Here is a 57,671-nt window from a genome sequence, read left to right on the forward strand (position 1 = left end):
CAGATCGCACACACGTGAAAGAGTTCAAAAAAAATCCCCAAACTACAAGCTTGGGGATTTGTGTATAAGAGACAGGCCAAATTGGCAGCCTTTTTGTTCACTGTCGGATAGACTACGCAAAATTAAACACGTGTTTATCCATCATATTCACCATACGACCTATCTCAGGCTTGGTGATGGTGTCATTCGCACCAAGAGATAATGCCTTCGCGCGGTTGTCTTCACTCATCAAAGAAGAGAACATCACAATTGGAGTTTGGTTGTACGCTTCTGTATCACGTAGTCGTTTCACTAAGTGCATGCCATCCATACGAGGCATCTCAACGTCAGTGACGACAGCATCAAGCAACTCACGCACTGGTAAGTTTTCTTCTTTCGCCACTTCAATCAAGCTCATTAGCTTTTCATACGCTTCACCACCATCTTTACAAGTGATCACGTTATAACCCGCAGAAGCCAAGGTATCTTGAATCAGAGAACGAATAAATGCAGAGTCATCCACAACCATAATAGTTTTAGCATTACGTTTGCCAACCATTCGCTGGTTCAAATCAACCGATTTATCGCCCGTCACATCGTATTTTTCCATGCTCAGTTCTGGGTTGATGTCAGCAATGATTTTTTCGAAATCGAGAATCATGATTAAGTTGCCATCTTTACGCACAACGGCAACGACACAATCTTGCTCCCCAGCTTCTAGAAACTGGCTTGGAGATTCAACATCATTCCAAGAAATACGATGAATACGAGAAATACTGTCGATCAAGAAGCCATTAGTCATCTTGTTAAAGTCAGTAACGATAACAAACTTACGTTCTAAATCACGGCGTGTCGGGACACCTAACCAACCAGCAAGATCAACAAGAGGCGTAAGCACTTCACGAGAAGAAAAGACACCAATCATGTGCGGTTGGGCGTTCGGATAATCAGTCGTCTCTGGGACGCGAATCACTTCACGAACCTTAGCGACGTTAATGCCGTAAAAACATGTTTTTGTGCTGCCATCTGGCATTTGTTTTTCTAGATGGAACTCAATGATTTCAAGTTCATTGGTGCCACTTTCAGTCAAAATGGTGCTGGTTACGTTACTCATAAACCCAATTATCCAAAATACGCATCAAGAAAAAGAGGCTTGATGCAATGCCACAGAGAATCACTTCACAGGCGAAAAATCCAAGAGTCCTTTTGTAGTCGTTGAGACAGAATTTGTAAATAATCAAAAGGATGCGAACTGCACACTTCTCTATCAAATGCTGAAATTTTGTCTCATTTTTGAACAAAACACATTCAACGACTCAATATCGCAGTTTACTCACTACTGTTAACGGCATAGCGACAGAAAAGTTTAGTGTTAATTAATGTGATTTAATCACGCTGTCGTTGGCAACGCGATGACGTTCTCCATACACGCCTTCTTCACTTCTTACACCGCAGCTGATGATCATGGTGATCTGGTCACTACCACGTAACCCAAGCAGCTGCTTTACTCGTTTTGAATCAAAGCCTTCCATTGGGCACGTGTCGTACCCCTTTTCACGCATCGCATACATAAACGTCATCGCGGCTAAAGAAACACTCTTGTGCAAACAAACACGAATATCCGACTTACTGACTTCGCGAACCATTGGCTTATTGCGCCCCAACCACCAACTGTATAACTTGCGCACAACGCCACGAAGGCCAAATGCATCATTGTTGTAAACCATTGGAATCAGTTTTTCGTAATACTTAAGAGCGCGCTTAGCCGCAGCGTCGTCACGGTTTTCAAAAGCTTGACGCACAGTCTCTGCGTTGCGCTTGGCGCGCTCTTGCCAGTTATGAGTCGTAGCAACAAACACAACCAGTTCATTTGCCGTTTTCGCTGCATTTTGCCCCATACAAAATTCTGCAAGTTGTTCGCGTTTTTCAGATGAAATAACACGATGAAATTCCCACATCTGCATGTTGCTGCTGTTTGGGCTTAATGTTGTCAGATCAAGGGCATCCGCGACATCACTGTGGTTAAATTCAGCACTGGCATCGTACTTACGTACAGAACGACGGGAGTGAACAATGGATTCAAAAGAAGGTTGGCTCATAACAGACTCAAAATAGAACAAAAAAGGGATCTTTACGTAATCATCTTCCTCCTGCAAGCGCAAATACAAAGGCAGACAAAAAATCGCGTCTGCCCTTCTTATTTTATTGCAGTTTAAAAAAGCGCATCTGATCAGAGAGGTTTATCGACATCTTCGCCAATTCATCGGCGGCTTGGTTGCTGTCTTGAATCATATTTACCGTCTGGTCAACTTGATCGCGAACAGAGACAACACTTTGGTTGATCATTTCTGCGGTCGCAGATTGCTCTTCTGTCGCGGCTGCAATCTGTGTGTTCAATGCATTCGTTTGATCAATATTTGATGAAATACTTAAAAACGCATCATTGGCAGAAGCCGATTGCTGCACAGTTTGTTCCAACATGTGTTGGCCTGCATCGATAGATTCAACCACTTGAGAGGTATTTTGTTGCAGCGTAGTAATACGATTCCCAATCTTTTCGACCGCTTTTTGTGTTTCCTGCGCTAATTGACGAACCTCATCAGCAACAACGGCAAAGCCCCGACCTTGATCGCCCGCTCGTGCAGCTTCAATCGCAGCGTTTAACGCCAACAAGTTCGTTTGTTCAGCTATGGTTTGGATAACTTCGGTAATGTCTGCCACTTCCGCAGTACCATTAGAAAGCGTCCCAACTTCTTGACTCATGCTTCCCATCTGTTCAGCAAGTCCACCAACTTGTTGCATCGCACTGTTCATAACACTCTGCCCTCTGTCGGAGACCTCCGATGCAATTTCTGCTTCCCGTGACGCTCCGTTTGCGCTTTGTGCTACCTCTGCAATCGCCACCGTCATTTCATTCACCGCTGTCGCTACTTGGTCAGTTTCCAATTGCTGGGACTGCGCATTGCTCAAGATTTCGGAATTTACTGCAGAAAGTTGCTCTGATGCCGAAGCAAGAAGATCGCTACAAGAGATAACTTCAGAAACGGTTTTATACAGCTGCTCTTCCATGTTGTGTAACGCAACAAGCATTTCAGAAACCTCATCACTGCCTTTTGCATGCTGCTGCTCTACACTAATTTCACCTCGGCTCAATTTCTCCGCTACTTGCTTTGCAAAGATGACATTGTTCGTGATGTCTTTAGAGATAAATAGACACAAAAACGTCACTGCAGGTAAACCAATCAACAATGCCAAGGCTACATTCATCGTCGCTTGTTCTGTCGTTTGTTGAATTTCTTCCTTTAAAACATTCTGGTCATTAACTGCATCCAATTTTATTGCGTTGATTTGGTCCGCAATTTCAAAACCAATATCTTTAAGTGCATCCCAACGTTGATTCCTTGCTCTAATGGTTTCTGCAACACTGGATAACGCAGTTGAAAGGTGTCCAGTTAATTCGTTGAGTTTGTCTTGATCAACAAAATGAAGCTGTATCATGAATCTCTTCCAGTGATCCAGCTTCGCTTCAAATTGCTCATAGTCTTGCTCGCTGTTGGTTAACAAGTATTCCGTTGCTTCTTGCGTAAGCGCCTTAAACACCAAAGTCGCATCGGCTATCACACCTCGCTCAGTTGTGTGTTTGTTCAAACGGCGCATGAGTTTGTTTTCTATCTCTTTTTGATAAGAAACTAAAGCATTCACATCGGTATTTCTTTTCGCCATTAATTGAGAAACTTCTCCCAAGTGCACAATATACTGTTCAAGCTGAGACGAAACCTTTTCAAAGCGCAACTTACGTTCATCATCCTCCGAACTTAATGCTTGCTTTTGCGCCTCGTCTCTAGCTAGATTTAACGCCTCCATTGCTTGATTGAAAAATTGGCGTTCTCGGTTTGTTCGATAGGTTAATGCATTAATTCTTGCGGTTAGAAGATTCGCTTCGATTTCAGTTGCTTCAAATGCACTGCTATTAATCGATTGAAAGTGGATAAAGTTTGTATTGATTTGGTTGGTAGTAAGTACACCGACTGCGGTTATCGCAAAAAGCACCAAAATAACGGTACTTAAAATCATGTAAAATTAGTGTTTTATTTTTTTAATCCTATTTAGCATTCCGCCTACTCCATAAGAACAGCAAGGAAGAAATAGTAAAAAACACGTTCTTTTACCGTAAATTAACGCCTTTTATGAAAAAATGACATGTCATTGTATTTTATAAGGTTTTAAGTTTTTGTAAGCTTTTTCCGACCCCAAAGAAAGAGACGGACGTCAATGCAACATTGCGAATCTTTCATCTTGCATCTAATTGATTTCATTATTTTTACTGCGACACCATCTCACATTTGAGACGGCAAGTTTCAAATAATGAAATTGTCATTTTCACCTGCTCGTCACAGATTTTTCCTACAATTCCTCCACATTAAATGACGGCTGAAGGGATGCGGCCAGTAAATTGAAATACAAGGTGAGGCATAAATATGAATAGCGTTCTTATTATCGACGACCAACCGTTATATAGTGAGGCTCTGGCTTCTCTCGTTCAAAGCGCATTTAAATCCGTGAATGTCGTTGAATCAACAGACAGCGCAAAGATAATGGAGTTGATTCGTAACCAACCAATTGATTTGGTTATTCTGGATGTTGTGCTAGGTGATAGAGATGGTATGCGTTTAGCTAAGAATATTCTGGCAACTGGCTATCAAGGAAAGATCCTGTTTATTTCATCCCGAGATTATTCAAGTTTATCTAAAGCGGCCTTTGAGATGGGCACACACGGATTTCTGAATAAGAATGAGGCAAAAGCAACCATCATGGATGCGGTTCTCAGCGTAACACGCGGATATTCGATGTTTAAAGCGACGCACAACCAGTCATCAGGTAACGTCACTTTATCGAATCGAGAAGCGATGGTTTTCCATTATTTAGCCCAAGGTTACTCAAATAAAAAGATTTCGGAGCAATTGTCATTAAGTGCGAAAACCATCAGTACTTATAAAACACGTATTCTGAAAAAGTACCACGCAGAATCCGTTGTTGAGCTGCTCAACACCCTTCCTCAAGAAGAGTGCGGCAGCTTATGTTGTTAGACATTGACATACTTCGAGATGGCACCCGTCAGTAGCTGATGCATCGAATTGTAGCGATGAGTTTGTTTCATCTGTACCACCACTTTAGGGCGACCATCTGGGTAAAAGCTCTCTGGTACAGAGATAAAATTGAAACCGTTAATAGGTCTTTGGTATTCAAGCAAAATTGTCGCTGCACCTTGGTGTTTAATCGCCCGCAATAAGCTTGTGATATTTCCCATCGTTGCCACACGGTTAATGTTTATTCCGCTTTTCTCCAAAGCGCGCTTCGTCACTTGTTCTCGATCCTTCCAACCATTCATTTCTAATAAAATGAAAGGAAGGTCACACGCTTTTTCTAAATCGCTAATACCGAGCTCTTCCGGTACGACGATAACGGCTGGCGCATAACCAATAAATTGCTGATGGATTGACTTAGGATACTCTTCGTTGAAGTAGTGCAATTGCATGTCTACTTTATCTTCCAAGATATCTTCAATCGTGTGGTCGGTAGTGCTTGATACAGTGATGTAAGCATTAGGGAACAAAGACATCAAATCCCCAAGCAGAAGGTGTCCAAATGAGTACTGAGCGGATTGAGGCAAACAAATCGTAATGTTTTTCTCGTATGAAAGTGGATCAAATTCACGTCGAACTAAACACAATTCAAGTTGGTCAAGTGCACCCGTGATTTCAGGCAGTTTGCGCTTTAAATAATCTGTCGGTTCAAAATGATGAGCATGGCGAATGAACAGCTCATCCTCTAATTGTGTTCGTAAACGAGTGAGGTATTTACTGATCGAGGCTTCACTTTTACCCAATGCCTTAGCAACAGGTTTCAGTTGACGATGACGCTCTAACAACACCAGTATTTTGAGAAGATTTAGGTCGAGATCTTTATTCACAGTGTGGTTACCAAGTAGAATCAAAGATTAAAGTTGTGTTTTTTATAATTAGTTTCTGCCAAATACAAAGAAAGCAGCCTTTAAATTAGCTGCTTTACTATAGAAGACCAAAGTCACGTTTTAGTCAAGTTTATCAAACTCTTATCTTTTCAATTAATAACAATATAGTCATTTACATTAATTTTCTCGTTTAAGACACAGTTTCAGAGTAACTACGATGCCGTTTTGTTTCATAAAGGTCCTCATCCGCGCGCATGATCACATCATTTAACGTCTCATGTTCGTTGCCCATGGCAAGTCCAGTACTGACGCTTACATTGATATCTAAGCTTTTTAAACGGTTCTCTGTCACGGCATTTTGCAACTTTTTAGCCAACACCAGAGATTTACTCTCGCTGCATCCTGGCAGAATCGCAATAAACTCATCCCCTCCCGTTCGAATCAAGTAGTCAGACACTCTAAACACTTTCTTCATCGCATCCGCAATAATCACGATCACCTCGTCGCCAACATGATGACCATATTTATCATTGATGTGTTTCACTCTGTCGCCATCAATGGCAACCACGGTAAACGGAGTCATTTTTATCTTATTCTTGAACGCTTGTTCCTTGAACACCTTACGATTGAACAAACCAGTCAGTTCATCTTTGGTTGCATCACTGATTGCATTGGCCAATTGAATTTTACTTTCTTTGGACTCTTGCGCCTTTGAATAGTATCCATAAATAGATACAAACATGATTAGGAACAGGAATCCGAAATCAATCAGTATTTTACTGAAAGGAAATTGATAAACGATTAAGTTGTTGTTATCCGCAACGTAGCTTTGTGTATATGCAAAGTCTGACCACAGGTAATGTGGGTAGTAAACAACGATGTGTTTGTTGCCGTTGTTGATATCCACTTTTAGGGCTTTCCCTTCGGCCTTGAGTGAATCGAGAAAGATTTGTTCTCCGAATTCACCAACGATCTCACCTTGGTAGTAAACAGGGCTAATCACACTAAATGCCCTACTCTCCGAATACGTCGTTTTAAAAGGTTTAGAAATGAGAATGCGATCGGTTAGCTGATCCTTCCATGCCGCGAGTGCGCAAGAGTACGTTTGTTTACACCAATCAATATCAAAAGGGTCAGACAAGTTCTCAAGCTCTTTAATCGGATTCTCGAGAATCAATTTGCTCGCCGTATATGAACGAAAGTAAAGCACGACATCAATTCGTTCATAAACGTTTGCTAAATACCCTTCGGCCTCGTGCAGTACTTTCCGCGCAATCGCTTCAACATAGTCCAGTTCGCTGCCCGGCTCTAACGCGTAAATCGCATCTTGAAAACTAAATTCCGTCAGTTCATTAATCTCATGGGCTGTGGAACCTTCATAACGTGCCAATTCAGATTCCATCAATAGACCAAGTAAGGTGACCTTTTGCTTGGTCTTGGATATCCCCTGAGTGTAAATCTTAAACTGCTTCACTTCATGGGAAATCAACATCGCACCGATCATGGTCATTGAAGTGGTAAACAAAAGCGCACTAAAGAAAAAAGACAAATAAATATTTTTCAGGTTCATCCCTTACCCTTTAAGTATCAACGACTTTTGAAAGCTCCACGATGTTCTTCACGTTGAACTTATCCATGACTCTGCGCTTGTATGTACTGACGGTTTTGTCACTGATCGACAGAACATCGGCAATATCTCGGTTACTTTTTCCTTGTAGAAGTAACTTCATCACCGCGCTTTCTCGGCTTGATAACGTTGGGACATTTCGATGCTCTTCCACTGTTTGTTTGAACTTGAAGAACGAATACCCTTTCGCAACCGCCTCTATTGCGTCTTTTAAGATCTCGTGATTTTCGGATTTACAGACATAACCATCGGCCCCTGAGCGGAATGCCATTTGGCTATACATATGGCTAGTCTCAGCAGAAAAGAAAATCACTTTTCCGCTAAAGCCATGGGATTTAATACGTTTATAAAAGTCGTAACCATCACAATCAGCAAGGTTCACGTCTAAGATAAGTAGCCCGATATCGCCTTCTTTAAGCATTTTTAAAGCGTCTTTTGAGCTTGTTTCGGTCATCACTTCATTGGCGATACCTAGGCTTTCAACAAGCGATTTAATGGCAATACAGACAAGTGGGTGATCATCAAAGATCAGGCAGTTTATTTTATTCATCATTCTTTTAATTCAGTATTGTTATGGCTTCTAAAGGCATTGGTTTATCGATGTAATAGCCTTGGCAAACATCGATCGTGTATTGGCGCATGGCTTGCAGCGTAATCTCGTCTTCCACCCCCTCTGCGACGACGCTAATATTGAGACTTTTTGCTAGTGCACATATTGCGAGCACGATGTTTTTCTTTTTCGGGTCATTCACTAACCCCTGTATAAACGAGCGGTCTATTTTCAGTTCGTTAAAAGGCAATTGAGCGAGTTTTTCTAGCGATGACGAGCCAGTACCAAAATCATCGATACTCACCGTCACGCCATTCATTCTGAATTTGAGTAAGTTTTTGTAGAGTGCAGCGCTGGTTTGAAAAGTATCGCGCTCGGTAATTTCTATTGTAAATTGGTCTGGGCTGATGCCGTTTTCGTAACAACGCTGAATGAACTGGCTTGCGAACTCGCAATCTTCAAGATTATCGTGGTCAACGTTGATCGAGACTTTTTGAGTGAGTCCACGATGCTTAATGTCGTATAACGCGTTACTAAACACCGCATCAAACAACTCGGCAGACAAATGACAACGTTCAACAATCGGCAAAAAACAATGTGGTGGTAAAACACCATAGATGGGATGAAACCAACGAGCCAAAGCTTCAAATCCGATAATGTCACCACTGTTCGCGTCCGCCAGCGGTTGGTAGTAGTTTTTGATACGTCCTTCGCCAAGCGCAAACAAAAACTCTTGGTCTTGAACGTCTACACATTGGTGAAATTTGGTGCTTTTGACTGGTTCTAAGTTCACTCGAGTCAGCATATCGATGACTTGTTGCTCTTCGTAAGGTTTCAATAGTTTTCCAAGCACTTCAAAACTAAAGCTTTCACACATCGCACGCACGGCAGTCACTATCGTCAGCTCCATCGCACTGACTAGAACAACTTTGCCTTCGTAACCAATTTGATTGAGCATCTCCATCATGTCGATGCCATCTTTCTCTGGCATCTGTAAATCACAAAAGATGACATCTACGTTGTTATGCTTCGCATGCGCGATCGCATCGTCGACCTTATCATAAGTAGCAACATCAACACCGTTACGTAATAACATCTGCCTTAACAACGTAATCTGTAGAGGATGGTCATCGATCACCATCGTGTTCAGTGGTTTATTCATGAGCTTTAATCCAGTGTCCTGCGAGGTTAACTTCGTGTTCTATTCGGTCAATAAGTTCTGTGACGTGCGAATCGAAATCCGCGTCACTTGCCTGTTCGGCTTCAACACATATCTCAGCTAAGATAGTGACGCCTATCGCCCCTAACGCCCCCTTAATACCGTGAATAATTCGCTTCTTCTCTTGTTTACTTTCTGCCGCTTTTAAATTGGTTACATCTTGCGTCATCGAGCTTTTAAAGACGTTAGCGATCTCTTTTGCATCCTGTGCTCTAAACTTCTCTAACCATTCAGGCCATAGATTGTTTTTTTGTTCACTCAAGTAAGGCAGCAATTTCGCCTTAAGCTGCTCAAGGTCATATGGCTTAAAGAGAATGTCATCGATCCCTATGGTTTTCGCACGTTCGTTTGCCAGACGGGAATCCTCTGCGGTCACACCAATTACTGGGATTTTAGACAGCTCCTCATTTGCTTTGAGCTTATTCACTAATTCAAAACCATCCATCTCCGGCATATGGAAATCGGTTAATACCAAGGTAACGAATTCATCCTGATTTACGTATTGCCATGCTTCTAAACCATTGCTCACAATTACGGGTTCTATGCCGAGTTCTCGTAGCTGCATGGTTATGACGCTTTGGTTTATTGGGTTGTCCTCTGCGACCAAGACCGTTCCGTGCTTCCAAGATACCTTATCTACTGGCTTAATTGGCTCAACTGTCGGTGTACAACCTTGGCTCAACAGATTTAACAGCGTATCTGGATATTTTGCTTCTATTGCGGTTAGTGAACATATGGCGTCACAACCACAGTTCAAATTAAGCCCTTGGTACTTCCCTTCCTTAGAAAATGTTCCAGCGAGGCTCGGGGAACTATCGGTCGATTCCATTCCCCATACTTCACACCAATCGCGAATATTGGCAGGCAATGTCGGCGAGTAGCTATATACAATAGAAGGCTGCGCTTTAGGTTTACAGAGCGTAACAGGTAACTTGATCACGATGGTCGTCCCTAGTCCGAATTCAGAATTAATCTGAAGGTCTCCGCTCATGCATTCCACAAGGCCATCAACAATGCTTAGCCCCAAGCCTGTACCACCAAATTTACGAGTGATCGTATCGTCCGCTTGAACAAATGGTTGAAAAATCCCATCCAACTGCGCTTCCGTCATGCCGATGCCGGTGTCGGCGATTTTTAGAATTAGTTGTTCTTGATTGAGCGCAATGCTAATCCGTATCTCACCATCAGAAGTAAACTTGACCGCATTTGATAAGATGTTCGTCATAATTTGTACGAGTCGAACCGCGTCTACTTTTAACCAAGGGTTGGTAAAGGGTTTCACAGTCACTCGGTAATCCAACCCTTTACTCTGCGCTTTGGGTTCAAAACTACGCACAACATCGCATAAGGTTGTAATGACGTTGGTGTTTACCGGCGTCACCTTTAATTGTCCTGCTTCAAGCTTTGAATAATCTAGGACCTCGTCCACCAGCACATTGAGGTGATTAAGAGAGCGCATGGCTTGCGTGATGAGTTCTTTATTGGTGTCGCTTCGAGTTTGACGCTCTAATAAGTCGAGTAATCCATGCGCCGCAGACAGTGGCGTTCTCAATTCGTGGCTCATGGTTGCTAAGAAATTTTCACGTGCACGCACTGCCGTTTGAGCTTTCTCCTGAGCATCGATTAAAGCAAACTCACGTTCTTTTTGTTCGGTAATATCTTGAAGAACCGTTAGGACAAATTTTTTCTTGCTGCTTGGTGAAAGGATGGTTTTTCGCTCGCGGTACACGTGTTGAATACCACCTTTGCAACCGGTGGATGCGCTAGTATCGGTAACGCGTTTACCTTCGATGACTTCACGCAGTTCAAGGGCATTATCGACCAACGGTTTTGCTGTTTTTCGGTCGAGAATGGTGCAGCCATTGCATCGACCACTGAGGAACAAAGAGCAGTTACTCATTTGAATCTGGTTGTCTTCACCATGGATGAATACAATGCTGTTTATCTCTTGAATGATCCCCATCAACCACTGTTTTTCTTTCTCTTCATTGGTGGCATTGAGCTCAGCAAGGTTCACTTTCAGCTTGAGGTGCGCCAATACGAAGTAGACGACGGCGAGAAGCACCGCAAAAATAACCACAACAAACAGTACAATGGTGGTAATCTCTTCTTCATCATAGCCATAGACAAGGTTGAAGTTACGGTAAGTCCGATTCAACTTGTCGATCTCTTTGGCATCAATCGTATCGATGATGCTATCCAAGATTTTCTTCAACTTGGTATTGTGGTTGGCAACGGCAAAGGCAATCGACAACGTCAGGACATCCTTCTCGCTGATCAACAGTCCATCGATGTTATCTTGCGCAATCATACTATGAACGATATCGTCAGGCACGTAAGCCACATCAATTTCGCCGTTCTTTAGGTCACTAAGAAGTAGCTTCAAGTCGTCATAACGAGTAAAACGCTCTTCCTTCCATGAGTCTAAGTTAACCAGTCCCTGTTTTTTTAAACTCATCAAAATGCCTGACATCGCATCGTGAGGAGGATGATTCTCCACATCTAGCGCTTCAATCGCGACAAAGTTGTTGTGCATAAAAGGCTTAGTAATTAGCCAATCAGACGACCGAACATGATCAACATAAGCGACAGGAACAAGGTCAGAGGAAAACGCAGTCAATCCACTATCTAAGCGGTTTGTGGGCTCTATGTATTCAAATTTTAGGCCCGTTCTTGAACGAATCAGGTCGATAAAATCAGGCAAGAAACCGTCTAGGCGAGCCGTGTGTGGATTACGATAAAGAAACGGGAACGCCTCTTCGCTGCTGCTGTAGGTGATGGCTTTATTACTATCGAGTTCACGTCGGTACTCGACCAATAGTTTGTCGTTAACATGATATGGGTTCTTCGACGCTACCGAGCGAATATTCTTTCCACGGCGTTCCCAGTTCAAGATTTTGTTAATTCGGTCGACCAAATCTTGGTTTGATTTTGAAGTGATAAAACTGACTTCTTCCTCATTGAGCCAGCTCGGAATGTCTACTGCCCCTTTTATAATATCATTTTGATCTAAATATTGATTAATGGCGACATACGTCGAGATCAGAGCATTTGCATGACCACTGCGCACTTCCTCAAATGCTTTTAGACGCGTTTTAACTTCGCGTATTTTGGTTGCGCCCGCCTCTCTTATGTAATCACAATAGACGGTTCCCTCAACACAAACCCATTGAAGCTCTCGAGGATCACGTTGAATATAGTTGCTATCTCGGTACCACACCGCGATCGTGCTGGAGAAGAAAGGTTCTGAAAATAAGAAATGGCTGCTTCTTTCTGGTGTTTTACTAAAACCCACCGCGCCATCAACCGTACCATTTTCGATATCAGTTAACAGGGCGGGAATCGTACTATAGGAACGAAGCTCCAATTTCAGATCGAGTACCTTGGCAATGTTAGTCAGATACTCAAGGTTGATCCCATAGAAAGCACCGATTTCATCCCCTATTTGGGGATTTTCTGAATGCTGAGCAATAACCCCAACAACAACCGTTTCTTTTGGCTCATCCGCAGCAAAAGAAACGCTTGAAGACGCAATAACAATGAATGCGAAAATGAATACGATGTTTTTTCTAAAAATGCTAAGCATAACTGGCTTCCACGACTTGGGAGCTCAGACTAATTTGCACAGCTTAAATGTCAAACTTCGAAACTTAGCGAATTAATTTTATCTTATTGATAAGATGATAATTTTTCATGATTAGTAAGGACATTCTTACAACACTATCCGCCTTGGACTACAACGAAATTGCGTTCACCATCTCATCATCAACAGAACGCCTATCGCTCAAAAATCAAACAGCACAACATACACCCTATTCTGACAAGATAAAATGGACAATGACGTACAATTAAAAGCCACACCTCTATTTGCTCGCGTTTGAAGCTTGGTCGCATAGTGTATGGCTATTAAGTTAATCCAAAATACAAGCAGGCTCTAAACAGGCTTGGTACTGATTCTTACCGCCCTTTTTCGCAAGATACATAGCCATATCCGCAGCGTTAATTTGGTCATCCAACGTCGAGTTATCTTCTCGCGCCCAATAACTCATACCAATACTTGCAGAGATATAGCAAGTGATATCGCCAAAGTAAAAGGGCTTCGCTAGGCTTTCTATGATGCGATTCGCGATCGGCTCACAACTGGAAGCCTCACGAACCGCAATCAAAAATTCATCGCCAGCAAGACGAGACACAAGATCTCTTCTCGCCACACAGTTGACCAAACGTTGAGCAACAGCTTTCAATAATTGATCGCCAACCGCATGACCGTATTGGTCATTAACCGCTTTAAATCCATCTAGGTCTAAGAATAAAATATGTTGTGAGGCACCCACATCATGCTTTTCCTGGAGTCGACGTAACGCTTTTGAGCGATTGGCTAAGCCGGTTAACGGGTCATGGTTTGCTTGATAATTTAAACGTTTTAACTCGATGTCAATCGTCAAGTCCGTAAATGAGACCACAAACGCCTCTGCACGGCCATTTTCACTCTTCAAAGCGCGAACCTTCAGCTCACACGGCATCACACGCCCTTGTTGGTTTTTTACATCAACGTGCGTTTTGTAGTGACCCGTTTTCAATAACCTTAATTTAATCGCTTTCGTCACTTCAAAAGGTGAAAACAATTCTAGACCTTTTAGTGCATTAACCTCACCAAACCACTGTGTCGCAGATTGGTTTTGAGTTTGAACGCTTAAAGCTCGATTCAATACCAATATGGCGTCTTGGTTTTGATCAAACATTAAATCGAGTAGCTTACGTCTTTGCTCCGATAGCGTTTGCTCCGTAATGTCTCGAAGCTGAATCAAGCTGCTCTTTTCTGTGTCCATCGGGTTACAAGAGATCAAATAGCGCTTAGTCTTGTCAACACTACGAACTTCTAACCCTTTCACTGTAGTATGCGTATCGATTGCAAACAGGATACGCTCTACTTTCAACATCGGCTCGAAGTGACTCATCAAGAGGCTTCTCGCATCCGAATTTGATTCCATCCCTTTTAACTCTTTTGCCGCTATAGGGTTGAAGTACGTCACCTGGTGATTTGACGAAACTACGAGTACGCAACGTTGCATTGCGTCGAGTGCACTATGGATATAACGGTTTTTATCTTCAACACGCTTTAACACTTGCGCCACTTGTGATTCACGTTCAGCCAGACTCATGGTCATTTCATTAAAGCATTCTGTTAGCTTACCAACTTCATCTTGATGATAAACTGGCAATGTTTTACGGAGGACCCCGACACGACTCATATGCTCAACAGAACGATGCAACGACAGCAATGGCAATGAAATTAATGAGTGTAGTAACTTTGCCAACGCCCACGCACACAACGAAAGTAAGAAAACGATCACGCCAAGCGATAACCACATTTTCCGTTCGTTTATTAATAGGTTCTCTAAAGAAACCCATATTTCGAGTGCGCCCAACTTCTCATCGCCTAATAAGACATCGTTATGACGCATCACAACGTTGAGATGTGAACAAATCACCTGACGCTCTTGCCAATGGCAACCTGCTGGCAGATCTTCTATCGACGCAATTGTTTTGTCATGCTGATTGATCACGACCGCGGAAATAATGTCAGGGTCGAAACTCAGGTTGGTCAGTTGCTCTTTTGCCGTGTATGCATCATCAAACATCAATGCCGCTTGTAGCGTGTTCGCCACCCCTTGGCCAAGAATATCAATACGACGCTCCAACGCCTTTTCTTGTGCAAGTACCACGTATTGAATCGCGAGCGTACCAAGACCAATGACAATAAGAGTGATCATTAGCCATGTAGGCAACATCATCTTATGCCTTAGAGGCAAACGAGCGAGACGAGAGCGGATCATGGCGCGACCTCATCTTCAACCAATAAGGAGATACTCAATAGTTGGGCACGCAGTTGTATCTGTGTTGGCGCGACGTGACTACGAGATACCATAGGACGAATACGATTGTTTACCTTAACAAAGGCGACCATGCCCCCTATTTTCACGAACTCTTCGCCATTACTGATCAACAACGAATGAGGGTATTGATCGCGCAACAATAAGATTTGGGACTTCTTTGCTTGCGGTATGTACAAGATATGGCAGGTGTTCGGCGTCACCGGATTTGATAAATCATAGTAACGAGACAACTGCTGCTTACGAGCAACGATGTTTTTAAGGTGCTCGCCAACAGAGTCACTTTCAGACACACAATACTCAACTGGGGCGATGGATTCCCCCGTCGCCATCCAATCGGCGAGCAAAGCAAAACGATATAAATAAACGGCTTTCAGATCCGCATCATCGTATTGAGCGAAGGCAAATGTCGCGCTGAGCAGTGCCCAAATCGTTATTACCCATTTCACTGCTGAGCTTCGCTCAAACCGTTTTACCATTGAGCGTAGTTCCAATCGAGCGTTAGCCAGTATTGCGTTCCATTAGCGAAAGGGTTGTAGTTGTTGGGAAACTCTTTGCTTTGGTCTGCACCTAGATTTTCTACCGACGCTGTAATTTGTGGCAAACAATCGTTGTATTGCCAACTTACCGATGCATCAAAGGAAACCACTTCCGGCCAGTTATAGTCTTTATTCGCTACGTTAACCGGATTCAAAGCCGACTCATAATCATCGTGTAACTTAGATTCAGAAATATACTGACCAGTCACACTGACCCACCATTGTGGCGTGATATCCCACATTACCTGTGCGTTAACAAAATGATTCGGTTCATTTTCAATCATACGTTTCACGGCCTTGTTGTTAGAGCAAATAGCGCCCTCACAATGGCCAACAATACGCTTGTAGCTGTAATTGGCGTTTATTTGAATGTCTTGACGAGGTTGCCACTTCACAGAAACCTCCCCACCAAAACTTTCACTCCAGATCGGATCAACTAAGCTGGATGTGTATTGCTCTACAACAGTACCAACCGTGCCCGGTGATGAGCCACCAGTAACAATCGCTTGTGTCGCAGAATCCGTTTTATAAACACGAATATTTTCATGACGAGTATAAAAACCACCAATATTGAATTGCAGTTTGTTCTCATCCCACAAACGGTATCCAAGCTCGTAGGTCGAGACTGATTCTACATCTAGGTCTTCATTCCCTTTTAATAGGTAACTGTAATAGTAGTCATAATAATTACCGTCGCTGAACTGTACGTTTTCCATATAATGGTTTTCACGCATATACGTGTTCAGTTCCAATCGTGACGGCGTCACTATTGCTTTACCCCAACCCGCCCACAATCGTTGATTATTCGCGAGCTCATAACTCAAACGCACCTGTGGTTGTGGATCGACATGATGAGTAAGGTTGTTGTATTGCCAGCGATTACCTAATGTCAGTTTGGTTCTCTCGTCCAACGGAATACTCCAGTTGGCATACAGACCATACGATTGGTTGAGAAAATCTGGACTGTCCGATAAGCGCAAATAAGGCATCGTCATTTCATCGTGTTTATCGAAAGTACCAAACTGTTCATCAATAAGCCGAATATTGGCACCAACAGTAAACTCGGTTCCCCATAGATTTGAAAAGGTATAGTGGGAGTCTAGATCTGTTCGGAAAAATCGCGCATTATCGTGTGAAATGTCGTTAGAGCTATAGGTTAACCAAACTTCATTTTCCCATCGGTCTCCGCTAGGACGATCAAAAATATGATGCCCCCCAACGAAGTACTCTTGCATGGTCATTTCAGTTTCATAAAAGTTGACCGGTTCTGCTCCGGGCATGACAAAGTGAGGCTGATAATTACCCCAGTTGTAGTCTTCGCGAGAGCGAATACCACCAGCTTGTACACTCAACGTGTGTTCATGCTTTTGATAATCTAATCGGCCACCAAAGCGTTCAGTGTATACGTTAAAATGTTGCAGCGGAGCCACGCGAGCTTCATCACTTGTCCAAGGCATGTGATCAACAAACTCACCATAAACACTGTAGTTGGTGTACTCACCAATTGATCCTGCATGATGCAATTGATATTCACTGTAGCCATAATTACCAAAGCTTGCTGACACCTTCCCTTTTGCCGAGCCTTCTGCTTCTTTAGTGATGACGTTGATGACTCCTGTCACGGCATTACCACCCCACACTGTCCCAACCGGGCCCAGAACGATTTCTATTTGGGCAATGTTGTCCATGCTAACGGGAATTAAATCCCAATTAACACCGGATGACATTGGATTGAACACACTGCGGCCATCTACCATGACCAACATCTTGTTGTTAAGTGTTTCATTATTGCCACGCACACTGACCCCCCAATCGTAATTGGAGAACTTGGCGACATGAAGACCAGGTGCCAAAGATAATGCATCAGCCACAGAACGAGCACCAGAGCGTTGGATTTCTTTGGCTGTAATCACATAAACCGAAGCTGGCGTGTCCGCAAGGGATTGAGAGGTACGAGTTGCCGAAACAACTTTTGTGTCTGCTAACGAACACAGTGGCATCTCTAGCAGGGAATCAAGATCATAGTTAGCATCAGCTGGAGCAACAGCTACAAAAGTGGATGCAATCACAAAGTTTAACGACAAACGCATAGGGGTTTTCTCAACGTTTGAACGCTAAATATCAATGTTATGTGGAAGAGGTTCAAACGCTAATTTACAGTGTATCTATATGAGTACAGTGTACCATTTGCCCTAGTGTGGTTCATTTTAAACCAACGCCAATTACGCTGAGTTATTTTTGTCGAGACGATTAATTGATGTACTAGATAGTGAGTGTAGTGGGTGTTGGATGTAGAGAGTAAAAAAAGCGCCGAAAGGCGCTTTAAGTTCACAATCTAATGCTAGATATTCAATTCACGACGAAACTAACTAACAAACTGTAATCCCATCTCCCAATCAGAGACTTTAACAAATTTAAGCGTATCGACATTGTGTTTTTTAAATACCTTAACCACACTTTCGTGCACCATTATATGAGGGTAATCGCTATACTTAGGCATAAAAACCAATCGTTCTTTTTCTGGTAAAGCATCCAGCTTGTCAGTATCTAAACTGTACTTGTCAATCGTATGCCTTGTATCTTCAGGATCAAAATCATCAATATCACACTCTTCTAAGTTCAATACATCCATTTTCTCAAATACATTAAACACCCAGTAATCCTCGTGATATTTCACCGAATCATCAACAATAACTGCAGGGAAAAGTTGAAAGCACTTATTGTCAACTTGACCTAAAGACTTTCGGATTTCGTTAGTAAAAACTGGGTAAGCTATAGCTAAGTGAGCATCTTTTATTGGGCGCGAAACACCTCGAGAGAGATCTTCTTCACGATAACCGTTTTCAAAAAACATCGGTTCGCTACCACTTAATTTAGTAAATTCATAGTCCCTCATTGCAGAGTGCTTTTGAGGCGATAAATAAAGTGTGTTTTCATCATAACTTTTAAAAACGATGAAGTATTGTTCGTTGTATTGACTCATTGTCCTACCTCTGGAATCCATCTTGTACTTCTGAAGCTGATTGTTTTTTATTCCCCTCACTGCCAATGGATTATGATGCAAAAGCCTCAGTACATAGAAGTGAAGGTTGTGCCACCGGCAAGATCTTTTTATTTAGCTATGTTGTTAGAAGAGATAGGAACGATCGGCTTGCCGACCTTCGGTAAACAAGCGTCTGGGAGCGCTGCATCCGCTTGGACTACTGATTAAATGTTGGGCCAAATGAAAAGGCGCTTAACCGCGTAGGTTTTAGCTCTGAGCTTACTCAACCGAATACTCACATCGCACCGCCATTTATATAGGTCTCGATATAGCCGATCTTTCCAATACCACACTTCTTGAGGCATGGAAAAATCGACATATTCACGGACATCGTCTGATGTACAGATGCTATCAAGAATAATGATTAGCAATGCTTCATAGTCACCGTTACAGGGAGAGCAATAACAAACACAATCACTGTAACTTGGCGCCATGATATAATTAGAAACTGACTGTTAATCTTTTAACTGAATAGCTAAGTCAACCTCAACTTCACTTTCAATTTGCTCGGCAATCTGATTTAGGGGGAGCGAATATCCCATTTTTTTTAGTTTTAAAATTGCACTAATATGATCTTGGTTTACTTCACTTTCTGATAGAATAAAATCCCAAGGAAGATTATCTATAACTTGGTCATCCGGTCTATTTTCTAAAGCTTCCATAAATAAATTAGGATGTGCAGAAAACATTACACCTAAAAGAGAGTCGAATTCATAAAGCTCAAACCTCTCATCAAAGCGATCATTGAAATTTATGTTTTTGCTTAAAATAAGCTCAAGAGCTTTTCGCCCACTATCTTCGAGATAGTACCTATTATCTAATAGCCAAGCTGCAGCTTCATGTAATGAACGGTTGCCGACCTGAAAATCACTAATGATATAATTAAATAATAAATACTCTTGTTTCTCACCTGCGAAAACTTTAGCTAAGAATCTATCAGCGTCTAATCTGCCGCCTACCTCTACAATTTTCTTAATAAAATCGATGTATGCGTCAAAGCACATGTAATGTATATGCTCATCATCTGAAACATAAAGAGTGCCATCATTATCATAACGACCAATAATATCCAACAAACTATTATTTGAATAATCAATAAATTCATTAATATTTCTCTGAGCTAAGTTATATATATCATAATCAGATACAATACCTTTTTCTCGCAAAGATTCTATATACTTCAGACCCTCAAGCTTATGACCATACAAATCCATTAAATAATAGCCTGAACGCTCCTTAAATACACTAAAATTTTGGTCTTCAACTCCCTTGCTACATAATATACGAATTTCTTCTAAGTTTAAAAATTTCATATTAATGCCTATATTCTATATCTAATATTCTATTGTCTTTATTTATACTTGAAATTAATTCATCCTTAATATATAAGGAGTTTTCAAAGTAGAAAAAAACAGGTAAGTTAGTTTTTTTGTCGATGGTTATCAACGTAGAATTATCTCTACTCGTAGAGAGAAAAGATGAAAACAATTTATTGCCCTGAGAGTTTATGTAAGCAGCTTCAACAAATTGTTCGGTAGCACTATAAAATATATCAACCAAATCTTCCCTTATAATCAATCGAGGAAATTGGCTAAAGCAATCGACTACTAAATCAGGTTCAACAGATATTAATTTATGACCTAAACTTTCTTCGATAAGACAGTCATTATATGTATTTTTATTTAATTTAAAATATCCATCTATCACCATAAAACCTCAAATTCCTTATCATCTTTAAATTCAATATCATTCGTATGTTTTACTAATTCATTTTTTACTCTTTCGCTTACCACATATTGATATGCTTCTAACCCTGAAACCTTAAAAAAGTCTAAGTCTTGAGATTTTATTTTCTGAATTTTTCCCAAATCAAATGAAAGTTTTATAAGGTCACCATCTTCATCATAAATTGAGTTTTCCTTATCTATCACGTCTATTTCTAACTTTGAATCTAATCTAATATAATTAAAAGATACCCCGTCAGTAAATTTAATACTCACAGGAACTGAATAAACGTTTTTTATATTCAATAAAGAAATCTTATTAAAAATACCTTCATCAATATACAGAGCATCACTATCGTAGAAGGACTTCCTGAACTTAGAACCGACACTCATAGTTTCATATTGAAGAGGATTTATTACTGACAATTCCGTGTAATCAATAAAAGCATTATTAAAATCATGCTTAGCAATCAACAGATCTGTCAATACCTGGTAATTCTCATTCATGAAATACAATTGGGGAGTTTCCATCAATTTGTCCACTTAACTTCAGAGGCCACCTTTAACCCCATACTTCTGCGAAGACTTTTATCTAACTTTGTTATATAAAATTTTTCGTCAAGCTCAGGGTGCTCACGATGACTTTCGCAAGGTGCGTTTTGCCCATGTTCTTCATCTATTCGTTTTGAGATCTCCCTGAGACTTTTTCTTTCTCCTCCAGTAACATAACTACTTATCAGCATTGTGTTCATACACCCGTTACTATTTAGAGGCTTATAGTCTATCCCATCCTTGTGAAGTAACCACTGGAATTTCCCTAACTTACGAAGTATTTTTTTTGATACTTTATTTAGGTCTGAGATGAATTCATTGTGGTCTATATCTTTAGTACACCTAAAATGCTTATGGATTATGGGAGTGACAAGTTTAAATACTTTCGCATGATAGGCCTGCATTTGCACATTGGGCTTCCAAACCCTTTCACCATCAATCTGACTATCTGCTGCGCGCTGCAGTTTAAACTCATCTTTTTTACTTATGTCATAGTCATTATGCCCTCCCTCATGCAAAGGAACCCCAAGATGACACGCCACCGCTGTGCTATTAGGAAGGATAACTAAGTTTTGCGGACTATTTACGTTGTATCCTATGTCGGCTTCAATTACATCCTCATAATGGCTAGATAAAGCAGACATTACACTACATGAAATTAAGTGATGAGGGGTCAGTAGTCTGTTCTTGGTGTAAGAGCTTGCCAAGCCTAACGTTGCCCAAGGGTGACGTTTTTCCCACAGTTCTTTAGCTTTTGTAGCTGAACTAACATTAGAAAAAGCGCTTGTAGCACAAATAGGCCCCTCTAGCTGTTCTAACCTTTTAAGGTCGCCTCGGAACTGCCCCTGCTTTTTCTCTTCGACCCACTGGAAATACTCTCTCCAGGCATTTATCCCTCTTCTAGGTGCATTTTTTTTAATCACTGCCATTTAAATCACCTTATGCCCTACGCATGTACCATTCTTATTTGGATATTTTTTCCCTGGCACTCGTTTTATCTTCTTACAGATTCTACAGTTTGTAGCGCCTGCCTTTTTTTGGTTAGACTTTGCCGTTTTATTCCCACTTTGGGCACTGCCTTTATTTCCACTGTGGTGAACTCTAGCAGGAAAGACGTCTTCCGCTTTTCCTAATATTGAAGAAAGCAGATGTTCAAAACTCTTCATTGCTTCAGCAATTTTATCACTTCCAATTTTGTCGACTATCTTCAGTTCATCAACTAAGTCAGCAAAGTATTTTGCAAGTTCGTCCGCTCCAATCTTATTTGCAGCAGAAGCTAACTCTAAACCGACTTCACAGCAAGGCTTTATAACATCAGATAGTATCTGGGCCGATTGTTTGGCATAGTCACTCCATTGTAGGTTACGCAGAAACTTTTCAGGGTCTCCCTTTCCAACAGCTCTCAATACAGCCAGAAGATCATCCTTAGGCGTTTGCTTACCAAGTTTTATTGCGACTTTGCATGTGCCCTTCACTGCACTTCCAAAAACAGGGATACACCCAATAAGGGTTAGTGATAACATTAGCCAATTCTCGGTGTCTTCACGAGCTTCTTCGTCTAAAAGGCGGAGTACATTAGCAGCGAGATCTCTTAAATCGCCTACTTGGTCGACAACGGGAATCATCGTGATCGCAGTATTCGCGATAATTTGCTCGACAGTAGCATCTTCATTAAAGTCTCCGAGAATCACCCCCCAAATCCAGCTTGCTACACCTGACGTTTTTCTCCATGCATTCTCCCAAAAGCCAACCTCCCCTTGCTTAGCATTATCTAGCAGCTCTTGAGTGTCTGTAGTTGGGTTATACTTGGGGTTCTGTTTAGTGGGTTCGTTAGGTATAAAGTCTCTGGTATCTTCCCCAAATTCTACATCAAACTCACCCGGAGCAACGCCACCGACCGATGCTTTACCGTTGTTGTCTAATGTTCCTTCAAATACGGCGCCAGATTGATCTGTGAGAGTGTAAGTTGCACCTTGAACTGGTTCACCGTCTGAGTAAGAGAGGTACAAATCAACCGTATACGTCCCTTCCTGCTCTTCCGTAACAGAAACCGATGGGTTTTGTGCGCCGCCCAAACACATGGTGTTGGCTTTATTCATGGTCATTTGATCAGACAGACGACATACGCCCTTGCCTTCAAACTTAACCGTTGGTGAGGCAGAAATGAATTTTGCTTCGGCTTCTATCGTGCCGGATGCAACGCCTTTTTTATCACCGCCCGCATCACCGGTACTTTTTGAAAATGTACTGCCTTTGATCGCGACACTGTTACCACCATCCATAGAGATAGTCGTTGTACCACCTGCAAGGTCTGCCGATTTAGCATTGTTGCCATAAGGGATAGGAACGATCGGCTTACCGACCTTCGTTAAACAAACATCTGGGAGCGTTGCATTCGCTTCACCACCTGAGCCTTTATGAACTATTGAAAGTCCATTTGCACCAACTGTTACGCCCATAACCAATCCATTTGAATTTTGTTGATTGAATAATAAAAGAGATCGCACATTGCAATCTCTCTAAATGACTAGTGAATTCCACTAAATCGCCAGTGATATTCACGATAAAGTTTAAAACTGGCAGAAGATCTCAATTTGAGATCTTCTGGTTATTGATACATTTCCAACAACTTTTGAAACTTAAGGTCGATCACCATGTAGGTCGCGACATACATGACCGCAAAGGTAATCGCGCTCACCCCTAAAATCAGCTTGGGTGAAATCACCCTTTTTAACGGCTTCTTAAGGTATTTGGCTTTAAGGTTGACTAAAGATACTTTCTCTTGCTCGGCTAAACGTTCATCACGCACGAGTCGATAGATAGTGCTGCCGATTTCCGCGAGTTTTTCGTTGCCTCGCTCTTCGCGTCCGTACTTACCTTGGAAGCCAAGTTGAAGCAGTAAATAGAGGAACTCGATGACGTGTCGGTACTTGCGAGGGTCTGCTTTTAAGCGCTCCAAAATCACGAAGAACTTGTCACCACCAGAGGTCTCATTATGAAACTCTGACAACAAACTGTTCTGGCTCCAATGACTGTTTGCTCCCCACTCCTGACGACAGACAGACTCATCTATTGCTGCGCACAAGCAGTAGCGGATAACCAAAATGGATGCGCGATCCAATTCCATTTCGTTGAGCTTACGTTCGCCCTTTCTGATCTCACGAGCCACCTGTTCACGAAACGGCATTGGGTCATCTAGCCATGGAATCGACGACATACAAGACAGACTCGCGATCAACCAAGAGAATTGGTCGACTAACGGGTTGATACCCATACTCTCGATGTTGAGGTCTTGAACGGCGATATTGCGCGACAAATCAGGCGCTGGCATCACCTCCATCGGTTTGCCAGGCTCTGGTTGAAATAGAACGACGGTTACATCGGTTTCTGCATAACTCATAGACGTACTGCCCAAAGTTGCAATGACAAGTTAGCGAAATCACCCGCGACATGAATCGCAATCGCCGCTGTATTTTTCAGTGCTGACCACTCTTCGCCCGTCTTATCGAGTTCGAAATAGGTGTAACCCGCATGGTAAGGCAGCGCACGAGGTACAACTGGCATTGGTTTGATCTCGATACCTGGTAACTGCAGGTTAATCAGATCTCGAATATTATCGATAGAACCGATCTTCGTTTGGCTAACAAACTGGGTATGTAAGATATCCAGCGTAACATCGGCTTTAACGGCAAGAATAAAGGTCGTAGTATCGATGATCTTGCTGTCTGGGATTGCTGCTGTTCGAATGCCGTAATTCTGATCTTTTAGTGTCAGTGGCATTGCTCGTTGCTCAGACATCACACTTAACGTCATCTTCGCACTATCAAGTGCACGTGATAGACAACTGGTTAAGTCACCATGATTGTATTTAGTAAACTCAATTGGTCGACGCGTTGCTGAACAAAGCGTTGAAAGCTCACCTTCCGCTTGAAGGAGAATTCGATACAGCGATTCTGGGTGGACCCCTTCTGCACTCGCAAAGTGCCAAAATAACGGCTCGTATCGGTTAAGCGCTTGGAGCAGCATAAAATCAGAAACTGAAGATACGCCTTGCTGGTCGACAACACCTAAGCGCTGAACGATAGACTCTGCGCGGTGTTTCAACATAGAAGCAAATTCAGTCGCGAACTTGTTCAGTACGGTTGAAGCATGAATATCAATACAAGTCGGAATAAAGCTCTCATCTAAGATAACACTGCCATCTGGCTTTACTTCTGAAATTTTTAGGATCGGAATCGATGTGTATGCGCTCTTGTCTTCATGGTCATACATCAAGCAGAAGTTAAGCTTACCAACTACGATGTTTGCCATGTCTTCTGAATCATAACAAGCGTCAACCGCTTCTTGAGATTCCATCGTGTAACGCGCGCCGTCTTTCTTCGTTCCGAACAGTTCAGAACGTTCTGACGGTAACGGGCAACAGAGATAAACCACTTTGTCGGCAATCGAAGGGGCAACGTCTTTCACTTCTGGCAATTCTGCCAGCAGTGGTAAATCAAAAGGCGTTCTGTCTTGCAAAATACCTTCTGCCCGAGTGATGCCAATCTTACCCAGCGCGAGTAACTGCGAGTTAATCTCTAAACGCTTAATGCCCCAATGCAGGGGCGAGGCGTTTGAACTCAACATACTAGAAAGTTTACTTTGTGAACGATCGAGTTGCTGAAAGTGCTGCGGCTTCATGAACATTCCATCTTGCCAAACAACTGGATTGTATAAAGACATGCTTTTATTCCTTAAAAGTAAACTTGTTCAATGCCGCGAGTATTATCAGAAATCAACTCACTGCCTTCTAACTTGAGCTTCAGGTAGTACTCGCTCTTCTCTTCAATGACTTCCACTTTTCGCCATGACGAGCCATCAATATCACGGAAAGCGACCGAGAAGCCGACAGCGCGTGTAGCTGGATCAAGCGTTAACATCTCATGGATTTTGTCGCCTGGCTGGATTTGATATTCGTAACGCTTGATGTATTCGTCACCTAATGACGCTTTATCGTTCTCAAACAATGCAAAAAAGTCTAGGCTACGGAAAAGTACTGGCGAACTTAGCTCATGAACGCGAAGGATAACTGGCGATGATTGGCCTCCCTCACGTACGTTTAAAACCGACGACGCCTCTATCACTAACTCAATAGAAGAAGTTTCTGGCGTGATGCCTGTTGATTCTTTTAACTGATCCCACATGGAACATCCGGATAGCAATGCAAATCCGAGTAATACAGCGATACTACGCATGGCTTCCCTTAATCGCTTTGTTGTAGTTCTTTTTAATAAGACCTTTCAACGATGTTTCGTTGAACTGACGACGGTTCTTCGCGTAAAACTCCAAATACTCGCCCCAGAGCTTAGATTTAGTTGCAAACATCGATTTGCTTGCTACATCATTTGCAAACGTGACAGGGTCATTCGTTTCTGATTGTTCAATCAACAACTCATTGAGCGCTTTATTAAAAATAATTTGATGATCATTAAGTTCATCAAGCATCTGTTCGACTAGTTCGTTTGGCGCGAGTAAATTCTGGCTATTTAACGTCAACATGAGCTCGGCAAGATTCGACTCTGCTTGGCTCAGCCCTTCCTCTTCTTTCAAAGATTCCACTTCGTGAAGGTCTTTTTGCAAGTTATCGATACACAAGCGTAAGCACGTACCCATTTGCTTAAACAACAAGGCTTCATTACTTATCAAGTCGGGGTTGGTGATACCTAACCCTTCGTAGAATGCTTGGCTAATATCATTATAGGTTTCACTTCCAGCACCATCGAAAGACGAATTCGATACAAAGCCGACTTTTGTTTCTGACGCTGGCTGCTGAGTTTTATCCGTTATTTGTGAAGAAGGGATAAACGCTTGCGTGACCTCTTCCCATTTTTGTCCAACCGGTTCGCTTTTAGGCGCACTCTGTTGATAGGAAGCATCACCGTTCACCTGATGACTTGACGAACGGTCACTCATCAATGACTCTTCAGTATTAGACGAAGTCTCTTTACGGTAAAAATCGTCTGGAACTCGCTGCGTGTTTGCTTGGGGCTGTGAATCACTCTTGGTTTGAACAGGCGTTGATTCGTTACTTTTGGTGTCTGCACCCAACCAATCTTCAGGAATCAGGTTAGGCAAATCCAATTCGGAATGAATACTGAAACTGTCGTCTACGATTTGACGCGTGTTTTCGATAGAACTAGGTTGTGGTTCCTGATTTTTTTCTTCGTTTCTGATTAAGTGGTCATCATCGCGTTGCATGGAAAACTTGAGGTGTGCAATAGGGTCGTGGCTATCAACATCATCTTGTTTTGTTTCCATGAACAAGTCTTCTAATGCGCCTACTTTTTCTTCCTCTTCGACTACCGCCTCTCCTAAGTTGACAAGCGGGTCGTTAGAAACACGCTCAGGAGCAATATCGACAGCAATGTCTTGTGAAGCAGTAACGTGCTCTAGTGACACGCCAATTTCGTATTGACCCAGAGAAACAATGTCACCGTCGACAATCGAAACTGGCTGGTTTTTCAGTATCTTGTTGCCATTGACCATGGTGCCATTTGTACTGACATCGCTGATATAATACGTATCACCGTAAACACTGATCAGACAGTGCGTTCCTGAAATAAAGCGATTGTGATCCGCCAAAGGCAAAGTACAACTGGATGCTCGCCCTACTGAGCCGCCACCTTCCGGCATTTCAATATGCTTCGCACCCGTGTATTCCTCTGGGCATTTCGAAATGAATAGGACTAGCTGATGTAAGCGCATTGCTAAACCTTAAAATAGCAGTGAAACAGAGAGTTCAACGCCACCCAATCCATCATTTACAACAGGAAGAATGTAGGAAGCTTGCGGAATGATTTGAATGTGGGCGTCAGGGTTGCTACCAAGTTTGATTGCGGTACCTAACGTAACGACAGCGCCAAGTTCAAATTGGTCAATGTCTTCGATGGCTTCATAACGGAAACCATCCTGATCGACTTTCCAACGATTTGAATACTGGGAATACCCTAAAGACAGGCCGGCACCAATATAAGGGGTAAAAATACTCCAAGAGCTCAGTGCATATTGAGGCACAACGCGAAACTCATAGTTTGTGACCTCTTCGTAGACGCCATTTGCCGGAGCATCAATGTCTTCTGCGAGATAATTAAAGCCCAACCACCAACGCCAACGGTTGTTGTTTTCATCGATTGGGCGCGTATGCACCAAGCCATAACGTAAAGCCTCTTGATCGCCGCTAGAACCTTCGTCGTAGTCGTGACTTTCCACCATAAGCATGTTTACTGAACCGCCATATCGTTCCCCTTTCGCTATTGCAAAAGTAGAAAACAGACACATGGCTGAAATCAGCCCCACTTGACTTGGTTTTAGCATTTCGTCCCTCTAGGTAAGCCTTGTAATAATACTTAGAGGCGAAAGATATCAACTCTCTTTTCTTTTTCAATAAGGTAAAAAATAGCGCCATCAAATAAGGTAAAACGCCTATAAATTAAAGCAATATAACTATGGATATATTCATAAAGGCGGCAAGGAAAATTTGAATATATTTGGTTAGATAATGAACTTTACTAATTTAGTTGCTACTTATATTTGGGAACCATCTATAAAACGAGCAAACACATCAGGCTACATTTAATAAGCAAACGCTATTAAAGTGACCACTAAACAAGTTAATCTTAATTTTAATAATACAACACAGCTTCAAATTTAAGACCATTCTCATAATCAATACAAATGATAAAAGCCAATTCGCATCGAATATTCTTACTATAAATGGAATGCACATCACCTTTACAAATGCCAAATAAATCAACACCTGACAGCAAAAATACGAACGAATGTCACACTAAGTTAAATTACATTGATTTACATATTATTTATTATTCAATTTCTTTCTTTTGCCTATAAAATCCCACAAAAAAAAGATGATAGTGCAGTATTTATATTTTAATCACTGGTTACTGTCTTTATATATACTCAGTTGGAATTAGACATTATGTTTTTCAGCGACTTCACCAGAAGGCCGATCGATGAAAGTAATCCCAGCGGCTCAAACCCTAATGGCTTAGATGATTTTGACGAAATAAAGCGTCAAATAAATAACCTAAATAAGGTCACTGGACGTGTTTCATGGAAGACGGTTCAAACGCTCTCAAAGAAGATTTTAAGTACACAAGGAAAAGACTTTCGCTGTAGTTGCTACTTTACTGTCGCAGCAACGCATAATGAGGGTCTAAAAGGGCTTGTTGAAGGGTTAAACTCTCTACTCGATTTGTGTGTGGTGTATTGGTATACCGCTTATCCAGAGCATTCGAAAGCTAACGCTCGCATGGGCGCTATCGAATGGATGGTTGAAAACACCGAAAGACGCATCAACAAACATAAAGTAAGGCAAGAAGAGTTACCTCTAATTGAGGCTGCTCATCAGCTTTGTTTAAGGATTGAAGAAGAGCTTCGCCTTCACTATGGCATTAAAGCGCCTTCGTTTGGTCGTATTCGTCGTATTTTGAATCAATGGATTGAAGAGCTTAAAGAACAAAAAGCAAAAGAAACCAAAACGATAGAAGCAAAACAGGCGAAACCCGACAGTACAGGCATAAAGGTTGAAATCGCACCACCAGCAAAACCATCAGTAACCAAAACTCAATCCCAAAAGGGCGAAGAGAAAGACGTTGAGACCTCTAAGTCAAGCAAGGTGATGGTTTACTCGATAATCGGTTTAATGGTGACGGCTTTTGCGTCGCACTTCATTTACAAGCAGCACCAGTACCAAACACTTAAAGGCCAGATTGAACATGCCTCTTTGAGCGAACTCACCACCTTGGTTGATTCACTAAGCGTTAAAAACAAGGAATATCTTACTTCTTTAAGGTCAACGACGGTCGATCGTCTCGACGTTCTAATGACAGATTGGACGATTGATCCAGTCAAAGTTAGTAAGGTAAATACGATAGATAAGCTCACCAGTGAGTTAACGATACTTTATCCAGATTCGTCATCTGCACAGCAACTTCGAGAGAATTTTTTAGAGCAACGTTCTCGTTTCGAGGCTGAATTCGATGTCATATACAAACGGTTTGCCTATGCTAGGACCGTATTTGCCAATGTCGCAAAGCAGAACTCAGATAAAGATTCAAAGAAAGCGTATGAGTACAGTAATTCACTTTTTCCGCTTCTTGGTCGAATTGAATACGCAGAAAAGAACACCCAGCAAAAGGAAATTGATCGCTCACTCCTTTTACTGAACACCTACCTATATAAGATAAACCAGTTACAAACTGCGGAAACCGACAACAAATAACAATACAAGTAAAAGAAGTTATAGGCTTATGTTCAAACAAAAAATACTCAGAAACCCGATCGTGGTTTCGACCTTTGTGGCACTGTTATTTGCCGCAATACTGGCTGGGGTGTATTTATTCTGGCTTGAAGACGCAGACAAACTTTATCTCTGGGTTGGTCTTGGTGTTATTGCCACTTTCTACCTTATTTTTCAATTCACTTTGTGGTTTAAGAAAAAGAATAACGCTAAGGCTCAGCGCCTAGAAACAGAGGAAGAAGCGCTTTCCATGGTGATTCGCCCTCTCCTTTCTAACGCGAGTAAAAAACCAATCTATCTAATGATTGGTAATAAAGGGTCTGGACGACGTCAATTTTTGTTTAATTCCAGTGCAATTAAACCAATGGACAGAACACGCACGGCCAAAAATGACTTCTTCGAATGGTATGAGTCTGACGGTGCGGTGTACATCAAACCTGATCAACGTTTAGTTTTCCAAGAAGTGTCGAGTAGCGACGCTTCACTGTGGAATACGTTCACTAACGAAGTGATTCGTCATCGTCCTAGAAAACCTTTTGCTGGTTGTCTGTTCTTTATCGACTTTGAGTTCCTGATTGTTTCAGAGCCAGAGCAAAAAGATTACACCATGACAGCATTACTCCAACGTATGACATCAATCAGTGAGAAAACATCCTCTGCACTGCCTGTGTATTTGATGATGTCTAAACTGGATAAACTGGATGGCTTTAAAGAGTACGTTCATTTCAGTTCACTAAAAACGCGTGTTGAGTTCCTTTCTATACCGTTGAAAGAAGCAAAAGGTGTGATCACTGAGTACTACAAAGACGGTTACCGTAACCTTGTTAAAGTGCTGGAAAGTAACGCTCTGGATTCTTCGGCAAACTCAACTGAGATCGACGAAAAACAGGCAATCCTTTCTTTTCCTAAACAGTTTGAACTGGCTCAGTCTGAGGTTAGCTACATCTTAGAGCGCCTCTGTGAATCGAACAGTGGTGTTTACTCGTTAGACATCCGTGAAATCTTTTTCTGCTCAAGCTTACAAGGCGGTCGTAAATACAATCTGCTGGCGAAGAGTTGCAGCAACTACTTCAACTTACCGATCATTGCCTCTGAGCATACTCAGCTAACAGAAACTCCCTACTTCTCAAGGTTCCTGATTGATTCTCAGATCCTTCCTGAGAGCGATTTTGCGGGTGAGAACAAAACCTACCTACGTTTGATTCAACGACAAAGTCATCTTGCGATGTTTGTGTCTGTTGTCATTCTTGCTGGCGGTGGCTATTTCTTCGTTAAAACACTCGACAGTAACTTACGAGTGATTAACCAGTTGCTTGGTATCGATGACACCGCGCAAGCAGAGCAAGAAGCAAGTTTTAATCAACTGTTAGTCAATGCGACTCGTGCGATTCAGCCGTCTTACAGTGCTTGGTTAGAAGGCTCAAAAGAGCTAGATAACGAAGTTCTACCACTGAACATCAGCCGTTTAGATAAAAGCACCAAGATTGCTTACGAGGCACTACTAAAAGAAGTGGCTCAACAACTGATGCCCGTTGTAGAAAAAGGTTACCGCCTACAACTAACTCATAACCAAGATGACTTTAGCCGCTCACTGCCTTTGCTAAAAGGCTACTTGATGCTAAATGACCCGTCTAAACGCGACATTCAATTCTTGCGCCATCAAACATTGGCCATGATGAATGAGCTAAGCAGTCAACCTGATGTAGTAAACCAGGCGATGCGCTATCTAGATGCCTACTTCCGTACTCAGTTTGCTCCTGTCGACATCAGCATGGACATCGTTCGCGCAACTCGACGCTCTTTACTTGCAAACTCAAACGTAGACTTGGTTTACGCTGGCATTTTGAATCAAGCGGATGCTATCGACCTCGGTACGCTTGATCTTCAACGAGCGGTAGGCTTTGAGTTTAACAATGTGTTCAACGAGCCATTAGCCGACAACCGTCTTATCATCGACAAAATCTACACGTCTACTGGTTTTAGCACCTTCTACCGTCCGCGTGTTGATCTAATGTCGCAGCAAGTCATCACTGACAACTGGGTACTTGGCCTTTCAAACCATGTTATCCCAACGAAGACAGAGCAAGATGATTTCAAGACGCAAGTACGTAAGAAATACACAGACGATTACATCAACTACTGGCGAAATGCACTGAGTGAGCTCAAGGTTCAGCATTACAACAACGTTGGGGATCTAACAAACGCGATTGACCTTATTTCAGGCCCTTCATCACCGATGACAACCGTGTTGAAACAAGTGTATGCCAATACACAGTTCTCACCAGTTGGAGAGAAAAACGCACTGATTTCACAAGTTAACCCTAAGTTGTTAGAAGTTGCTGATTCTGCTTCGGAAGCGGTTGAAGAAGCAGTGAAACCAGATTACTTGCTTATGAAGCGTGTAGAACAAGCGTTCCACCTGCTCAACCAATTGCAAGTCAGTGAAACACCGAACTCCCCTACTCCATGGGATGAGACCATTGCCGCATTGAGCCGCGTTCGTACTTACATGAAAGACATTGCTGACGCGCCAGACCCACAAATGGCCGCACTAGCAGCGGCTCAACACCGCATGAACAGCACAGAAGCCGATCCGCTTATCAAACTTAAGCAGATTGCTCAAAAATCACCAGAGCCTGTACGCAGTTGGTTGTTGGATGTTGTCCAACAAAGTTGGTCAGTGATGATTGCAGAATCTTCAAAAGGCATTCAAACCCAATGGTATAGCGAGATTTACACCAAGTTTAAGGAGCTAGGGCTTGGTAAATATCCATTTGATCTTACCGCAACAGAAGAAATTTCAATCGAAGATTTCGAATTGCTGTTTGCATCAGGTGGTTTGTTAGACACCTTTATTCAGAAAAACTTTGCGCCGTTTTACGACACAAACTTATGGACACCAAAGCAGGTAGATGGCGAAACCATGCCACTGTCACCTGCCCTGCTGGTGCAATTGCGTAATTACAATGTGATCCGAGATACATTGATTAATAAGAGCACAAACCGAGTTTATATTCCGTTTAGCGCCAAAGTATTAGACCTTGATTCTAGTGCGATCAGAGCCAGCTTGAAAATCGCTGACACTGACATTAACTACTATCACGGTCCGAGCCGAATTCGTGAGATGGAGTGGCCACCGCAGAATGGTGACTTCAATATTAGTATCACGATACAAGATGTAACCGACGAGGGTAAGCAGCACGTTCTAAATAAGAGTGGTCAGTGGGCGATATACAGATTGCTAGGTGATTCGACCCTGACAAACACTCATAACGGTAGCTTCGTCAGTGACATAAAAGTGTCAGGAAGGGATTTGAGCCTACGTATCACCCCATTGACACAGAAAAACCCATTCACTCTGGCTGAGCTGTATAACTTTACACTTCCAGAGTCGATTTAATAACAATATAAAAACCAGAATAGGCAGAACACATGATTTCTAACATGACTTTACAAGGCTTAGATAAGTTGGATCGCAAAATCCTTTCCAGTCTGTTATCAAACGGACGCGAATCAATTGCGAACCTATCTAGAAACATCGGTTTGTCACGTACTGCTGTTGCAGAAAGAATTAACAGGTTAGAAAAGACGGGGATCATCAAGGGCTATACCGCTCAGATCCGAGTAGAGAACGAAGGTCGAAAGGCGGCAAGTTACCTGCTCATCTCTTGCGAAAAAGGCAAAAAAAATGAAGTAACAAGTGCCTTAAAAGAGATTCCTGAAGTTCGTTTAACCAGTGTTGTTGGTGGTAGCTTCGACATTATTGCTCTTATCGAAGCGCCAGACCTTCAATCAATCCACCACTTGTGTAACGAGATTGAATCATTCAGTGGGATTCAAAAACTTGATACAACGGTGGTTCTGCACCAGCCAATCAGTCGCTAGGCTGAGTTATTTGCTTAATAAGTAAAATAGCTCTCAAACGAAAAAGCCGCTCAATTGAGCGGCTTTCTTATATGCTTCCAATCACGCGAATCTTGGCGTCTTTATCACTAGGGTTACCAAGCCAAAAGGTTTGTCCCAGGCTGTTCCCTTCACCTTGACCGAGATTGTTTTCTGGTATTGAGTCTAAGTTAACCGTTAGCTTAAGGTCCCAAGACATTGGATCTCGCAAAATAAACCGCATCAGTCCCACCAGTGTATTGTGCAACTCGCCATCATAAGAGAACTTTCTAAACGTCTCAAAATCAATGTTATCGATACAAAGGTTAAACTTACCGTTCAAATCCGAAATGCTTTGCCCTAAGTGTAAACTATGACCTAGCACACAGTTTGCTCGGTTTAGTTTATTACGTTGGCATTCTGCAATCTCTACTCGGCGATGAACCCACTCCTCGATACGGACACTAGGTAAAGAAAAGTAGTGGGCAACAATACCGGAGATAAGCTTAGGCGAGCGCGTACGTGTTGAGAGTTGGTTTACGTAAGAGAGAATTTTCGCCCTATCCAGCTCCGCAACATCGCAATCTTGCATGACACCAGACAAACCAGCTAAATGTAGAATACGCCCTGAGAACGCGTCACTTGCACCGCTCTGGTACTGGACGTGATACCGGTATTTCTTCCAGACGCGGTAAAGCAAGCTCGTGTAGCGGTTGTGGAAGAAGTCGAAAAAGTCTTTAACTGGGTTGTCTTCTGGGTCGCGACCTGCAAGTTTTTCAGTATAAGACGCAGGCAGTGGCGAACTTGAACCATGTAAGCCGAGAAAATTCGTCTCTACGCGCGAGTATTGCTGTCCATTTCTTTCCATGTGAGCGATAAAGTCCATATCGCTCTTGGGAAATGACAAATTTGGTGAAACACTAAACTCAATACGCTCTTGATGAAAATACTTGTTTTCACCCACGGCGACAAAATCAGTTTCTGGTTGCAGTTGGTAATGCTTCTCCAACAACAAAACCGCTTGGTAGAAGCTAAACTCATTCGACTTATCAGAGAGTGTATTAATCATAGAATCGTCTGCTGTCCAATTAGGCTCGTCCAGTTATAGACTTCACCGCTGGCTTCATCAAAAACTTCCAGCTCTGTAAATGAGTTCACACTGGAATACAGTCGAATGAATTCGTTCAATACGTTCGCCATTAAGAACATATCCCCTTCGTTCACAAAGAACTTCGAATTCGTTACGAGCTTAAACTGATTGCCTCTTACTGATACGCCGCGGAACACACGATCAATCGGTTTCATTTCAGAGGAGATAATGCCGTCGAGTCGGTGAATCGACGCTCGGTGTGCTTGTCGGTCAACACGAGAGTGGAAATCATACGTAGACAAAAGCACTTTAAGTACATCGATATTTGCCAACGACAAATAGTTCAGTGACATATTAGCGATAAGTTGCCATTGAAGCTCACCGTTCACTTGCGGACTGACTGACTGTGTTGGTTTAGTAATATTTTTAAACGTCGCATACGTCGGCGATTTATGGGTGGCATAGGTAATGTCCCCAACAGACAGGCGCTCAGCTAAGTCTGCATTGCTGCATTGCAGCTTCATCAGGACCGTTTCGGTTCCCAAATCGGCAATGTCGCCATTGTGCGTATGGAATGAGATATAACGCTCGAGGCCACGACCGCTCACTCGTTCGCCGACTTTGGATTTGTAGAACTCACGCTTGTCTCGCTGGTTGATTTGGTGCTCAAACGATTCGAATTCAATTAATGGTTTACGACGACGTTCATCCTTGCTCCAACTTTCTACCTGTTCAATAGCATACACCTCGTAGTGTTCTTGGCTGTTGCTTTGAGGACGAACTTTGTATTCATTTCGTCGATGTTCTAAACGAATCGGATCACCATCTTTCTCGAACAAGTTAACGGCTGGCGTACAATGCAATCTTAAGTGCTTATCTTTCAAAACCACTTCAGAAGGTAAAGCACGCTTAAAATGGAACTTCACCTTGACTGTACTGCGCTGTGGAATTCCTTTTAGCCATTCTAGACCTTTGATGTCAAAAAACATGAACTTGTCTGGAAGAGAGAAGAATTCTTGCAGTAAGCGATAACCGGCAAACGAGTTTTTGCTGTAAGGCAACAGCGCTTCATCTTCTTCATGCCCAACTGGCACGACATATTCAGGGCCAAGGCGATGTTTGTAGCCACCACCAACATCCAGCTCAACGTAATCTAAATAGCGGAATAACCAAAGAAAAACGGTGCGCGTAATATGAATTTCACCATGAAGGTGAAGACGTAACGTATCTAAACCAATGCGCGAAAGTTCCAAACCATGCTCTGTTGATAACGTTACATCAATCGAAGAGCTTGTGCGGCTGTTGGTTTGTTCAATATTGGTCAGCGTAATCGGGTAAAGGTTGACGTCATAACATGTACGGAATAAACACTGCGTTCCCTCTACCTGCTCGCTCGCCATTTCTGCGCCACGTTTTACCACGGTTTTCTCAGTGACACTACCAGTGTGAGGTTTGAGTTCACTGATGCACAGAGAAGGAATAGAACGCATATAGTGCGGCCACAGCAACGTCATAAGAGATTGCGTCAGCTCTGGCAACTCATCATCAATCTTTTCGCGAATTCGCCCCGTTAAAAAAGCAAAACCTTCCAGTAGCCGCTCAACGTCTGGATCGAAAGTGCCTTCTGAGAGGAAGTGCGTTAACTTGGGGTGATATTTGGCAAACTCACTACCCGATTCGCGCAAATACGTGAGTTCATCTTGGAAGTATTTACTGTTACTCAAGTGGCACCTACTAAACGTTAAATTGGCCGTCAGTTCCCATGTAGACGTCAATAGACATTGGGACTTTACCGCCGTTATGGGAAACCTCACCTCGAATACCAAACCCAAGCTGTAAAGGATTGTGGTGGTCTTCTCGGTAATGAACCTCGACATTCAGCAATCGCGGTTCAAAGCGTTCTATGGTTGAAGTGATGTTGTTTTGAATGTGGCGAACGAGGTTCGTATTGTTGGAGAGTACGTCGTTAAAGTCAGGTAAGCCGTATTCACTATCTATCATCGCATTGCCCGAATGCGTGTTGAGCAAATCCGCCAAATGCGAGTGAATAGATTCGATTAAATGACGATGAGAAACGACTTTCTCGTAGCAGTTTTTGGGCTCACCAAGCTCGATGCGCTCTAAAAGACGATAACCTTTTTCCATATCCGGTCCTACGAAAAAAGCAGCCAGTCTTCACTGGCTGCTTGATATTATCAGCAATGGGTTATTGGTCTAGCTTGCCAACTAGTGACAAGTCAAAGCTTGCGCCCATGTACTTAAAGTGAGGACGTACAGACATTGATACTTTGTACCAACCTGGATCGCCTTCTACGTCTGATACCTCAACCTTCGCAGCACGTAGTGGACGACGACCACGTACTTCTGCTGGCGGGTTTTCCTGATCAGATACGTACTGACGAATCCACTTGTTCAATTCGATTTCTAGGTCAGAACGCTCTTTCCAAGAACCGATTTGCTCACGCTGTAGCACTTTGATGTAGTGTGCTAGACGGTTGATGATGAACATGTAAGGCAACTGTGTGCCCAACTTGTAGTTCATCTCTGCTTGCTTACCTTCTGGCGTATTCGCAAACACTTTTGGTTTTTGAATAGAGTTCGCCGAGAAGAATGCCGCGTTGTCAGAACCTTTACGCATCGTTAGCGCAATAAAGCCCTCTTCTGCCAGTTCGTATTCACGACGGTCAGAAACAAGAATCTCAGTTGGGATCTTAGTTTCGATTTGGCCCATCGCTTCAAAGTTGTAAACCGGTAGATCTTGAACCGCACCACCACTTTGAGGACCAATGATGTTTGGACACCAGCGGTATTTAGCGAAAGATTCGCTGATCTTAGACGCCATAGCGTACGCTGAGTTACCCCATAGGTAGTTGTCGTGGCTGTCTGTTACTTGCTCGTCGTAATCAAACGCTTTGATTGGGTTATCTTCTACCGAGTAAGGCGTACGAAGCATGAAGCGAGACGTACACAGACCTAGGTAACGTGCGTCTTCGTGCTCACGCAGGCCACGCCATTTCGTGTATTGTGGGCCTTCAAATACAGACTTAAGGTCTTTTAGGTTTGGTAGCTCTTCGTAGCTGTCTAGGCCGAAGAACTTAGAAGATGCAGACGTGATGAACGGTGCGTGAGACATTGCTCCCACGTTCGCCATGTATTCCATCAATTTGATGTCTGGAGATGATGCAGACAGGTCGTAGTCACAGATTACCGCGCCAACAGGTTTACCACCAAATTGACCGTATTCACGAGTGTAGATCTGTTTGTATAGACCAGACTTCACCACTTCTGGTGCGTCTTCGAAATCGTCTAGTACTTCATCTTTCTTCGCAGAGATCAGTTCAATCTGAATGTTCTCACGGAAGTCAGTATGGTCAACTAGGTATTTAAGACCACGCCACGTCGATTCGATGGCTTGCACTTCTTCGTTGTGAAGAATGGCATCAACTTGCTTTGACAATTTTTGGTCGATTTCAGAGATCATCAGGTCAACCAAAGATTGATCGACTTTCTCTGTGGTCGAACTGCTTAGTAGCTCACTGATGAATGCTTCTACGCCGCGTTTTGCAACATCAAAACCTTCATCACTTGGCTTTAAACGAGTTTCGTTAAGAATGCTATCCAGAAGTGACCCTGATTCAACTAAGGCTGCTTCTTGTTCTGGCGCTTGTGCTTCTGCAGACATGATATCCCTTACTCTTCTTTCGCTTCTTGGTCGTTGCCAATGCTTAGTTCATCCAACAGTTTCTTTCTCGCTTCTTCATCTTGAAGAACCGATGCGATCTTCTTACGGAACGCAGGAACGTTACCTAGAGGACCTTTCAGTGCAACCAAGGCTTCGCGAAGCTCGAGCAGACTATTTAGCTCTGGTACGCTTTTCGCGATCGCTTCAGGAGAGAAGTCCTTCATGTTTTCAAACGTTAGATCAACACCGATTTGCGCACCTTCTTCATCAGAAAGGCGGTTTTCAACGTTTACTCTAACGTTTGGAGACATGCCTTCTAGCACTTCGTTAAAGTTGTCTTTGTCGATATTGATTGGCGTACGTTCTTCGATTGGCGTCTCATCTGCACGTGCAGTAAAGTCACCAACCACCATCATGCTCAGCGGCAGTTCAACGTCGTCTTGCGTATCACCAGTTGCTGGAACATAACGGATATTAATTCGCTCTTTAGGAGCCACCGAGCCGTCACGTGACATAATTAGTTCCTTATCTAACTCTGTAATCAGTCATAAATTGCTTTCCACTGTTCATACTTGGCAGGTAAAAGATCCTTGGTTCGGAATAACGGATGGAGTGTTTTTCGAATTAGGTCTTTTAGTTGCAAAGATAAGTGTGGTTCCCAGCTCTCAAGATTAAATTCCTGATGTACATCCCAACCCTTCTCAAGATACGGCAAGCACAACGGGTATAATCCAACAGACTGGTAAGCTGTTATCAATTGTAAATACAGCAAAAATTGCCCACGTCCCGAGCTATCCAGTTCGAGTTTGCGAGCAAGTTCTGCAGCACGCTCCCCTAGGTTTTCTAGGGTGATATCCTCCATTAGCGACGAATCGTCCTCGGTAATCACCACGGTCTGAATGACCGCTGGCGAGCCCGATGAACCTGCAACTTGAGTCGATAACCAAGCCAAAGTTGCTTCGTCCGCAAATGGTATAGAATTCTTAAATGAAAGGTGTTCAATGCCTTCCAGTGATTCAACGAAACGTCTCACCTCTTGCTTCACCGCCGTTGCGGCATCGTCAAAGCCCAGATTGGTGAGCATTGAATAGACATAGAAGTGGCCCGTCAGCCAAAAAGGCGCATCGGTTAATGTGCGCTCTAAACGCTTAATCGTATCGATATCACTTTCTTGGTTGGCCTTGTCACGATACTCCGCTTGTTGATCGGAAGAGACCGCTAAACTGAGCGGTGTTTCGTTGTTTTGATGATCGGGTAAGTCATCAATGTCATCCCAAGTCAGATGACGATAAATTCGATAGGCAAGTGGATCGCTCGCGTTGGAATAAAGCATGACCTCCGCAACCTTCTTCAAGGTGCGTTTAGAGGCAGTTGGTGAGGAGAAATCCGTATCAACATCAACCTCCGGTGCCGCGGCTTTTTTGGCCACTTTCGGTTTAGCTGCAACCGATACGCTTTGACTGCTTGATGGTTGCTCCGCTATTGGCCTAGGAGCTTCTTCTGCGTTTTCCGCTTGCACAGATTGAGCGGGCGCACTTTGTTCCGCTGAAGATGTCGTACGCGCCTCGTGAGAGTCCGCTCCAGCTTGTTGCGATAAGATATTCAGCTGGGTACGAATCTCAAAGAAATCCGCCTCTGAATCTTGGAAAACATCATCAAACTGGCGCTGTACGTCTTCAATCGTACTGATACAACGAGAGACAAGCTCCCAAGGTTGTGTACTTTCCGCTAACTTACCACTTACCAGCTTAAACTGATGGTTTAACCACTCAACGGCGCCATCTCTACCTCGCTTTCTGGTTGGGTAAAGATTCGCACCAAACTTCGTTAACGCCCCATTAAGCAGCTGCAAGCCCTGTTCAAAACCTTGCAAGTCTGACTCTTCTGTAAGTGCACGAATGAGATAACAAATCGCCTTAAGGTCTTTGCTGTGATGTTCAAGAACCTCGGTAGCATGCGTTTTGACGACACCCCATTCCACAGTTTCCCCAAACAAAGAGCCAAACTTCTTCACTTCGGCTTCCATCATTTCGTAGCAAAACTCGTAACGCGCGTCTTCACCGACTGGATTTGCGTCTGAAATTGGCGTAAGCAAGCGTTCAATATCAATCACTGACATCACTAACCTCGCCCTTCAGATAAAAGATAATCTTTAATGGCTCTTTCCACAGCGATCGCACCACGTGCTGGTTTAGACAGTTGATGACTTTTGTCGATGGAATCTGATGCCATACTGTTAAGTAGCTCGGTAATCTCACCGAATTTTTTGGGTGCGTTACGCTCTAGATCCGCCAGTGAGTCATGCAGTTTTTGCTGATCAAAAATGGACTGTTCTGTCACTGTGCTAAACAAGATGAATTCACTTCTTGCGACAATCAGATCTTTCACTTTTTTACTGAGTTCTGGCGTATTACCAAAGTAAGCTTTTGCGGCTTTCGCTTCGTCAATCGCTTTGGTGTAGTAATGGTCCTTCGCATGTTGCTCAATGGATTCATTAATGCTTTCTAAGACTCGTTTCGGCAGTACCTGGCTGTAGAAATAAGCTTCTGACTGATTGAGTAACCAAGCCGCTTTCATTTCATCATCTGCTTGCTTCGCTTCACCCGATAAAATCAAATTAGCGATTTGCTCATCTTTGCTGCCCGCAACGGCAGACAGTTTCATTGAATCAACCGCAGCAACGTTCAAACCTGCCATCACTTTGGTCAGGGTTTTATCAGCATAAGGAAACAGCGCTCCATCATCGACAAGCTTCTCGCGCAACGTAACCAACTCTTTGCGAATATCGACTAAGGTTTTTGGTAAGTCATCCGCTAAGTCTTGATAAGCGGTCAACTGGCTTTGGTTCTTCTTGTACAACTTCGACAGTTTCATCTGTTGCACTTGGAAAGCTTCACGATATGGCGCAGTAGTCACCACATTCTTTTCCATATCATTAAGAGCGAATTCAATATCCCAGGGTGGCTGCGCTAAGAAAGAGGCCGTCTGTGCTGGCTTGATCGTACTAACCAACGGTGTTTCAGTCTGTGAAATCGATGGCTCAGACTTAACAATGGTTTTCCATTCTGGCTGGTTTTGTTGGTACAAGTAGCTGCCAGTAATCGCAATCACGCTGAGCACCAAACTCGCCTCTAAAATTTTGAAACGTCCATAGCCAGACTTATCTTGCGGTTTGCAATGCGTCAGCAATAAATCTGCATTGCGTAAGCTACTAAAAATTGGCGCGTTTGATTGTGAATCAATCGACTGCGTATCAATACGTGCGAGCTGTTGGGCAAATGAGATGGCTGTATAGCCATGCCCTCTCGGATTATTGATGACTTGCTTCAGCAGCTTCCAAATGTGGTTGGGAATGAGTGCAGGTCGCTTACGATCTTTTAACTGTTTATGCCAAGCATCACCAAAAATAGCACCGATAAATAGATGTCCGGTTAGTAAAGCTAGAGAATACACATCGTCTTGTGGCTCGGTTGTGCCTGTCTCTAGATAAAGCGGCGAGGCGTAACTCAGACTGGCTTCGGCATGTGTCTCAGTCTCACCAATATAACGAGCCGCACCAAAATCAATCAGCTTGACGTAATCGCCCTCACTGACTAGTACATTTGATGGTTTGATATCGAGATGGCAGATGCCTCTGGTGTGCATAAACTCAAGCGCGCCAGCCAGTTGATACACGAGCCAAGCAATGTGATCGTGACGAAAGCCCTTAGTCGAGTGACGTTCCATTTTTTCTGCGAGAGATTCGCCTTGAATCCACTCATACATCAAATACGGACGTTCGAACTCGTTGCCGACTTTAATAAACTCAGCAACACTTGGATGCTGGGAAATCTCTAGTCGACTGGCTTCATTAACCAACATTTTGCTGGCAACTTCTGGCGCCTCTTCATTGACGACTTTGCAGCAGATTTGTTTTTCTGGCTGGCCTTTCTTGGCGAGATGGTAAACCGTAGTTCTACCATTTTTTGAAGGCAGCGTGTCTAGTACATCAAATTGCGAAAAAAGAACGTACTCAAGCTTTGGCTTATTTTTTTGCGCCAATCTTTGCTCGTTCTGTTTCTTTTTCTCAATGGCTTTAACAACCAATTGATCAATATATCCTTTGGCTGCTCCCTGCTTATCAGACACTCTGCACTCTTTCATCGAACAAATATTATTAGAGCGAAATAATATTGGCTGAAACAACCTTGTTTCAAGGCTGGTATTTAAAACGAACAGTAAGCCTATTATTTTAGTTATAATTACTAATTTATAAGTCGCTTTGACTTACGCTTTAACTACATTAGTTCCCTTGTTTTGACATCTTAAATACCGATCATAAAAACTTTGCCTATTTCACTATTTATAAGTGTGTGATCCAATTAACAGACTAATAATTGGAGTAGCCCTTTATCACCATTAAAGTCAAACATCAGCAATGATGTAGGTTGGTTAAAGTGGTGGTTTTTAACAGCATAAGCGACCAAAGCAAGCGAAGATGAGCTTCCCATCGTTCCCCATAACTCATTGATAAGTTGAGGTTGTTCTGGATAAATAAAACGTTCCGCCTTTGCACCCAAAGCGAAACCATAATCTTCAGTGTGAGCACGTAAGTTTGACATATCCGAAAAAACCTCACCAAAGGATGCCAGTTTTTTACTTGAACGTTGAACCAGCCGAAACATCCCTCTTCTATCTGACGTATTTAATTCCGTATCGATATAGCCTAATTGCGCTTGGGGGTTGAGTTTTAATGTTTCTACTGTATTTCTTCGACACAGAATCAACCCCGCACCACCTTCACTTGGAATAACGCCCCATGGATTATTGGTGCTCATAACCATTGCTTCATTTATTAACGAGTCAAGAGAGCTTACTAACGAATCGACACTCACACACATCATGGCGTCGTATTTATCGAGTGATTTCATGGCTTGTAGCACAAAGCTAGGCCCGCTTGCATGCACTGCTTGGACCACAGAAAGAAAGTCAGAATAGTCACTTTCACCAAGCCATTCCTGCACCTTTACTAGAGATACAGAGCTTGGCACGGCGATCAATAATGGAATCGGTTTCAAAGAACGCGGTAACTGCATCAATAAAGAATCGAGTAGATAACTCGTTATCTCACACGTTTTTTCAAACAACTCAGTGTCTTTGGTGTATTCGATTTTCGCGTAGGTAAAGCGCTCAATCCCGTCTTCTCCAACGATTTGTTCAAATCTGGCTAAATCAGCATGAGCGACACTGCTTGAGATATCGAGGTTCATGCCCATCGGCGTCATCACTTCCATTCCTAAGACATAGCGGCCTGTCGAATTATGCATGCTCACTTACCTCTGCCAGTTTCGTGATGGACGTTGATACCAACAGGTGTTCTTTCCCCTGACAAGGAAATGCGGAGGTATAACTGATTGAAATCGTTTTCTTTTCAGCATCGACAAATAGGGTATACATCGACATATCGGCTTGATAAGTATCTTGTTTGAACATAGCAATCGCACGGTATTTTTCTTTAGGGATACGAAATGAAATCGTGTCGTCATGACAAAAACCACTCATCATCAAACGTTCACCACCGTGAAGGAAACCTTTACATTGTTGGTCAACAGGTGCGCTTTGGAAAAAGCGTCTATCGAAGTCGACCGGTAACATTGGTTTGCGGTTTTCAATCCAATTGTCATCAAACGTACCCGTCAACTTTTGACGAGATTCAAAGAACGGAGGTATCGGCCCAAAACCGGCCACACGCAGTTTTTTCCCTGTCGCACTCCAATCTTCTTTTGGATAAAACACCGAAGGCACCTTTTGCTCAACTAATTCGTTACTGGAATCGGCAATACCGCCACCAATACGGTTCCGTAAGTCACCGCCAATGGCACAGGTATAGTCGATGTCTTTTTCGATAAAAGGAATCGGTTTGCTGAGCGTAATACTGCCACCATGCTCTACCCATACACGTTCACCGTGAATAGCAAGTGTCTTGTCGATATGGCCATCAATCAACACGCGGCACTCTTGGTAAGTCACCGGTTTCTTCGCATAGCTGCGCGCCTTTCCGTAGACCAGCACGTCAGTATTAGTTTTGGTATAGGCGAATTCGTGGTCCATTTTCATTGCCGAGAAGCCTTCTTCTCCCAAATATTGAGGATCATCAAAAATCTCGCTTTCGCCCAACTCATGCCATACTGCACCATCAAACTGCCAAGTACGCTTCGCGACAACAACCCACACTTCATCGCCGTTTTCATCACGCTGAAAGCGCCCTTTAAGCGATAGCTCGGGGTGCGCTTCAATATCCCATAACTGCATTGCTATTCCTTAAATTGAATCGTTCGCTCGCAGAAGGTGCTGCTTTTAAGTTGTTGAAGTTCCAATCTTGTTGGTGAATCGGCATCGCCATATCCCAAGGCACATAAGCCCTAGACTGAATACAGAGTTGTCGCCATAGCCAATCACGGAACATCACGTCTATATTGGCATCTTGCATTGCTGCCAAAGTAGATTCGAAACTCAGTGAATACCCCAAACGACTTGGTAAGTTTTGAACGTACTTGTCGTCTTCAAGCCACTCATTGAGTAAATCGACAATCTCTTCCCACTCATTCTCAACACCTATTTCTTGAGGAGTAAGAGGAAGGAGCTTTCCGTAGACGACATACAGGGCTTGAATCCAAACCTCGCCTTCATCTTCTTCCAGAGTTTCCAAGTGCTCGATGATTTCTGGCACTAACTTCCAATCGCCACTCAGAGCAAAATCAACGGGAGCTAACGAAGAAGAGATATCGAACGCTTCAAACTCTTTCAGCTCCAAAAGTTTGGCAAAAGTCAGCACTTGTGCCGAAGGCAATCCACTCGGGTCAATACCAAAACACTGGCGGAACCAAGTGCTTCTGTCACGTTTGGTGATCAAGCGTTCGAACAGATACTGCTCACCATTCGCATGCTCATTAATCCACTCAATACCCTCTTCTACATCTTGTAATGCCAACAGGGGTAATGCGACATTGGAACGAATGATTTCCGCTTTATGCCAGCGCTTGATCAGAGCAACGCTTAATGCTTGCCTTACACGTAAGCATTCAAAATAAAACGCGCTTGTTTTCGAGTTACCTTCAATCAGTTCTGACATCACACTGTCGAGGTGTTCAACGGGCGATTGAGTCACAAACACCATCGCAGTGTTGCTATCTAACTCTTCAAGTACCGATAAGCCAACTAATAGATTATCAATATCTGAACCAAGTTCATTCTGTAACGCGAGCCAAACATAAATTTCTGGTTCTTGGTTTTTTAGTTGATGGAACAGCCCTGGGGTAAGTCGATAGAACGAGAGATAAACCTGTTTGATCTCTTCAATCTGACGTTCTATCAATTTGAGATACTCAATCTCTCGGCTTGGGTAACCACGCTTGTGGATTTGGACACGTTGTTTGAGTAAAAAACCGAGACTCTCGGATGCTATCGATAACTTTTCATTACAGAAACCCAGCCAAGATGCCGGTAATTGGGAAAGCTCGTTGGTCGCCTTCTCTGCTTTTGCTAAAGCGCTTTCAACGAGCTGGTTAGTTATGGGTGCATTTAGGTGTTCAACACCGATTCTTTGTCGCATCTACTTATCCGTTATTAGCCTGCGATAACGCGATTGCAATTAGTTAAACTCAAAGTAAGTAGCTAATACGAAGTAATTAGCTAACTCAAGGTAACTAGTTAATTGCGATCGTTCCGCCTTGAATCTTTTGAGCTTTTTCTGCTTGTGAGGTGACGTATTTCGCTTTCGTCGTAATTCGGCCATCACGCCCACTGTAGCGCGTTTCTGTCTCACCACTTTTGACGATCAGTTCTTGCTCGGTTTCTATCACCATCTTTTTCGCTCTCAACACGAACTCATCAGAGTCATTCAGAATAGAGAAAAAAATGTCCGTCACGAGAGGCAAGCTTAAGTCGTCGTTCATAAATTCGATACGGCAACTCAGTTTATTATCTATTGCCATTTGTAGTTCACTGCGACGAAAGCCGCGCCCTAACCTTGCAGTGAGCGGTTGATTGAATGGATTACCATCAAAATCGACACGGACACTGCCCGTTGACTCGTTAATGGCGACTATGGTTCCAAAACGCGAAAAGCAAGCCGGTGATTCGGCTTGCTGTTTCGTGATGGTTTCTGCAATAAGAGGTTGTTTTTCCATCATTAGTTAATCGCTACGTTACCACCTTTCACGACGACTTTATCGCTGCCTTCAATGGTGATTGAAGAACCAGAAAGCTTGATTGAACCGTCACTGTTCATCACTAATGAAGAACCACCGGTTTTCAATACAATCTTGTCACCACTGATGATTTGCGTCGCACCATCGGCTTTGTAAGACGTGTTACCTTTCACCGATACGGTTAAGTTACCACCTACCGTTTGATTATCGTCAGCACCAACATCAGAGCTCTTAGAAGCGCCGACAGTCAGGTTGCTGTTTTCACCCACATCCAAGTCGTCATTCTTGCCGATCTTGGTTGTACGGTTATCACCAATTTCCAAATCAGAATTGTTTTTCACATACTGAGTTTCATTGGCGTTGTAAGTCACAGTGACGTCTTGTTCTACCGTCTCAGTAAACGTGCTGTTTACTTGTGTTGTCTTGTGACCATCAATAGTTTCTTTATGGTCACCATGCACTTCATTAGTTTGGTGACGCGCGACCTTTAAGAACTCATCCTGACCGATGTCTCGGTAACGGTTGTTGAGTACCTTCGTCGACATGTCTTTTTGAGCGTGAATGTAGACTTCTTCTTGGTTCGCTTCGTCTTCAAAGCTCAGCTCGTTGTAACCAGTGCCTTTGTGCGTTTGAGTACGGAACGTGGTACGCGTTTTGTTTTCTGGCAATGAGTACGGAGGGAAATGCAGGCCATTGTACACCGCGCCTGTTACAAGCGGTCGGTCTGGGTCTCCCTCAAGGAAGGTAACGACAACTTCATGACCAATACGTGGCAAGTAAACTGCACCCCATGTTGGAGCCGCCATAGATTGGCTTACGCGAATCCAGCAGCTTGCGTGCTCATCGTTATCGCCGTAACGATCCCAGTGGAACTGAACTTTGATTCGTCCTAGTTTATCGGTGTAGATCTCCTCGCCTGCTGGACCAACCACTACCGCCGTTTGAGGGCCGTCTACAAGCGGAGCAGCCAGTTTAGGAGCTTTGAATACCACGTCACGAGGGATGCAAGAGAACTGGTTGTAGTACGTGGTTGGCATACCACTTGTTTCGTCCTCATGCACTTGTGGGTCTTGCCCTGTGTGCATCACTGATAACATGATGTAATCACGGTTGATCGCCGAACGAGGGTGATCACTGATGTTGAAGCTATAGCCGGATGCCAAACGCATCACATCACTGCTTGCTTCAACTTGTTGATTATCAACAATGTGCTCAGACATCCACTCAGTCGTTCTCACCTGCCCCATTGCAGGATCAACATAACGCCCCGGATAATCAAACTGCTTGAGATCTTGGTCGAGATCACCTGCATGCGTCATCTCTTGTGGAATCTTTGGCTGCTCGTAGTTGTAGTCCGTGTACGTAACCTGACCCGTTCGCACGCGGTTAACAAGCTCAAGATCAGAGATGTGTTCGCGATCCGCAACACCGCCGCCATCAGCATGGTAAACAATCGGTCCAATATAAGAAGCGTTGATAGGAGAGCTCACCAAAGGCGCAATAGCATCGTTGCTATCCACAATCACCATGGTGTGGTTAGCATCAGTGTGATCAAAGTAATACCACATACCGTGTTCTGCCATCATTCGCTGAACGAACTGAAGGTCAGATTCACGATATTGCAGTACGTATTCTTTCGGAGGATAAGTACCCGAGACTTCAAATCGATAGTCGGTAACTGCGCCATCATCAAGCACTTCCGTGATGATGTCTTTCGCAGATTTCTGCTGGAAGATGCGACAGTCTTGACGCTGAGATAAGAACCAAGCTTGAGGAACCAGAACCAATTGATAACGAGAGAAGCGACGACCCGTACCTAGGTAACGAACTTCGTTTACTACCCCGTTGAATACGCGCGCAGCACCTACACCCTGTCCATAAAGAGTTAACGTGCCCGCTTTACGAATCAAGGCATCAAAAGAAATATCTGGATCAAGTGAAAGTAATGAGAGACTGATGTGAAAAGGCTTCGAAAGCTCTTCATTCACTTGAAAGCTTTCTACTCGAAAGTCGTGCCCACACCCTGGCACTTCAAATTTAAATTCTACGTCATTCACCATATCTTTTACCTGATACAAATAATCGAATTAGGGCCAACAATTGTTGGCCCTGAATCTTTACGCAAAAAGCAATTATGCTTCGCGTGGAGCACGCCAGTCGTCGTTACCAGCTGTACCACAGTTTTCGTGAGTTACTTCGATTGCACGGTAAGTCAGCTTAAGAACTTCTTCTGTCACGCGGTCTGCTGTTGCAGCGTCTTGACAGTGGTTCATACGAGTTTGGATATCTACAAGTAGCGCATCAATCAGTTTGATTGAGTAGTAGTGCTCTTGCTTACCTTGAACTGAAGTACGGTAGAAACGAATCACACACTCAGGAAGTTTTTCGCCAGAAACTAGTGCGTTGAATAGTAGCGGAGAAGAACGGTCTTGAACTTTAGTTACAACAACTGGGCGGTGTACACGTTGACCAGTTGGCTGACCGCTTTGTGGGTCACGTGGCACTGTTAGTACGTGATCAAGTTCTTGTACTAGGAACTCATCAACGTGAGCTTCTTGCCATGTGTTACCTACAGAATCTGCAGAGTAAGTATCTTTAGTGATGTGACCTTGAGTTTCACCTTTGATAGACATATATGCTGGAGTTGGCATCGTTATTTCCTTTTCTAAAATCTGTTTTGTTTAAATCACCAAATCGCTTATCACCGCGACTACTTAGTATAATCAAACTCCATGCCAACTTTTATAAACCTTACAATACAAACACTTAGCTAAAAACGGGCTTTATTTGTCAATTTATTAAGTACAATTTATTGGATAAAAAACCAAAAAGTTGGAAATCGATAATAATAAATTGTTTCAATAATAAAAAGTGAAAATAACCATATATCAAGAACAGAATAAAGTTAATAAAACTATCTATTTAGTCATATTAACTAAGAATTAATTCAGTATGACAAACCAAGATAATCAACCGTAAATATTCCCACTAATTTTGTCATTAAAATCACCAACAAACGCTAGGCAAAATATCTTGATAAAAAAAGAGTGTTATCACTTTTAGTATAATAGCCGCTACCTCTTTTCCTCTAAAGAATAAAATGGCTATGATAAATATAAACCTTTCTTCATTAATTCAGCGTCTCCACCCTATTGCAAAAGTGGCATTAGAAGACGCAGCTGCACTTGCAGTTTCTGAAAAAGCAACCGAAGTTCAAATCGAGCATTATTTACTGAGCCTATTAAAAAGGCCAAATAGTGATTTTGACGTCTTATTAAGTCATTTTGATTGTTCTGAGAACTTACTAAGACAATCGATTCGATCCACCCTCGACACCAACGCCAAGGGAAATGGCAGCAAACCTGTTTTTTCTGCTTTATTAATCGAATGGTTACAAGAAAGTTGGCTGGTTTCTTCTTTAGATCTATCCGAAACACAAATCCGCTCTGGCGCCCTACTCCTTACTCTTGTTAGCAATCCTCTACGTTACGGCCAACATGGTTACGCCTCTATACTTGAAGCGGTAAACCCTGACAGCCTTAAGCGTAACTTTGCAGAGCTAACAAGCCACTCTATTGAGGCGCAAGTCGCGACTTCAGAGAAAACACAAGCTCGTGAAGATGGTTCAGCACTGAGCAAGTTCACGACCGACTTTACGGGTAAAGCACGCAAAGGCGAAATCGATCCTGTTTTCTGCCGCGACCAAGAAATCCGCCAAATCGTGGACATTCTTGCTCGTCGCCGTAAAAACAACCCTATTGCTGTTGGTGAGCCGGGCGTTGGTAAAACCGCAGTAGTAGAAGGCTTGGCACTTAAGATTGTACAAGGTGACGTACCAGACAACCTCAAAGGTGTTGAGCTTTACGGCCTGGACATGGGCCTTCTTCAAGCAGGCGCAAGCGTAAAAGGTGAATTCGAAAAACGCCTAAACGCGGTATTGGATGAAGTGAAAAACTCGCCAACCCCTATCATTCTTTTCATCGATGAAGCACACACCCTTGTTGGTGGTGGTAACCAAGCAGGCGGCAGCGACGCTGCAAACTTGTTAAAACCAGCCCTCGCACGTGGTGAAGTGAAAACCATCGCTGCGACAACATGGTCGGAATACAAGAAGTACTTCGAGAAAGATCCTGCCCTTGCGCGTCGTTTCCAATTGGTGAAACTCGACGAGCCATCTCCTGAACAAGCAGCATTGATCATTCGTGGTCTGCGCCCAGCATACGAGAAGTCACACAACGTTTACGTGCGTGACGACGCGATCACCGCAGCAGCAGCGCTTTCTGCTCGTTACATCTCTGGCCGTCAACTGCCAGACAAAGCGATTGATGTGCTAGATACGGCGTGTGCACGAGTGAACATCAGCCTGAATGCTATTCCTGCTTCTGTTGAGACTCTTCAGCAAGAGCTTGCAGCTCAACAGCGCGAGCTTGAAGCACTTGAGCGTGATGCTCTGCAGCAAACTGGCGACAAGCACAGCCTTGCCAACATTCCAGACCTAAAACTGGCAATGGAAACAACGAAAGAAGAGCTAGCAGAACAAGAAGCGCAATGGCACAAAGAAAAAGAGCAGATCCAAGAGATGATTGCTCTACGCTCTCGCTTGCATGAACTGGTCTTTGGCGAAACAAATGAAGAAGAGCTTGTTGCAGACGAAGATTCAGAACAAGAGCAAGACGTTTCTCCATATGCAGAAATGGATGAAGAAGCCGTTCGCATTGCAATTTCGGCCTGCCAAGAGCAGTTAAATGCAATCCGCAATGGCAACCCATTGGTTCACTTTGAAGTGGGTCCAGATGAAGTCAGCCACGTCATCTCGGACTGGACCGGAATTCCAATGGGTAAGATGCTTCAAGACGAAGCAGAAACCACGCTAAAACTGAAAGAAAGCCTAACACAAAGCATCAAAGGCCAAGAATACGCTATTGATGCACTGTCTGAAGGCATTCAAACTGCAAAAGCAGGATTGGGCAACCCAGATGCACCGACAGGCGTATTCCTGCTGGTTGGCCCAAGTGGTGTAGGTAAAACCGAAACTGCTCGTGCGATCGCTGATCAAATGTTTGGTGGTGAGCGCTTTATGACGACCATCAACATGTCTGAGTTCCAAGAGAAGCACACGGTATCTCGCCTAATCGGTTCGCCTCCGGGTTACGTAGGTTACGGTGAAGGCGGCATGCTGACAGAAGCGGTACGTCAGCGTCCATATTCTGTTGTCCTGCTTGATGAAGTAGAAAAAGCCGATCCAGAAGTGTTGAACCTGTTCTACCAAGTGTTCGACAAAGGTACGCTGAACGATGGCGAAGGCCGCACAATCGACTTCAAGAACACGCTGATCATCATGACCAGTAACCTTGCGACGCACGAGATTGAATCTTTAGTTCATCAATCCAAAGACATCGATGCAAACATCATCGCAGAAGCTATCCGCCCGACTTTGAACCAACACTTCAAACCGGCGCTGTTGGCGCGTATGTCTGTGCTTCCGTTTGTTCCGCTGTCTGATGAAGCAATGACAGAAATCATTCACCACAAGTTGAACAAAGTTTCTCAGCGTCTACAGAGCCATCACAAGCTGTCTCTGAGCTACGAAGAAAGCTTGGTTGAGTTCGTACTAGGTAACTGTCGCCTTGCTGAAACGGGCGCACGTAACATCGACGCAGTCATCAACCGTCAGTTACTGCCTCAGCTCTCGACTCAGCTATTAGTGCATGACAAGGATGATTCACATACGCAAATCGAAGTGTCTGTCGATGAGCAAGGAATACTAACCTATGCGTTCAGCTAACCATAGCGAACTTAGCAACGCCCTACTTGCGATCAGCCAGTCTTTGGCTGATCGCAGCCAGCTTACTCAAACGTTGGATGCTGTGTTGACCGCGGCGAGACAAATGACCCTCGCAAAACACGGCATCATTTATGTTTTGGACCAGACTGGTCAGGCGTTGATTCCAAGTACCGCTCACCATAACGATAAAACGATTGTTTCCCACCCTTGGGAGGCATTGCAGATTGATTCCGCCAGTGAGAACGACCCATTTAACTTTGCGATTCGCAATGGTGAGGTGGTGTTGATTAATGAGTTGTATAAGTACAACGGTTACGACTGCGAAAGCATTTATCAAAGTGAGCAAATACTTGGACTAAAGAGTGAAAACTTATTGGCTTGGCCTTTGATTGATAGCGAAAGTAAGACCATTGGACTCTTGGTCTTGCTCGATTTAAGTGTTATCGACAATGAGGCTGCATTAACTGAGTTTTGTCGTATGGCCGCAAGTAATATTCGCCAAGCAGTTTGGCTAGAGCAATATGGGCAAGTGATTAAAAGCCTCAGTGCCGACAATCAAGCCCTCGTCCGCGAGAACACTCAGCTCAAAAAGCGTACCCAAAAAACCTATCAAGGGCCTATTGCAGAGAGCGAAGAAATGCTCAATGTTTTGAATCGTCTTGATAAGGTGTTATCTCTTCCTGTCGACGTTTTGTTGCGTGGTGAAACTGGTGCAGGTAAAGAAGTGATCGCGAAATACATTCACGAAAACTCTAACCGAGCAGACCAGCCTTTGATCGTTCAAAACTGTGCGGCTATTCCAGAGCAGTTATTGGAATCTGAGCTTTTTGGGCATAAGAAAGGTTCTTTCACTGGCGCAGACAAAGACAAGGTTGGTTTGTTTGAAGCAGCCAACGGCGGCACGCTTTTCCTAGATGAGATTGGTGATATGCCAATGCTACTGCAGGCAAAATTGCTGCGTGTGCTGCAAGAACGTAAGGTTCGCCCTGTCGGCGCCAGTAAAGAGATTGAAGTCGACGTGCGCGTAATCGCCGCAACCCACTGTAATCTTATGCAGCAAATCAAAGATGGCGGGTTCCGTGCTGACTTGTTCTATCGCTTGAATGTATTCCCGATTACGCTGCCACCCTTGAGAGAACGTGAATCAGACATTATTCCTCTCGCAGAACATTTCGTGCAACACACCACCAACACGCTAGGTCTACCGCAAGCACCAGGGTTGAGTGCCAACGTCCGTAAACAGCTTCTTGCGTACCCGTACCCAGGTAATGTGCGTGAGCTCAAAAACATCATCGAACGCTCAGTGCTACTGTCCGATTTTGAAACCATCACTCACATTGAGTTTGGTGAACAAATCCCAGAAGATACGCCAAGTGTCGAATTGAAAGTAGCATCACCTACCCCAGAACCACCTGTTAACGATACAGTGCAAGCGGATTTAGAAGACGCTTCAATCGGCCTTAAGGACGTTGTCAGCCAATACGAGCGCACAGTGATAATCGACTGCTTAAATGCCTGTAATTGGCACACCAAGAAAGCGGCCGAGCAATTAGCGCTGCCCATGAGCACACTCAACCACAAAATGAAGAAATACGATATTTCTGCAGCTGGTTGATTGGGAAGCGAGAAGCGAGAAAATCTTACTTCAGTTTCCATTGATAAGAAAAAAACCGCCCGAAGGCGGTTTTTTTGTATCCTAGTACTAATTCTCTACCCAGCTATCAATCATATCGATCCTCGCTTCAAGCAAGCTATCAAAATGGTCGTTGTAACTCATCCATTTCTGAAGGTTGATATGCGGTTTAAATTTAATTTCCTTAGATTGATCAGCAAACGCAAGGTCTGTGTTGAGCTTATTAAGCTGTTTAGCAGCCTCAACTTCGTCTTCTTTGTACTTGAGTTTGATCCAGTTACTTGGAATTCTAGTCACGCCACTATCGACCAAGTGCACTCCCTCACCTTTCTCTAAATCTAGCCCAGATCCAAACGGAGCATTGACTTGTATACCAAAGTTGATGCCTTTCCTTGAACTGCTTGGTGCAATCATCGGCCTTAAGCCATTTACTTTGTGACCAAATAGATTGATATAAGAAAGCTCTTCCACACTGGCAAACAAAGTGGTTTCTTCTTCCCTTGCACCGCTCCATGTCGATAGTGCTATATGTTCTAAACTTTCTGAATTCATCTTAACCAGATCTTCTTGAAGCTCAGATAGTGACTTAGGAATTTGTTCGATTTCAGATTTTTCAAAGATAAAAGAGTCACCCACCTTTTTCACTGTTCCGAGTCGTACGACTGCTTTAAAATCTGTCACTGGACATAGGTTTGAGCCAGGCCATAAGTTTGGATCATAAGAAAATTGAACGTGAATTGGGATTAGGTTTTTGTCAAAACCTTGATCCTCTAAATTATCAGGATCACACGGCTTTGAACGAATCAGTAGAGTTGCCGTCGTTTCTTTATTCCAGTCAAACGCAGTAACTTTACCACTCATGCGCTTATCAGCTTTTAGGAGAGGGTCATCCCCACCTTTCTTAGCAGAGTCGTATTTTAAGCCACTTTGCCCTAAGTAAAGGCTCACTTTTGCCCCATCAAAAACCTGTGGATATCGTACTTTCTTACCCTCAGGTGGCGTTAAAAATGTCTTCTCATAGAAGAGACCATCGCCAAAAATAGCGCCGCTAAAATTGATAAAGTCTTTTGTTAACTCATATTGACGAGATGGCGACAACGTCACGTTAAATCGGTCGATGGTTCTCTCTTTGCTATCTGCCGAACCAAACGGGCGCAGCACACTGACACGCTTTTCTGTTTTACTTTGACCCGGCACTTTTAACTCAAAAAAGTAGCTCAGGTATTTGAAACCACCCGAGACGGTTGAGCTAGCAGTTGTATCAAAGAGACTCTTCAATGCAAAGTCGTCGTAATTAGCAACTGGTCGAATACCAAATACACGTGTAGTACCAAAGAAATAACTTGGCTGAATAATGACGCCAAGTTTCTTCGCATTTTTGTCATCGCCAAAAATGACTTTTCTCTCTTGTTCAGAAAAGTTCATTGGTGTTAACTCTGCTACATATTCTATGTGAGTAGAGGCAACACTATCACTCCACTCCCAGTTTCCCTCATTTGAACTATGTGAAATAACATCAAGACAAATCGGCAGCTGACCAATAACGTTGCCGTTGTCTTCGCTCCCAATCCCATCTTTTACCAACGCTACGACCTTAACATTGTCATAGGGTGTCAGCATTGCACCGTTATCTCGATAATACTGCTCAAACGGCACCCAATCATCATACTTCGGAACTGAACCATTATTCTTATATGGGCGACGGACAAAGACTTCAACTCTCTCGAAGATGCTGTCATCTAGGCCTTTTGGCGGTTCATCTCCTAGTAATGCCTCAAAATGGCTGTCGTCTTGACTAGCCCTGTAATGAATTGGAAAGTAGTGGTTATATCGCTGGGCTTTCCCAGCCATTAAATCGGTTAAATCATCGGATGAATAATGGCGGTAAACATTAACACCTTGAGCGTATATTCTGTCAACCGAAGCGCTGCCAACTTGCTTGTGTGTTTGGCTGTAGCCATTTTTTTTCATCCAAATTTCATCTAAGTGTTCAGCACCCAATAATGAGATATCGACACTCCAACCATCATTGAGGATAAACTCATCAATATAACGCAGCACCTGGAGATCGCTGAACTGCTTAGGCCCACTGAACAAATTGCCATCACTCAATAACCCACCACTGCTAAAAGTAGGCATTACTTTGGTGGCGTGAAAGCCCTTAATCAAGCGAATCAAACCATTCAACGCAATCATTCGCTTCATATACGATTTTAAGTACACTCGGGTCGCATTGGGGATATCTGGTTGTGCTAAAAATTGGTTAAACGCCATAAGATCTTGGTGGCGGATGGAATCAACCTGCTTAACGTATTTTTGATATTCAGTGTTTGGCTTTAAGAGGTCCATAATGGCAGTAGCAAGCTTTACACCTTCTACCCCAGCGGCAATGACTTTTGCTGGTGGGAAGGCCATGGCCGCCCCACCAATTAATGCATTCAAACCGGATTGGATAAACTCCAGCATCGCCTGATCTTCGTTCATGTCTGTGGCAATTTTTATCTTTGCCGCCTTTTCAACATTCATCAGGCCTGCACGACACGGTGGATATTCCACAGAACGGCTAAACGCGAGATAGATTTCAACCCGACGGTTTTTCACCCGCTCTTCAATCGTACGGTTGGTATTACCAGGTAACGAAACTGCATACCCTTTGGCTACAATTTTGAACATAGGAGACCAAACGCTACGAGCGTCCGGAGACATCGCATCAAGGATTGCCTCTTTGACAGAAACAGCACGCTTTTCCGATAAAGCCAAGTTGTAGGCTTCTGACCCCATATTACAGGTATGGCCTGTTATGACAATTTCGAAAGGGTTACTGATTAACTTCTGTAACTGCTCAGCGATGCTTTTGTGCGCACTACTTTTTTCAGTGACTTGGTAAGAATCGAACTCAAAAAATGTCATGTTCAACCGAAGTAACACACCGTCTACACGCTGGTCTAGTGAACCGCTGCCTTCTTCTACAAACAAATCTGGCATTTCATTTCTTAGTTGATTGACAGCATTTT

General features: G+C 43.3%; 42 protein-coding genes (1 of these 42 running past the window's edge). 6 read left to right on the top strand and 36 right to left on the bottom strand.

Annotated elements, in window-relative coordinates:
• Nucleotides 1–112: 112 nt before the first annotated feature.
• The 3 genes from OQJ86_RS17260 to OQJ86_RS17270 all read right to left on the bottom strand — a co-directional run bounded on the left by OQJ86_RS17260 (nt 113) and on the right by OQJ86_RS17270 (nt 4,053).
• Nucleotides 113–1,093 carry a chemotaxis protein gene (locus tag OQJ86_RS17260; RefSeq protein ID WP_038867771.1) on the bottom strand — a complete coding sequence of 327 codons (981 nt, stop codon included), beginning with the start codon at nt 1,091–1,093 and terminating at the stop codon, nt 113–115.
• A 262-nt stretch (nt 1,094–1,355) separates the two neighbouring features.
• The gene (locus tag OQJ86_RS17265) at nt 1,356–2,078 is read right to left on the bottom strand and encodes a nitroreductase family protein (protein ID WP_045406850.1); all 723 of its coding nucleotides are present in this window, start codon (nt 2,076–2,078) and stop codon (nt 1,356–1,358) included.
• A gap of 103 nt (nt 2,079–2,181) precedes the next feature.
• Nucleotides 2,182–4,053: a methyl-accepting chemotaxis protein gene (locus OQJ86_RS17270; protein WP_265988651.1), complete on the bottom strand. Its 1,872-nt coding sequence runs from the start codon at nt 4,051–4,053 to the stop codon at nt 2,182–2,184.
• Nucleotides 4,054–4,457: 404 nt separating this feature from the next.
• On the opposite strand from OQJ86_RS17270, the gene OQJ86_RS17275 reads away from it, so the two are divergent.
• Nucleotides 4,458–5,066, top strand: coding sequence for a response regulator transcription factor (locus tag OQJ86_RS17275; RefSeq protein WP_265988653.1), 609 nt, complete (start codon nt 4,458–4,460; stop codon nt 5,064–5,066).
• Here OQJ86_RS17275 and OQJ86_RS17280 read toward each other — a convergent pair.
• The 19 genes from OQJ86_RS17280 to OQJ86_RS17370 form a co-directional block, all read right to left on the bottom strand.
• Nucleotides 5,063–5,950, bottom strand: coding sequence for a LysR family transcriptional regulator (locus OQJ86_RS17280; protein WP_265988655.1), 888 nt, complete (start codon nt 5,948–5,950; stop codon nt 5,063–5,065). The two genes, OQJ86_RS17275 and OQJ86_RS17280, sit on opposite strands and share 4 nt — an antisense overlap.
• A 190-nt stretch (nt 5,951–6,140) precedes the next feature.
• The gene (locus OQJ86_RS17285) at nt 6,141–7,520 is read right to left on the bottom strand and encodes a GGDEF domain-containing protein (protein WP_265988657.1); all 1,380 of its coding nucleotides are present in this window, start codon (nt 7,518–7,520) and stop codon (nt 6,141–6,143) included.
• A 10-nt stretch (nt 7,521–7,530) separates the two neighbouring features.
• Nucleotides 7,531–8,130 carry a response regulator transcription factor gene (locus OQJ86_RS17290; RefSeq protein ID WP_265988659.1) on the bottom strand — a complete coding sequence of 200 codons (600 nt, stop codon included), beginning with the start codon at nt 8,128–8,130 and terminating at the stop codon, nt 7,531–7,533.
• Between the two features lie 4 nt (nt 8,131–8,134).
• Entirely contained in the window at nt 8,135–9,289 is a 1,155-nt protein-coding gene (locus OQJ86_RS17295; RefSeq protein WP_265988661.1) for an EAL domain-containing protein, read from the bottom strand.
• Entirely contained in the window at nt 9,282–12,932 is a 3,651-nt protein-coding gene (locus tag OQJ86_RS17300; RefSeq protein ID WP_265988663.1) for an ATP-binding protein, read from the bottom strand. The genes OQJ86_RS17295 and OQJ86_RS17300 overlap by 8 nt, the downstream gene beginning before the upstream one ends.
• 325 nt (nt 12,933–13,257) lie before the next feature.
• Nucleotides 13,258–15,183 (bottom strand): diguanylate cyclase domain-containing protein, encoded by a 1,926-nt coding sequence (locus OQJ86_RS17305; protein ID WP_265988665.1) that lies wholly within the window; start codon nt 15,181–15,183, stop codon nt 13,258–13,260.
• A complete protein-coding gene (locus OQJ86_RS17310; RefSeq protein ID WP_265988667.1) occupies nt 15,180–15,719 on the bottom strand; it encodes a YfiR family protein in 540 nt (179 codons plus the stop codon). The genes OQJ86_RS17305 and OQJ86_RS17310 overlap by 4 nt, the downstream gene beginning before the upstream one ends.
• Nucleotides 15,713–17,869, bottom strand: a complete 2,157-nt coding sequence (locus tag OQJ86_RS17315; protein ID WP_265988669.1) for a TonB-dependent receptor plug domain-containing protein — start codon at nt 17,867–17,869, stop codon at nt 15,713–15,715. The genes OQJ86_RS17310 and OQJ86_RS17315 overlap by 7 nt, the downstream gene beginning before the upstream one ends.
• Before the next feature lie 275 nt (nt 17,870–18,144).
• Entirely contained in the window at nt 18,145–18,762 is a 618-nt protein-coding gene (locus tag OQJ86_RS17320; protein ID WP_265988671.1) for a hypothetical protein, read from the bottom strand.
• A 515-nt stretch (nt 18,763–19,277) separates the two neighbouring features.
• Nucleotides 19,278–20,135: a hypothetical protein gene (locus tag OQJ86_RS17325; protein WP_105067099.1), complete on the bottom strand. Its 858-nt coding sequence runs from the start codon at nt 20,133–20,135 to the stop codon at nt 19,278–19,280.
• A gap of 1 nt (nt 20,136) precedes the next feature.
• Entirely contained in the window at nt 20,137–20,532 is a 396-nt protein-coding gene (locus OQJ86_RS17330) for a hypothetical protein (protein ID WP_265988674.1), read from the bottom strand.
• On the bottom strand, nt 20,526–21,077 hold the full coding sequence (locus OQJ86_RS17335; protein WP_265988676.1) for a hypothetical protein: 552 nt from the start codon (nt 21,075–21,077) through the stop codon (nt 20,526–20,528). Before OQJ86_RS17335 ends, OQJ86_RS17330 begins: the two co-directional genes overlap by 7 nt.
• Nucleotides 21,077–22,027, bottom strand: coding sequence for an AHH domain-containing protein (locus OQJ86_RS17340; RefSeq protein ID WP_265988678.1), 951 nt, complete (start codon nt 22,025–22,027; stop codon nt 21,077–21,079). The genes OQJ86_RS17335 and OQJ86_RS17340 overlap by 1 nt, the downstream gene beginning before the upstream one ends.
• Nucleotides 22,028–23,557 (bottom strand): PAAR-like domain-containing protein, encoded by a 1,530-nt coding sequence (locus OQJ86_RS17345; RefSeq protein WP_265988680.1) that lies wholly within the window; start codon nt 23,555–23,557, stop codon nt 22,028–22,030.
• A 149-nt stretch (nt 23,558–23,706) separates the two neighbouring features.
• Nucleotides 23,707–24,498: a type IVB secretion system protein IcmH/DotU gene (gene icmH / locus OQJ86_RS17350; protein WP_038867806.1), complete on the bottom strand. Its 792-nt coding sequence runs from the start codon at nt 24,496–24,498 to the stop codon at nt 23,707–23,709.
• Complete coding sequence (gene tssK / locus OQJ86_RS17355) at nt 24,495–25,820, bottom strand: type VI secretion system baseplate subunit TssK (protein ID WP_265988683.1); 1,326 nt, start codon at nt 25,818–25,820, stop codon at nt 24,495–24,497. The genes icmH and tssK overlap by 4 nt, the downstream gene beginning before the upstream one ends.
• A gap of 11 nt (nt 25,821–25,831) precedes the next feature.
• A complete protein-coding gene (gene tssJ, locus OQJ86_RS17360) occupies nt 25,832–26,332 on the bottom strand; it encodes a type VI secretion system lipoprotein TssJ (protein WP_081094945.1) in 501 nt (166 codons plus the stop codon).
• Nucleotides 26,325–27,842: a type VI secretion system-associated FHA domain protein gene (locus OQJ86_RS17365; protein WP_265988686.1), complete on the bottom strand. Its 1,518-nt coding sequence runs from the start codon at nt 27,840–27,842 to the stop codon at nt 26,325–26,327. The genes tssJ and OQJ86_RS17365 overlap by 8 nt, the downstream gene beginning before the upstream one ends.
• Nucleotides 27,843–27,851: 9 nt before the next feature.
• Complete coding sequence (locus OQJ86_RS17370) at nt 27,852–28,451, bottom strand: hypothetical protein (protein ID WP_038867814.1); 600 nt, start codon at nt 28,449–28,451, stop codon at nt 27,852–27,854.
• Nucleotides 28,452–29,073: 622 nt separating this feature from the next.
• Here OQJ86_RS17370 and OQJ86_RS17375 point away from each other — a divergent pair.
• Genes OQJ86_RS17375 through OQJ86_RS17385 form a run of 3 tightly spaced genes read left to right on the top strand, consistent with a single transcriptional unit; the run spans nt 29,074 to nt 34,281 of the window.
• Nucleotides 29,074–30,378, top strand: coding sequence for a type VI secretion system ImpA family N-terminal domain-containing protein (locus OQJ86_RS17375; RefSeq protein WP_181137442.1), 1,305 nt, complete (start codon nt 29,074–29,076; stop codon nt 30,376–30,378).
• 28 nt (nt 30,379–30,406) lie between these two features.
• Nucleotides 30,407–33,796 (top strand): type VI secretion system membrane subunit TssM, encoded by a 3,390-nt coding sequence (tssM, locus tag OQJ86_RS17380; RefSeq protein WP_265988692.1) that lies wholly within the window; start codon nt 30,407–30,409, stop codon nt 33,794–33,796.
• Between the two features lie 32 nt (nt 33,797–33,828).
• On the top strand, nt 33,829–34,281 hold the full coding sequence (locus OQJ86_RS17385; RefSeq protein WP_009705245.1) for an Lrp/AsnC family transcriptional regulator: 453 nt from the start codon (nt 33,829–33,831) through the stop codon (nt 34,279–34,281).
• Between the two features lie 67 nt (nt 34,282–34,348).
• Here the strand turns inward: OQJ86_RS17385 and tssG are convergent, their stop codons facing one another.
• The 13 genes from tssG to OQJ86_RS17450 form a co-directional block, all read right to left on the bottom strand.
• A complete protein-coding gene (tssG, locus tag OQJ86_RS17390; protein WP_039978263.1) occupies nt 34,349–35,347 on the bottom strand; it encodes a type VI secretion system baseplate subunit TssG in 999 nt (332 codons plus the stop codon).
• On the bottom strand, nt 35,344–37,092 hold the full coding sequence (gene tssF, locus OQJ86_RS17395) for a type VI secretion system baseplate subunit TssF (protein WP_042601595.1): 1,749 nt from the start codon (nt 37,090–37,092) through the stop codon (nt 35,344–35,346). Before tssF ends, tssG begins: the two co-directional genes overlap by 4 nt.
• A gap of 10 nt (nt 37,093–37,102) precedes the next feature.
• Nucleotides 37,103–37,513, bottom strand: coding sequence for a type VI secretion system baseplate subunit TssE (gene tssE / locus OQJ86_RS17400; RefSeq protein ID WP_038867824.1), 411 nt, complete (start codon nt 37,511–37,513; stop codon nt 37,103–37,105).
• A 61-nt stretch (nt 37,514–37,574) separates the two neighbouring features.
• Nucleotides 37,575–39,050, bottom strand: coding sequence for a type VI secretion system contractile sheath large subunit (gene tssC, locus OQJ86_RS17405; protein ID WP_038878565.1), 1,476 nt, complete (start codon nt 39,048–39,050; stop codon nt 37,575–37,577).
• Between the two features lie 8 nt (nt 39,051–39,058).
• A complete protein-coding gene (gene tssB / locus OQJ86_RS17410) occupies nt 39,059–39,565 on the bottom strand; it encodes a type VI secretion system contractile sheath small subunit (RefSeq protein ID WP_038867828.1) in 507 nt (168 codons plus the stop codon).
• Nucleotides 39,566–39,591: 26 nt separating this feature from the next.
• Nucleotides 39,592–41,169, bottom strand: coding sequence for a type VI secretion system protein TssA (gene tssA, locus OQJ86_RS17415; protein WP_061036009.1), 1,578 nt, complete (start codon nt 41,167–41,169; stop codon nt 39,592–39,594).
• A 2-nt stretch (nt 41,170–41,171) separates the two neighbouring features.
• Entirely contained in the window at nt 41,172–43,178 is a 2,007-nt protein-coding gene (locus OQJ86_RS17420; protein ID WP_265988705.1) for a serine/threonine protein kinase, read from the bottom strand.
• 233 nt (nt 43,179–43,411) lie between these two features.
• Nucleotides 43,412–44,356 (bottom strand): hypothetical protein, encoded by a 945-nt coding sequence (locus tag OQJ86_RS17425; protein WP_265988707.1) that lies wholly within the window; start codon nt 44,354–44,356, stop codon nt 43,412–43,414.
• A complete protein-coding gene (locus tag OQJ86_RS17430) occupies nt 44,349–45,341 on the bottom strand; it encodes a DUF2169 family type VI secretion system accessory protein (protein WP_265988709.1) in 993 nt (330 codons plus the stop codon). Before OQJ86_RS17430 ends, OQJ86_RS17425 begins: the two co-directional genes overlap by 8 nt.
• Nucleotides 45,322–46,641 carry a hypothetical protein gene (locus OQJ86_RS17435; RefSeq protein WP_265988711.1) on the bottom strand — a complete coding sequence of 440 codons (1,320 nt, stop codon included), beginning with the start codon at nt 46,639–46,641 and terminating at the stop codon, nt 45,322–45,324. The genes OQJ86_RS17430 and OQJ86_RS17435 overlap by 20 nt, the downstream gene beginning before the upstream one ends.
• A gap of 94 nt (nt 46,642–46,735) precedes the next feature.
• A complete protein-coding gene (locus OQJ86_RS17440) occupies nt 46,736–47,221 on the bottom strand; it encodes a hypothetical protein (RefSeq protein ID WP_038867841.1) in 486 nt (161 codons plus the stop codon).
• Complete coding sequence (gene tssI / locus OQJ86_RS17445; RefSeq protein ID WP_039978275.1) at nt 47,221–49,299, bottom strand: type VI secretion system tip protein VgrG; 2,079 nt, start codon at nt 49,297–49,299, stop codon at nt 47,221–47,223. The genes OQJ86_RS17440 and tssI overlap by 1 nt, the downstream gene beginning before the upstream one ends.
• A gap of 72 nt (nt 49,300–49,371) precedes the next feature.
• Nucleotides 49,372–49,890 (bottom strand): Hcp family type VI secretion system effector, encoded by a 519-nt coding sequence (locus OQJ86_RS17450; RefSeq protein ID WP_038867845.1) that lies wholly within the window; start codon nt 49,888–49,890, stop codon nt 49,372–49,374.
• Nucleotides 49,891–50,345: 455 nt separating this feature from the next.
• Here OQJ86_RS17450 and tssH point away from each other — a divergent pair, with 455 nt between their 5' ends.
• Nucleotides 50,346–53,024 (top strand): type VI secretion system ATPase TssH, encoded by a 2,679-nt coding sequence (gene tssH, locus OQJ86_RS17455; protein WP_265988728.1) that lies wholly within the window; start codon nt 50,346–50,348, stop codon nt 53,022–53,024.
• The gene (locus OQJ86_RS17460; protein ID WP_265988718.1) at nt 53,011–54,639 is read left to right on the top strand and encodes a sigma-54 interaction domain-containing protein; all 1,629 of its coding nucleotides are present in this window, start codon (nt 53,011–53,013) and stop codon (nt 54,637–54,639) included. Before tssH ends, OQJ86_RS17460 begins: the two co-directional genes overlap by 14 nt.
• 87 nt (nt 54,640–54,726) lie before the next feature.
• On the opposite strand, the gene OQJ86_RS17465 is transcribed toward OQJ86_RS17460, so the two are convergent.
• A protein-coding gene (locus OQJ86_RS17465; RefSeq protein ID WP_265988720.1) for an OmpA family protein crosses the window boundary here: on the bottom strand, nt 54,727–57,671 show its 3' portion. 1,810 nt of this gene lie beyond the right edge of the window; only the last 2,945 of its 4,755 coding nucleotides appear in the window; the start codon falls outside the window, past its right edge — the gene reads right to left on this strand; the stop codon is at nt 54,727–54,729.

It is taken from the genome of Vibrio sp. Sgm 5 (assembly GCF_026241575.1).
GTDB classification, from domain to species: domain Bacteria; phylum Pseudomonadota; class Gammaproteobacteria; order Enterobacterales; family Vibrionaceae; genus Vibrio; species Vibrio jasicida.

Excerpts from the sequence above, each read along its gene's own strand:
- OQJ86_RS17340 (WP_265988678.1), bottom strand. The coding sequence starts at position 22,027 with ATGGCAGTGATTAAAAAAAATGCACCTAGAAGAGGGATAAATGCCTGG.
- OQJ86_RS17460 (WP_265988718.1), top strand. The coding sequence starts at position 53,011 with ATGCGTTCAGCTAACCATAGCGAACTTAGCAACGCCCTACTTGCGATC.
- tssB (WP_038867828.1), bottom strand. The coding sequence starts at position 39,565 with ATGTCACGTGACGGCTCGGTGGCTCCTAAAGAGCGAATTAATATCCGT.
- OQJ86_RS17375 (WP_181137442.1), top strand. The coding sequence starts at position 29,074 with ATGTTTTTCAGCGACTTCACCAGAAGGCCGATCGATGAAAGTAATCCC.
- OQJ86_RS17285 (WP_265988657.1), bottom strand. The coding sequence starts at position 7,520 with ATGAACCTGAAAAATATTTATTTGTCTTTTTTCTTTAGTGCGCTTTTG.
- OQJ86_RS17365 (WP_265988686.1), bottom strand. The coding sequence starts at position 27,842 with ATGCGCTTACATCAGCTAGTCCTATTCATTTCGAAATGCCCAGAGGAA.
- OQJ86_RS17305 (WP_265988665.1), bottom strand. The coding sequence starts at position 15,183 with ATGATCCGCTCTCGTCTCGCTCGTTTGCCTCTAAGGCATAAGATGATG.
- OQJ86_RS17440 (WP_038867841.1), bottom strand. The coding sequence starts at position 47,221 with ATGATGGAAAAACAACCTCTTATTGCAGAAACCATCACGAAACAGCAA.
- tssA (WP_061036009.1), bottom strand. The coding sequence starts at position 41,169 with ATGTCAGTGATTGATATTGAACGCTTGCTTACGCCAATTTCAGACGCA.
- OQJ86_RS17345 (WP_265988680.1), bottom strand. The coding sequence starts at position 23,557 with ATGGGCGTAACAGTTGGTGCAAATGGACTTTCAATAGTTCATAAAGGC.
- tssK (WP_265988683.1), bottom strand. The coding sequence starts at position 25,820 with ATGTCTTTATACAATCCAGTTGTTTGGCAAGATGGAATGTTCATGAAG.
- OQJ86_RS17330 (WP_265988674.1), bottom strand. The coding sequence starts at position 20,532 with ATGGTGATAGATGGATATTTTAAATTAAATAAAAATACATATAATGAC.
- OQJ86_RS17335 (WP_265988676.1), bottom strand. The coding sequence starts at position 21,077 with ATGGAAACTCCCCAATTGTATTTCATGAATGAGAATTACCAGGTATTG.
- OQJ86_RS17425 (WP_265988707.1), bottom strand. The coding sequence starts at position 44,356 with ATGCATAATTCGACAGGCCGCTATGTCTTAGGAATGGAAGTGATGACG.
- tssE (WP_038867824.1), bottom strand. The coding sequence starts at position 37,513 with ATGGAAAAAGGTTATCGTCTTTTAGAGCGCATCGAGCTTGGTGAGCCC.
- OQJ86_RS17295 (WP_265988661.1), bottom strand. The coding sequence starts at position 9,289 with ATGAATAAACCACTGAACACGATGGTGATCGATGACCATCCTCTACAG.
- OQJ86_RS17290 (WP_265988659.1), bottom strand. The coding sequence starts at position 8,130 with ATGATGAATAAAATAAACTGCCTGATCTTTGATGATCACCCACTTGTC.
- OQJ86_RS17385 (WP_009705245.1), top strand. The coding sequence starts at position 33,829 with ATGATTTCTAACATGACTTTACAAGGCTTAGATAAGTTGGATCGCAAA.
- OQJ86_RS17300 (WP_265988663.1), bottom strand. The coding sequence starts at position 12,932 with ATGCTTAGCATTTTTAGAAAAAACATCGTATTCATTTTCGCATTCATT.
- OQJ86_RS17260 (WP_038867771.1), bottom strand. The coding sequence starts at position 1,093 with ATGAGTAACGTAACCAGCACCATTTTGACTGAAAGTGGCACCAATGAA.
- tssC (WP_038878565.1), bottom strand. The coding sequence starts at position 39,050 with ATGTCTGCAGAAGCACAAGCGCCAGAACAAGAAGCAGCCTTAGTTGAA.
- OQJ86_RS17435 (WP_265988711.1), bottom strand. The coding sequence starts at position 46,641 with ATGCGACAAAGAATCGGTGTTGAACACCTAAATGCACCCATAACTAAC.
- tssI (WP_039978275.1), bottom strand. The coding sequence starts at position 49,299 with ATGGTGAATGACGTAGAATTTAAATTTGAAGTGCCAGGGTGTGGGCAC.
- OQJ86_RS17310 (WP_265988667.1), bottom strand. The coding sequence starts at position 15,719 with ATGGTAAAACGGTTTGAGCGAAGCTCAGCAGTGAAATGGGTAATAACG.
- OQJ86_RS17270 (WP_265988651.1), bottom strand. The coding sequence starts at position 4,053 with ATGATTTTAAGTACCGTTATTTTGGTGCTTTTTGCGATAACCGCAGTC.
- OQJ86_RS17325 (WP_105067099.1), bottom strand. The coding sequence starts at position 20,135 with ATGAAATTTTTAAACTTAGAAGAAATTCGTATATTATGTAGCAAGGGA.
- OQJ86_RS17370 (WP_038867814.1), bottom strand. The coding sequence starts at position 28,451 with ATGCTAAAACCAAGTCAAGTGGGGCTGATTTCAGCCATGTGTCTGTTT.
- tssJ (WP_081094945.1), bottom strand. The coding sequence starts at position 26,332 with ATGCGTAGTATCGCTGTATTACTCGGATTTGCATTGCTATCCGGATGT.
- OQJ86_RS17430 (WP_265988709.1), bottom strand. The coding sequence starts at position 45,341 with ATGCAGTTATGGGATATTGAAGCGCACCCCGAGCTATCGCTTAAAGGG.
- tssH (WP_265988728.1), top strand. The coding sequence starts at position 50,346 with ATGATAAATATAAACCTTTCTTCATTAATTCAGCGTCTCCACCCTATT.
- tssM (WP_265988692.1), top strand. The coding sequence starts at position 30,407 with ATGTTCAAACAAAAAATACTCAGAAACCCGATCGTGGTTTCGACCTTT.
- OQJ86_RS17320 (WP_265988671.1), bottom strand. The coding sequence starts at position 18,762 with ATGAGTCAATACAACGAACAATACTTCATCGTTTTTAAAAGTTATGAT.
- OQJ86_RS17275 (WP_265988653.1), top strand. The coding sequence starts at position 4,458 with ATGAATAGCGTTCTTATTATCGACGACCAACCGTTATATAGTGAGGCT.
- OQJ86_RS17315 (WP_265988669.1), bottom strand. The coding sequence starts at position 17,869 with ATGCGTTTGTCGTTAAACTTTGTGATTGCATCCACTTTTGTAGCTGTT.
- tssG (WP_039978263.1), bottom strand. The coding sequence starts at position 35,347 with ATGATTAATACACTCTCTGATAAGTCGAATGAGTTTAGCTTCTACCAA.
- icmH (WP_038867806.1), bottom strand. The coding sequence starts at position 24,498 with ATGAGTTATGCAGAAACCGATGTAACCGTCGTTCTATTTCAACCAGAG.
- OQJ86_RS17265 (WP_045406850.1), bottom strand. The coding sequence starts at position 2,078 with ATGAGCCAACCTTCTTTTGAATCCATTGTTCACTCCCGTCGTTCTGTA.
- OQJ86_RS17450 (WP_038867845.1), bottom strand. The coding sequence starts at position 49,890 with ATGCCAACTCCAGCATATATGTCTATCAAAGGTGAAACTCAAGGTCAC.